Below are 56,224 nucleotides of genomic sequence, written 5' to 3'. Positions count from 1 at the left end.
AGTCGAGCACCTGCGCGGTTCCCAACGAGGCTGCTGACACAGCAGCCATCAGGAGCACGGACATCGCGATCGCGATCAGGTAGCCGAAGAACGCGGCGCCGAACTTGAACCCGCGGTACGACAGCAGGTCCGCGTCGACGTCAGCCGTCTCCGCCGCTGCGGGCGGCGTCCGCAGCGGCTGCTCCGGGTTCACAGAGATCGTGCTCATCGCCCGGCTGGCCGCTGCGCGTGCTTCCTCGTACCGCTGGGTGCTCGCGTCACCGGCGGGCGTGGTGATCGTGGCGGTGTCGCCGGGGTACTGCTGACTCATGTCCGCTGGCTCCTCACAGATCGGCTTCCGGGACGGTCCCTACCCGCCCGTGCGGTGCCCGACACTGGCGGAGGACGGATTTAACTGACTCCTGGTGTGGTGTCACCGACCGTCGCCGGGTATCGGCGCGGAGTGAACACCAGCGGTCCGGCTGGGCGTGGCACGGTACGGGTCTGTGATGACCCGATCAGGAGCAAGCACCGCATGTCAACCGTTTGAGTGTCCAGTTCGGCCAGAGTTGTCACAGTGATCGCCTCGTCCGCGCCGCCTACGTCGCGTCCTACGACGACCGGTGTGTTGGCGGAACGGTGTTCGAGGAGCAGTTCGCGGGTTGCTTCCACCTGCCACGTGCGGGACTTGGAGGCGGGGTTGTAGATCGCTATGGCCAGGTCTGCTTGCGCTGCTGCTTTCACACGCTGTGCAATGACCTCCCACGGCTTCAGGCGGTCTGAGAGCGACAGCACGCAGTAGTCGTGTCCTAGCGGGGCTCCGACCCGGCTGGCGACTGCTTGTGCTGCTGTCATCCCAGGGAGCACGTGTACGGCGATGTCGGCGTACTCAGGCTCTGCAGCGACCTCCGTGACCGCACTGGCCATCGCGAACACGCCTGGGTCGCCGGAGGAGACCACTACGACGCGGGAGCCCTTGCGGGCCAGGTCCAGAGCGAAGGCAGCTCTCTCGGACTCCACGCGGTTGTCCGATCCGTGCTTACGCTGACGGGCACGGTCCGGCAGGCGGTCGACGTACGTGGTGTAACCGATCACGTCGTCGGCACCTGCGATCGCCGCACGTACCTCAGGTGTCATCCACTCCGGGCCGGCGGGGCCGAGGCCTACCACGGTCACCGAGCCTTCGTACGCAGTGTTGGTCGTTGGTGGAGCAAACGTGTTGTTGATCGGGCTGGGGAGGAGGGCGAGGGAGAAGTACGGGACCTCGTCCGGGTCGACGTCGTTGAGCCGGGACGTGCGCTGCGCGTCGGTGGTCGCGCGTTCGACGTACCAGGCCTCGTCGGCGCGGCCCGCCAGCTCGAACGCCTCGCGAACTCCGGCGAACGTACGGCCGAGTTTCATGACCGCGGCGGCGTCGGTCGAACGCAGCCGATCGGCCAGCACGTCCGGCGGCAGAGTGCCCGGGAGGACGGTGAGGATCTCGTCGCGCTCGCACAGCGGGCGGCCGAGGACGGCGGCTGCCGCGCTGACCGAGGTGACACCGGGAACGACCTCGCACGGGTAACGGTCCGCGAGGCGTTTGTGCATGTGCATGTACGACCCGTAGAAGAGCGGGTCGCCCTCTGCGAGTACGACGACGTCCCGGCCGGCGTCGAGATGTGCCGCCAGCCGCGCAGCGCAGTCTGCGTAGAAGTCGTCCATCGCGCCCTGGTAGCCGCCGGGGTGGTCGGTGGTCTCGGTCGTGAGCGGGTAGACGAGGTGCTCCTCGAGCTGCCCTTCGGTCAGGTACGGCGCGGCGACCGACCGGGCGATGCTCCGCCCGTGGCGCGCGCTGTGGAACGCGATCACGTCGGCCGCCCCGATCAGCCGCGCCGCCTTCACGGTCACGAGCTCGGGATCACCCGGTCCCAGACCAACACCCCACAGTCGACCGGTCATTCTTCCTCACTCGCAATCGCGTTCACGGCGGCGGCCGTGATGGCGCTGCCGCCGCGCCGGCCCTTCACCACGAGGTACTCGAGGTCTTCGCGCGCGGCCAGCGCCTCCTTGGACTCGGCCGCGCCGATGAAACCGACCGGGATGCCGAGCACCGCCGCCGGTCGTGGACCACCCGCTTCGACGACCTCCAGCAGCCGGAACAACGTCGTCGGCGCGTTGCCAATGGCAACAACTGCGCCTTCGAGCCGGTCCAGCCAGAGGTCGACGGCGGCCGCGCTCCGGGTCGTCCGCAGCTGCTGGGCGAGCTCGACGGTCCGGGGATCCTGCAGCGTGCAGATCACCTCGTTGTCCGCCGGCAGCCGACGCCGGGTGACACCGGCCGCGACCATCTGCGCGTCGGTGATGACCGGGGCGCCGTTCTGCAGCGCGGCGCGGGCGTTCTTCACGACGTTCGGCGACCAGGCCAGGTCCGCGACCAGGTCGGTCATCCCGCACGCATGAATCATCCGTACGGCGACCTGAGCCACCTCGGGTGGCAACCCGCCGAGGTCGGCCTCGGCCCGGATCGTCCCGAACGACCGCCGGTAGATCTCCGCGCCGTCCCGCTCGTACTCGTAGCTCACAGCCGTTCCCCATCCACCAGATATCCGTCGCCCACCGCTAACACGTCCACGAACTCGCCACCCGGCTTCCCGCACCGCCGCCCACACCCCGACCAGTGCACCCGCCTGCCGTCTCTTCGCATCTCCGGCATCAGACGGGCAGCGTCAGCTCGTACGTCGGCCAGGGCTTTGGCGCAGCCCGGTCGGCCGGCACACGCCGTGACGCCTTCCCACACCGAGTCGGGTGTCGTGATCAGCCCGACGTCCTCCAGCGCGCCTGCGTCGGCAGGCACGACGAGTGAGCGCCAGGGTGTGACACGCACCTCAGGGGCGACCTGTGTCAGCGCAGACGCCTGCTCCTGCGTGAGGCTGCCCAGCGGCACTGTGACGACAAGAGCGGACCCGTGCACACCAGCAACAACCTGTGCCGTCTGAGCAGGCACCACCTCGGTCGCCTGCAGCCCAAGCCGTTCAACGACAAGCTCCGCACCACCGGCAACCTCGGCGATCCGCCACTCCTGGTCACGCACCGCCAGGAACGCCTCAGCCGCAGCAACCATCAGCCCCGGCGCCGCGTCCCACTCGACCCGCACACCCAAGCCGCCGACGCTCAGCAGACCAGCCCGCTCATCCAGCGCTCGCACGACCACGTCGGCCCGCAGCTCAGTCAGGTCTCCGCGCCCGTCGTCCAGGGCGAACAAGAACCGGCCGGGGAGGTCCGCCAGCGCCGGACGTGCACACAGGGCCTCGTCGAGAGCGGTTGCCACCGGGAGTACGTCGTACCTCGACTCGTCGTCCAATCCGGACAGCGGGGACGCGAGGATGTTTCGTACTCGCTCGTGGGCGATCGACGGCAGCAGCCCCGCCGTGAACAGCCGGTCCGACAACTCCTGCGGTCCGTCCGCGGCCAGCCCGCGGAGCTGGAGGTTGGCGCGGGACGTGAGCTCCAGCCGGCCGTCGCCGAGATCAGCGGCAGCGAGACGCAGTACGTCGAGCTGTGCCGCCGTCAGCCGTCCACCAGGTAGCCGTACGCGGGCCAGGCCGCCGTCGGCAGCCTGGTGCACGCTCAGCACACCAGGGCATCGATCGACTTCGGTCCTCGCCACAGGCGTGATGCTACGTGCCCGAAACCCGCTGTGTTCTGGACCACAGCAAGACGCCCACCGTCAGCACCGCGCAGCACCCGCCCGCCACCATCACTGCTGACACCGACCACGCGTCCACCACGAGCCCGCCGGCCAGAGCCCCCGCCGACAAGACGGCCTGGAACGAGGAGGTGAACCACACAGTCGCCGCCTCCCGAGACCCCGGTACGGCCGCGGCGAACATGCTCATCGAGCACACCGGCACCCCGCCGTACCCCAGTCCCCACACCACCAGCAACAGCAGGGCTCCCGTCGTACTGCGCCCCACCACGGGCATCAGTAACGTCGCGGCGGCGATCAAGCCCGCACAGATCGCGAAGGTGGCCCGCCCTGCGTACAGCCCCGCAAGGATGTTCCCCACCAGACCGGCCGCGCCGTACACCAGCAGGAACAGCCCGATGAGCTCAGGACGCACCACCTCCCGCAAGAACGGCGTGACGTACGTGTAGGTCGCGAAATGGGCCGTGACGATCAGGCAGGTCACCAGAAGCGCCGTACGACTGCTGCTGAGTGCCTTCCGGAGTACGGCGGCCTGCGTCACCTGTAGTGGCGGTAGTGGCGGCACCGTGGTTCGCAGTGCGACCAGGGCCAATACCGAGAGCACTCCGAGTGCGGCGAACGACGTACGCCAGCCCACCAGCTCGCCAACGAAGGTCCCGGCCGGTACGCCGAGCACCGAGCCGAGAGGGACCGCGGAGAAGATGACGGCTGTGGCGCGGGTCGTCCACGGCTCCGGCACCAGCCGCCCGGCCAGACCCGCTCCGATCGACCAGAAGCCGCCGATGGTCAGTCCGACCAGGAACCGGGCGACGAGCTCGAGCCAGAAGAACGGCGCGGCCGCGGCGACGAAGCCTGCGACGGCCAGCAGGACCATCAGCGCACACAGCATCAGACGCCGGTCCAACCGCGCCGTGGCGAGCGTGACTACCGGAGCGGCGACGGCCGCGACCAGGCCGGGCATCGTCATCAGCCAGCCAGTACGGCCTGGGGTGAGTGCGAAGTCGGCGCCGATCGGGGTGAGCAGGCCGATCGGGAGGATCTCGGTGGTGACGATCGCGAAGATCCCGAGCGTCACCGCGCCGACGCCGTACCACTGCACGGCCGGACGGGCTGCGGTCTGCGTTGTCATGCCTTCCAGGCAACCCGGGCCACGCCGACGCGGCTCGCGGTTTCGCGACACGGCGGTCCCAGCCGAGCAAGCCGTCGCTTTCCCGCGATCGACGGCGGTCCCTGGAATGATCCGGTTCGGGATGATCTGCGGATAGATAGTTCCGAGCTATCCTTTACGGTATGGCGCAACTCCCGGAACGCACTGTCCCTGACATCACCGGCTACCTGACCCACGCCGGCCACGTGTTGGAGACGCAGTTGTCCGCAGCCCTGGCGGAGATCGGCCTGACGCTGCGGATGCAGTGCGTACTGCGGCACGCGCTCGAGGCGGAACGTACCCAGATCCAGATCGCCGAGCTGAGCTACATGGACAAGACCACGATGGTCGTCACCGTCGACGCCCTGGAGAAGGCCGGCTACGCCGAACGCAAACCGTCGGCCACCGACCGCCGAGCCCGCATCATCGCCGTCACCGACGAAGGCGCCCGCATCGCGGCCGAAGGCCAGCAAATCGTCGACCGAGTCCACGCCGAGGCCCTCGCCGCCCTCGCCGCCCCCCAACGCGAACCCTTCATCAACGCCATGACCACCCTCGTGGACGGCCCCCTCGCCACCCCTGTCACAGCCCAACCCATCCGCCGCTCCCGCCAGCGCGCCGGCTGAACTACTCCGGCACGTACACGGTCAGTTCCCGCCACGACTCCTTGCTGTCCTCCGAGTCGACGTGCGGCTGCCGGAACAGCTCAACGTACGACGCGATCTCGGCCAGCGGCCACCAAACGTCGAAGAGCTCCATCGCCGCGGCGCGCGGACGGATCGGGCCGGCCTCCGACTGGTAGGCCGGAAGTACGTCGTCCGGGCCGCCGAGGACCCCGACGAGGTCGCGTTCGCGCGGCGCGAGCCGCACCGTCTCCCAGTCGACCAGCCGCAGCTGGCCGTCGTCCGTGCGGACGACGTTGGCGCTGTGCGGCTCGCCGTGCGTCACGACCCAGGGTTCGTCCGAGGCCTCGACTTCGCGAACCAGCGCGTCGTAGTGCTCCAGTTTGCTGTGAACGTATTCGTGCGCGCCGGCGAGCCGCAGTCGGGTCGCCTCGGCGTACGGCCCCGCGGACCAGGGCTGGTCGAGGTCGGTGAGTGCCGCCAGCAGCGCATCCCGGCAGTCATCCGATAAGAGATCGTCTACTACAGAACTATCTGCTATGGTCTTTCCAATCGGACGGACTGAGGAGACGACCTGTGAGTGTGGACGTGGTGGTGGAGCCGGCGGTGCGCGGGCGGGTGAAGGCGCTTGTCGTGCTGTGTGTGATGCAGTTGATGATCATTTTGGACGGGACTGTGGTGACGGTCGCGTTGCCTACGATTCAAGGGGATCTGGGGTTTTCGCAGGCGGGCCTTGCCTGGGTGATGAACTCGTACCTGATCGCGTTCGCGGGGCTGTTGTTGCTGGCCGGGCGGATCGGGGATCTGGTGGGGAGTAAGCGCGTCTTCGTCGCGGGGCTCGGGTTGTTCACGGCCGCGTCGTTGTGGTGCGGACTGGCGACCAACGCGGGTGCGCTGATTGCCGGGCGGTTCCTGCAAGGCGTTGGTGGGGCGCTGGCGTCGGCGGTGATTCTGGGCATGATCGTGAGCCTCTTCCCGGCACCGGGGGAGCAGGCGCGGGCCATGGGTGTCTACAGCTTCACAGCGGCCAGTGGTGCGTCGATCGGGCTGATCTTCGGTGGCGTGATCACGCAGACCGTCGGCTGGCACTGGGCGTTCCTGATCAACGTCCCGATCGGCCTGGCCGCGTTGGTGTTCGCCGTACGGCTTCTGGATCACCAACCCGGTCTGGGCCTCGCCACCGGTGCAGACGTGGTGGGAGCAGTGCTGGTAACAGCCGGACTCTCGCTAGCCGTCTACACCATCGTCCAGACGGCAGGGCCGCAAGCAACCCTGTCCCGTACGCTCCTGGAGGCTGCCGCAGCGCTCGTGCTGCTAAGCGCGTTCGTAGTACGGCAGGCGCGTATCAAGCACCCACTGCTTGCCCTACGCATCTTCCGCAAGCGCCAGCTCACCGTGGCCAACCTCATCGTCGTACTGCTTTTCGCAGCCGGCTTCGGCTTCCAGTTCACCACCGCCCTGTACGTCCAGCGCGTACTCGGCTACGACTCCCTCACAACCGGCCTGGCCTTCCTGCCCGCGCCCCTGATGAACGCACTGATGTCCCTGTCGCTGGCACCGCGCCTGACTGTCCGCTTCGGTGCGCGCAAGATGCTGATCGCCGGACTCGTCGTCTTCCTGCTGGCCCTGCTCTGGATCAGCCAGGCGCCCGTGAATGGCTCGTACGTCGTCAACGTCGGGCCGGTGCTCGCCGTGATGGGCGCAGGTATCGGTGTGGCCATCCCGGCAGCCATCATGCTGGCCATGTCCGGTGCGGACCCGGGTGACGCCGGACTTGCCTCAGGCCTCAACAACACCGCCCAGCAAGCAGGTGCAGCCATCGGGACCGCAGTACTGGCGACCCTGGCTGCCTCGACGACCGCGCACAAAGCAGCAGAAGGCGAACTGCTCGCCCTCAGGGACGGCTACGGTGCAGCGTGGCTCGCGGCAGCCGGGTTCGTACTGGCAGCGGCCCTGCTGGCGGCAACGATGCTCCGGAGTACGGCTACTGTTGTCGGCCGTGAGTAGGACGAGAGACCCCGACCGGCTGGTGCTGTTCACCGACGCGGTCGTCGCGATCGCGATCACCCTGCTGGTACTGCCGCTGGTCGACCTGGTCCCCGAGGTCAAGGCGCACGGTGGTGACGCGGCCAGTGTGATCACCGAGCACCGGCAGGAGATCTTCACCTTCCTGCTGAGCTTCGTCGTGATCGCGAACTTCTGGATGGGACACCACCGGATCTTCGAGCACGTCCGCGTCTACACCACCGGCCTGATGCGGCTGAACCTGCTCTGGCTGCTAACGATCGTCGTGCTGCCGTTCACGACCGAGATCATCGGCGCGTTCGACAGCGACCGGTTCGTGGCCGGTGTGTACATCGGAACGATCCTGGTGCTCAGCATCTGCCAGTCCGGGCTCGCGGTGATGGTCCGCGGGCACAAGGAGCTCGAGGCACCGGACAACCCGGTCAGCGACGGGGAGCTGGTCGGCTCCCTGGTGCTGACCGGGTTCACGGTGCTCGCGTTCCTGCTCGGGTCCCTCGTGCCCGGCATCAACTTCTACGCGATGTTGCTACTCCTCCTGCCGGCGGCCGTGATGCGGGTCTGGCGCGTCAGGCACCCAGAGAAGCCCAGAAGTCACACTGGTGCTCAGAGCTGAGGTTCACCTTCCGGATGCCGGTCTGGTCGGTCGGTGCGAGTGAGAGACCGCTGACCGACCTGTGACCGGTAGGGGACCACTGCGGGCGGCCGGCCCCGTTCGGGTCGCCGGTACGGGCGAAGGCCGTCCAGTAGTCGATCATCTGGTTCGACAGCGTCCGCTGTGTCGCAGACATCGGTAGGTCGAAGCCGCCGAGCCGGAACAGGTACGGCAGTTCCATGGCATGCGAAGCACCCAGTCCGGGGATGGAAATCGGTGAGTGCTTGTCCGCGAACTCATACGCGTACACAGGCACCGTACGAGCAGCGTGCTGGTCCGTAGCGACCTGTGTGCACGACCAGATCCGGTCGGTCGTCACGGCACCCCACGCCGCCGCGGGGGACTCGTAGCGGGACTGCGGGTAGTGCTGCAGTACGGCAGGAGCCTTCGCAGCCCCGACCATGTTCTTCACCAGCGCCGGGTAGTCCTTGATGTCTCCGAACGCGGGCAGCCACCCGTTCGCCTCGTCGTGGTTGTTCCCGGAGATGACAGGTACCCGGTGGAACAGCCCGGCCTCCATCGCCTTCGCCGGGCTGAACGGTACGACGGGACTCTCGCCGTACCCGACCTGGGTGAACTCGAGCGTGTCGTCGAGCAGTACGTCGGTCTTGAGGTCGCGCAGGCATTCGATCGTCGTACAGGCCAGCTTCTTACCGGCAGCCCACTCCTTGCCGTTCGCCTCGACCTGGCGGGCGGGGATCCACGGCGAGTCCGCGGCCTGGCCCGGGTACTGGCTGTTTGCGGCCCAGTTGAACGTACACGAGCCGCTCTGCATGATCGCCTTCGCGAACAGGCCGGTGGACGTGGGGGAGGTGAGCTGCGCGCACACGCTCATCCCGCCGGCCGACTCGCCCGCGACCGTGACGTTGCGCGGATCGCCGCCGAACGCGCGTGCGTTCCGCTGCACCCACCGCAGCGCCGCCTGCTGGTCCTGCAGGCCGAACGTCCCGGAGTCCGGCAGACCCGGGTATCCGAAGAAGCCGAAGATGCCGAGCCGGTAGTTGACCGTGACAACGACCACGTCACCGCGGGCCGCGAAGTTCGACGCCTCGTAGCTGCTGCCCGCGCCGGAGAAGAACCCGCCGCCCGGGATCCACACGACCACCGCGCGCGGCTTGGCTGAGGCGCGCGCGGGCGTGGTGACGTTCAGGTAGAGGCAGTCCTCGGTGGCCGAGCCGTCCGGCGCCTCGGAATTCGGTTGCTGTGGGCAAAGATTCGCGATCTCCGACGGCCGTACGCCGCCCCACGGACGGACCGGCTGCGGCGCCTTCCACCGCAACGCCCCGACCGGCGGAGCGGCGTACGGGATCCCGTCGTACACCACAGAATCCCCGACCGCCTTGCCGGCCACCGCTCCGGCATCAGTTCTCACAACCGGAGGCTCCGCAGCCTCACCCGGCCCCGCGAACGCCACCAACAGGCCGCCCGCTGCCGCCATCACCGCCAAGATTCTCTTCATACCAGCAGCCTCTGCTGGAGGCCACCGAGACGACTTCGGCCGGGCGGCCAGCGCTACTAAGACTTTGGTCTACGTAGCAGATAGGTATCCATGATCCAGCCCTTCCGTTCGCGGGCCTCGGCGCGGACCTTCTCGATCTCGGCTGCCACCTCGCGCAACGGCCCCGAGATCAAGAGTTCGTCCGGTGTGCCGAGATACGCGCCCCAGTAGATCTCGGCATCCTGATCCAGATGCGCGCTGAAGGCCGTCTGCGCATCCAGCATCACGACGACGTCGTCCACCCCGTCCGGCCACTCCGCCGCGAGTCGGCGGCCGGTGGTGATCTGGATGGGGCGGCCGACCTGGTTCAGGCCGATCCGGTGCCGGGCGGCCAGCGTCGACACACTGCTGATGCCGGGGATGACCTCGACGGAGAACGCCAGCTCGCCCCGCGCGGTGATGTCGTCGAGGATCGCCAGGGTGCTGTCGTACAGGGACGGATCGCCCCACACCAGGAACGCCCCGACCTGGTCCTCGCCCAACTCGCCGGCGATCAGGTCGGCGATGACGTCGGCCCGGCGGCGCCGCCAGTCGTCGACGGCCTCGACGTACGCCGAACTCGTCCGGTCCCGCTCCGGATCCCGGCCGACCACAACGCGATACTGCCGAGAGGTCGCGTACCGCCGCAGGATCTCCGACCGCAGGTCGACCAGCTCCTGCTTGACCTCGCCCTTGTCGAGCACGAAGAACACGTCGACCCGGTTCAGCGCCGACACGGCCTGCATCGTCACCTGCTCCGGGTCGCCCGCACCGACACCGATCACCACGATCTCCCGCATGCGGGGAAGCCTATGTCAGACCGTCACCAGCAATGCAGCGGCGATGACGGATCCCACAACAGCACCGCCGTAGCACAGCACCACGATCGGTACGGCGTACCGCTTGAGCTGGAGGCCGTCGTACAGGGTGTAACGGAACCGGTGCGCCCAGTGGAACAGCGCCAGCACACACAGCCCGAACAACACCAGCCGAGTGATCGGATTCCGCAGTACGGCGAGCAAATGAGCAGGGGAAGGTGAGAACAGGCCGAGCGGGATCGCGATGCCGAACAGGAACAGCAGCACCGGCACCATCAGCGCGGCGACCATGCCACCCGAGCTGAACAGCATCCACAGGAAGGGTTCAGGTTGGCGCTTCATCCCAGCACCACCCACACGACAATTGCCGACAGCACCAACCAGGCCAGGTAGTGCGCGGCAACGACCTGTACCGACGGTAGCCGACGTCCAAGCACCTTGATCACCATGGCTCGTGGTGCCAGAGCGAACCACGTCACCGCATGCAGCAGTACGAACAGGAACGCGATCACGTTGATCGCGACCACCCACCACTGCCCACTCCAGTCCAGGAACCTCTGGTACGACGTCGCACCGCCGGCCACCGCATTGACCAGCAACAGCAGGAACACCACGAACCACGCGACGAACACACTGCTCAGCTCACGCAGCACGAAGAGGACGTACGAACGCTTCTCCAACCACCAGAACAGTGCGACCGGCCGCTGGTACACGCTCATCGTCGGCTCCGCGGCATCAGCAGTGCCTTGATCGACTGAGTCGCCGCGGTCAGCTTGTACCGCTGGATCGCGCCCGCCGGATCCACACCCTTCGGACACGCGGCACTGCACTCACCCACGAACGTGCAGGCCCAGATCCCTTCCGGAGACGAAAGAACTTCGAGCCGCTCGGACGCGCCCTCGTCGCGCGAGTCCAGGTTGTAGCGCTGGGCGAGTGCGATCGCGGCCGGGCCGATGAAGTCCTGATCGAGGCTGTAGACCGGGCAGGCCGAGTAACACAGCATGCAGTTGATGCACATGCTGAACTGCTTGTACTCGTCGAGTTCTTCTGGTGTCTGCAGATACTCGCCTTCTTCGAGCGGACTCTGTACGTCCCGGATCACCCAGGGCTTGACCTTCGGGAGCTTCGTCATGAAGTCGTCGATGTCCACCACCAGATCGCGGACGACCGGGAAGTTGCGCAACGGCTCGACGCGGATCGGGCCGGGCGCGTAGTCGGTCAGGAAGGTCGCACAGCTCAGCTGGGGTTCGCCGTTCACCGTCATCCCGCAGCTGCCGCAGATGCCCATCCGGCACGACCACCGGAACGACAGCGTGCCGTCCAGGTGATCCTTGACGTAGGTGAGGCCGTCCAGGATCGCCCAGTGCTCCCGCAGCGGGACCTGGTACGACTGCATCACCGGCTCGGCGTCCACCCCGGGCCGGTAGCGAGCGACCTCGAGCGTGATCTCGTCTGCCATCACTACCTCCCGTACACCCGTTCTCCCGGCGGCCAGCGGGTGATCGTCACTGGCAGGTACGTGACGCGGCTGGTTCCGTCCGGTTGGCGCCGGACCAGCGAGTGCGCCAGGAACCGCTCGTCGTCGCGGGCCGGGAAGTCGGTGCGCTGGTGTGCGCCGCGCGACTCCTCCCGGAGTACGGCGCAGGCGATGATGCTCTCGGCAACCTCCAGCATGAAGCCCAGCTCGAGCCACGCGATCAGCTCGGTGTTGAAGTTCGTGCTGTGGTCGTCGATCGCCGCATGGGCGAAGCGATGCCGCAGTTCTTCCAGCCTCTGTGCCGCCTTGGTCAGCGTGTCGCCGTCGCGGTAGATCCCCGCGCCGGTCTCCATCGTGGCCTGCATCTCTGTCCGGATGTCCGCGATCCGCTCGTGCCCCTCTTCCCTGGACCGGCCCAGCTCCGTGGCGAGCCTCTGCTCCTCGTCCCGGCCTTGCGCGAGGATCGACGGCGGTACGGCGCGGTGGTACCGGCCGGCGAACACCGCGGCGGCCCGCCCGGCGCGGTTGCCGAAGACGAGGCACTCCGGCAGCGAGTTCGAGCCGAGCCGGTTGGCTCCGTTGATGCTGACGCAGGCCACCTCGCCGGCCGCGTACAGACCCTCGAGCGACGTGGCGCCGTGGATCTCGGTGTGGATGCCGCCCATCATGTAGTGCACGACCGGACGCACCGGCACGAGCTCGTGCACCGGGTCGATGTTCTGGTACTTCGAGCACAGCTCACGGACGAACGGCAGCTTGGCGTCGATCAGCTTCGCACCGAGGTGCCGCAGATCCAGGTTGACCACCGGCCCGTAGGGCGTGTCGATCGTGCGGCCCTTCTCCACCTCGTGGACGAATGCCTGTGACAACCGGTCCCGCGGGCCGAGCTCCATGTTGCGCAGGACCGGTTCCGGTGTCGGCGTACCGAGGTCGTAGTCCTGCAGGTAACGGTAACCGTCCTTGTTGAGCAGCCACCCGCCTTCGGCGCGGGCCGCCTCGGTGATCAGGATGCCGGTGAACGGCAGGCCGGTCGGGTGGTACTGGACGAACTCCATGTCCTTGAGCGCGGCGCCGGCGCGGTAGGCGAGTGCCATCCCGTCGCCGGTCTTGATGTTGGCGTTGGTCGTGAACGGGAAGACCCGCCCGCAGCCGCCGGTGCAGACGATCACCGCGTTCGCCGTGATGGTCTCGATCCGCCCCGTCGCGAGCTCGATCGCGACCACGCCGTACGCGCGTCCTTCGTCGACCAGGATCTTGGTGACGTACCACTCGTCGTACCGGACGATGTCGGCGTACGACAGCGCGGTCTGGAAGAGCGTGTGCAGCAGGTGGAAGCCGGTCCGGTCGGCGGCGAACCAGGTGCGCATCTTCTTCATTCCGCCGAATGCCCGTACGGCGATACGCCCGTCCGGCTGCCGGCTCCACGGGCAGCCCCAGTGCTCGAGTCGGAGCAGTTCGCGCGGCGCCTCGGCGACGAACGCCTCCACCGCGTCCTGGTCGCACAGCCAGTCGCTGCCGGACACGGTGTCGTAGGCGTGCTCGTCCAGGGAGTCGTCCGCCCCGGCGACCGCTGCGGCGCCGCCCTCGGCGGACACCGTGTGGCTGCGCATCGGGTAGACCTTCGAGACCACCGCGACCCGCAGCGCCGGGTTGGTCTCGGCCACCGCGATGGCAGCTCTCAACCCGGCGCCGCCGCCTCCGATCACCACGACGTCGTGATAGGTCGCCATGGTCAGGCTTCGTGGTCGCCGCTGTGCTCGTCCATCAGCACCTTGCCGTCGTGCCGCACGGTCCGGATCCGCACGCTGCCGTCATGGAACTCGTGCCGGGTCTGCCGGCACCCACAGGCGTACAGCGTGCTGTCCAGCCGGAGGCCCTCGAAGTCGTCCTCCTGGCTTCGATCCGCATCCCCGAACCGCCCACACGGCGCCCGTTCCCCAGTGAGATGCGTCTTGGTCCCCGTCATCCGCTCACCCCCCGCCTTCTCGAGGTGTTCGTGACTTACATCACACCTCGATACTGCGCCTGCGAGGAGAGGACGGCAATGGGTCAGCTCTGCGCCAGGTTGGGGCCCATGCGGGACCAGGCGGCTTCGGCCTCGGTCTGCCAATGGCCCGCTTGGGCGTGGTCGCCACGAGACTCGGCGAGCGCGGCGAGCCGTTCCATGGCCCGGGCATCACCAGCATCGGCAGAAGCCAGCAGAAGGCTCTCGCCCTCGGTGTCGCCTTCATCGGCGAGGAGACTGCCCAAGAGTGTCCGGGCATTGCCTTCACCGTGGCGGACGCCCTCCCACCACCAGTACTTCCCGCCCTCGATGTCGTCACGGTCGAAGCTGTAGCCGCCGGCGAAGAACATGGCCGGCGAATGGCCTGCGAGCGCGGCACGCCGCATCCAGTCCTCCGCCGCCGGACGGTCGCGGGCCCGGTCCAGTGCCAGCGCCCGATCGAACATCGCCTGTGGATACTCGGCGTCCGCCGCGAGGTCAGCGAGCTGTTCGGCTTCGTCCAGCTGGCCGAATTCCCGGTACACCGCCGACAGGGAGTACAACGCCGACGGGTCGCCGTACTCACTCGCGACCTGCAGCACAAGGATCAGGAGTTCCTCGGCGCCGTACGCCATCAACACGTCACGGAGCTGCTCCAGCGTGTCGGAGTCGCACACCTGGGCTGCACGGCGGACCCACTCCGCGGCAGCGGGTTGTCCGCACCTGACGAGCCCGGTCGCGAGGTCGAACACGATCCCGGCGTCCGCCTCGGTGTCCGCAACCCCCTCCAGAACCTCAACGGCCCGATTCGTCTGGCCGCGGCCCAGCAAAGCACGACCGTACGCCGCTGCCGCTCTGGAAGGATCCAACCGCAGTGCAATCTCCCACCAACGGTCCGCCGCAGCGGGATTGTCGTCCTCGACAGCCTCCGCCATCCCGGCGACTACCGGACCACACCGCCCGGCGAGTTCCGCCTCTTCGGCATGCTGGATCGCCACCTCGACCTGTGCAGGATCGATCCGGCCGAGACCGCGGACGTATTCGGCCAGCTGGATACCGACCTCGTAGCCGCCCTCGACTTGGTGCAGCTCCGCCAATGCGGCGTCGAAGAGAGCCTGCTCGGGCGGGACACCAAGCCTGGCCGCCACCATTTCGGTCAATACGTCGCGGCGCACCGGCCGGTGTAGTCCGAGGTTCCACCACGCTGCCGCCGCCAGGATGGTGGCTTGCCAGACGCGGTCCGCCGGATCTGCTGAGTCGAGCCTGTCGAGCTGCTCGACCAAGGGACTGAAGTCGTCCACCTGCTCGTCGCCGCCGAAGGCCGCGACCGCCCGGAGCAGAACGACGGCCTCTGACATCCTTCGGAGGAACAGCAGCGCCCGCGCGCTGAACAGCAACGCGGTCTTGTGCAGGCTCGAGCCGAAGTGTTCGCGCTCCAGGTAGGGCAGCGACCGCCGCAACTCCGCGACGACGGTCTCGGGCTGGTACCCGGCGGAGTTCAAGACGTCCGCCAGCCCGACCCTGGCTTCGGCGGCGGACCGCTCGGTCGGAGCTGCCGCGGCGGCGCGACGATACGCTTCCGTCACGGCAGTCAGCCGATCGGCAACCGGTACGTCGCTGCGCGGATCGGGAGTGCACAGCCGCGCCAGCTCGATCTCGGCACGCTTCATCCAGGCCCCGTACTGGGTTGATGCGATCTTGCGGGTTGACCGCGTCGATGGCTGCGTCGACGGCTTCCGAGGCCTCGTCGAGATCACCGAACCTGAGCCGCGCCTCCGCCACCACCAGTCCGAGCAACGCCTGCGCATGGCCGTCCTCGAGCTCCGCGTAGATCGCACCGGCCTGGTCGAGGGAGTCGAAGGCCGACCGGTCGCCTTTCCTGACGAGCAGCCGACCGTGTTGCTCAATCATCACGGCGTCCCCCCGCAGCTGGGCTCGCTCCGTCTCGGACAGGTCGGCACGTCCGCGAGCGCGCAGTTCGGCGATCTGCGGTGCACGCCGTACGAGCATCTCCTGACTGTCGGCGATCTGCCCGTCGACGTCGCCACTACGGATGGCCTGCTCGGTCAGCTGGGATCGGTAGATGTCGATTTCTTCCTGCCACCCTGGGTCGCCGGCGGTGCGGTCATACAGCGGCTCGACGGTGGCCAGCAGCCGGTCCAGATCGGAGTACCGCTCGGTGCTCAGATAAAGGGCTCGCAACGACACCATGGCCTTGGTCAGCCAGATCCAATTCGCCCTGGCGAGCGCCTCGCTCCGGACGGTCAGCAGGTTCGGCTCTTCGACCGCGAACCGATCGACCACATGGCCGTACCCCTCGGTGTAGATCGCGGCGAGCCGATTACAGACGTCCGCCTGCTGTTGCAGCCAGGCCAGCCGGGTCGTCTCGTCCGGTGGCGGCAGTAACGAGTGCAGGACCGGATGGATGCGGTACACTCTCGGTAGCGTTTCGACGAGCAGACCGATCTCCGCTGCCCGATCGAGCACGCGGAGGACGTCCTCGTGGACCACGGTCTGGCCGATCGGTACGTCGGCCGGACCGAGGATCATCGCCGTCAGCACGTCGGCTCCGGCAACCCGCTCGAAACAGGCGAGCAGGTCGAGGATCTGGCGGTCCTCAGGTGTGAACAAGGAGTCGAGCAGGTCGCGGAAGTCGGTGGCGACCCGGCCGGGGCCGGGGCCGTCCGGATCCGCCGCCCTGCGGACGATGACCGCCGGCAGTCCTTCGGCGGTGGCGGCCAGGTCCTTCGCCTCGTCGATTGTAAGGATCCGTCCGCCGGCCCGCGCCGCACCGATCGCCAGCTGGGCCGCCTCGTCCTCCGGCAGCGGCGTGAGCTCGATCAGGCCGACCGACCCGGAAAACGACGGCCGGTCGTCGCGCCGCGACAGCACCAGGATCCGGAACCGACGGTCGTCGAACTCGACGAGCATCCGAAGGATCGCCTCGCGTTGCGACCCGGGCATCAGGCTGATCAGGTCGAAATTCTCCCAGACCCAGAGGATCGGCCGAGCCTGGATCTGTTGGGCCATCGCCTGCAACGGACCGATCCTGGCCGGGTCACCCGTGATGTCGTACGTCGGTTGCAGCGCGAGGGACGTGTCCAGCTGTTCGCGGAGCAGTTCGGCCGTGGTGTTCACGCCGAACCGGAACGAGTACGCCTGCAGTCCGCCCGCGCCGGAGTTCAGGTACCACTGCAGGAACTCCTTCGCGACGGTCGATTTGCCGCACCCGGCCCATCCCATCAGCACCGCAACCGGTGAATGGTCGAAGGTCCGGTCGACGGCAAGCAGGACGTCGTCACGGTCCACCAGGCCTCCGCCGGAGTCCGGCTCCGCGTCGTACGGGTCGTACTCCGGTTCGGCGTGCTCCGCCGCCACCCCGCCCACGCTGTCGCCGGTCAGCGCCTCGCGCTCCGGCCGCAGCGGTGGTGCGATGGTCAGGGGAACCCCGGCGGGACAGTGGACGACCGGAACCGCCCAGCCCAGCCGGTCCACCGGCGAACCGTCGGCACTCGTTTCCAGCTCGACCGCGCGACGACCTGCCGCCGCGGCGACCGTGAGGTCGGTCCCGGCGAACAGTTCGTCGTACAGGGCACGCATGTACGACGTCGCGGTCGAGACGCGAAGGTTGTAGCGCATGGCGACGACACCTGCGACGCCGCCGGCGAGGAGGTCCTCCGTCACGGAGGCGTAGTCGCCGCGGAGCCGGCCAAGACTCGCGTCGGCGTACGCCGACCGGCAGGCGTTGAGCACCACGCACTGCACGGAGTACTCCCGGCACACGCGGGCGAGCGCGGCGCCGCCGACGGCCTCCGGACCGCGTTTGCCTTCGAAGATCAGGTACCCGCCACGCGAACCGTCCGGTGGGTCGACCACCCCGAGCGCCGCCAACTCGTTGCCATCGGCAAACACGCCGTGGCCGTCGAAGTGCACCGCGGTGTAGGGCAGACCGATCGCCGACGCGTCGCGGAGCATCGCGGCCAGGCGGTCGAGCGTCGGCGGCCGGACGACGTCGATCGCAAAGCTGTGGCCGGCGTCGAGTGCGCTCTCGACGAGCTGCCGGGCGACGGAGCGCAAAGGTACGTCGTCACCTCCACCGGGCCGGGAGATGACGACGAGGACCCGGCACGCCGCGGGCGGCTCGCCGGTCGCGGACCGGTCGTGTACGCGGGTGAACGATCGCGCGTGCACCGCCAGGCGGCGGTCGGTGGCCGGATCTCTGAGCAGCTCCCATGGCAGCAGGCCGTCGTCCCGGATCTCGATGTCCAGCGTCGGCAGCACGGCACGGATCCGATCGCCGATCGCTTCCGCCTCGCCGGCGAACGCGGCCGCGAAGAGTTCGGCTCCCACCTCGGCCGTGGTGGTGCGCGCCGTACGGGCGAGATCCTCGGCGAACTCCGACCGCCGGCCGGCCGGGTCATGGTCCTCGGCCAGCCAGCGGATGCGCTCCAGGCGCCCGCGGTCGACGACGTACCGGAACGGGATCGACGCGGCCTGCGCCGGGCTGCCGTCGAGGTCGCAGCGCAGCGAGAGGCGACCGGCCTTCCGATCGTGGGTGAGCTCGAGCCTGGACATTCTCCGCCGGCCTCAGACGAGTCTCTGCATCAGGTAGGTCGCCAGCGCCTGAACCTCGGCAGGTGTCCGAACAGTCACCAGCAACCGTCCTCCGGCTTCGGTCCGGCTGACCGGCAACGCCATCAGCAATGCGGCCTCTGAACCGAGACCGAGCGTGCGCACCAGCAGCTCGGGATCGAGATCCAGCTCGACAGCAGCCGGCTGGATCCGCACCTTGATCAGCGCGACGAATGTCGTCGGGTTCGGTTTGGCGAAGAACGTCAGCCGGCCGTCCGCCCCAACGGCCAGGTCGTCGAACGCGACGGCGAGATCGTTCTGCAGCGATCGCAGTACGGGCAGCGCCCCCAGCGCCGTCGCCTGCAGCTCGATCGCCTGCTGCTTGTCCTCCCGGCTGGGGCGAACCGTGTCTTTCGCCCAGTTCCAGAACATGTCCCCACTCATCCAGGCGTCACCTCCGGAGTCAGCACGGCCGACGCGGGCCAGGCCGCCAAGCGCCGGTCGCGGCGGAACGCGCGGCGGCGAACCAACAACGTCAGGTCGACCCGCCACGCGACCGGCCGTCCGCTGTCGTCGAGCGACGGGAGCGGGAGCAGCGTCTCGTCCGAGATCGACTCGCCCGGCTCGATCGCGGACTGCCCGGCGAACAGCCCCGAATCACTGCCCTCGGCCGGCGGCACCGGTCGCCAGCCCGGACGCCGGCCGAGGACGAGACCGGAGGCGGGCAGGAAACTCAGCCGCTGAACGACCGGCATTTCATCGAGCACGAGCCGCGACGCACCAGCATTGCGCAGACCGACCCGAACATGGATCAGCTCCCGTTCAGGAGTCCGCACCAACCGGAGGCCGACGGTGAAGTCGGCCCGTGAGAAGAAAGTTCGGCCTCGGGCGAACCGGTAGTACGCCCAGAATCCGGCGATCACGAGCGCGGCCGCCTGGACACCGCCGGAAACGATGTCGACCAGCGTCCCAGCATCGGACAACGACAGCGCGACCACCGCAGCCTCCCCCAGCGCCCCAAGCGTGTGACAAACCGTAACGGCTCGACTTCCGCCCGGCAACAGATCCCGGGGATCAGCGCTCAGCTCCTGCTACTCCCGCCACTCGCGTTCGAAGGGGAGGCGCCAGGCGCGGGGGGCGATCAGTTGGTGGATCGCGTTCGGGCCCCAGGTGCCGTGCTGGTACGGCTTGACCGGCGGCGGGTCATCGAGCAGCGGCGCGGAGCGGTCCCAGAGCGACTCGATGCCCTCGGCGGTGGTGAACAGGGTGTGGTCCCCGCGCATCGCGTCCAGGATCAGCCGCTCGTACGCCTCCAGTACGTCGGCCGCACCGGCCGTCTCCTGGGTGGAGAACTGCATCGACAGCTTCTCCAGCCGCATCCCCGGGCCGGGGCGTTTGCCGTAGAACGACAGTGATACCCGCGACGAGTCGGCCAGGTCAAAGGTCAGGTGGTCCGGGCCTTCCGAGCCGACCCCGGAGCCGGCCGGGAACATCGTCTTCGGCGCCTCCTTGAAGGCGATCGAGATGATCCGCTGGCCCTCGGCCATCTTCTTGCCGGTACGCAGGAAGAACGGCACGCCGGCCCAGCGCCAGTTGTCGATCTCGACCTTCAGCGCGATGAACGTCTCGGTGTCGGAGTCCGGCGCGACACCGTCCTCGTGGCGGTACCCGGAGTACTGGCCGCGGACCACGCAGGCCGGATCGAGCGGCAGCATCGACCGGAAGACCTTGTTCTTCTCCTCCGAGATCGCCCGTGGTTCCAGAGCGGTCGGCGGCTCCATCGCGACGAACGACATCACCTGCATCAGGTGCGTGACGACCATGTCCTTGAACGCGCCGGTCGGCTCGTAGAACGTGGCCCGCTGGTCCAGGCCGAGCGACTCCGGGATGTCGATCTGCACGTGGTCGATGAAGTTCCGGTTCCAGATCGGCTCGAACAGGCCGTTCGCGAACCGGAACGCGAGGATGTTCAGCGCCGCTTCCTTACCGAGGAAGTGGTCGATCCGGAAGATCTGCGCCTCGTCGAAGGTCTCGTGGACGAAGTCGTTCAGCTTGATCGCGCTGGCCAGGTCGTCGCCGAACGGCTTCTCCATCACCACCCGGGCCCGGTCGACCAGGTCCGCGTCGCGCAGCATCGCGATCACCGACTGGGCGGCCTTCGGGGGCACCGAGAGGTAGTGCAGGCGGCGTACGTCGGGACCGAGCTGCTCCTCGGCCGACTTCACCGCGCGCGCCAGCGCCTCCGGGCCGGCCGTCACTGGTACGTAGTCGAGCGTCTCGGAGAACTGCGACCACTGCTCGTCGGTGAGCTTGTGCATGCCGAACGTCTCGACGGCCTGCCGGGCGAGGGCCCGGAACTCCTCGGTGGTCAGGTCCTCGGTCGCCGTACCGATGATGCGGACGTCGGGCGTGAACCGGGACTGCTGCAGATAGGCCAGCCCGGGCAGCAGCTTGCGTTTGGCCAGGTCACCGGTCGCCCCGAACAGCACGATCACGTGCGGCGCGAGTGGATCCGGATCCCGCCGCGACGGCCGCGACCCGGGCGCCGGATAGGCAATGGTCTGGATACGGTCAGGCATTCAGTCCTCCCGAGGACGCCACCGGAGCCAACACGCTGAGCAACACATTGGGCAGTCTAGGAGGCTCCGATGACGTCCAGGCGTCAGGCTGATTGCCAGAGGCCGAGAACGTTGCCCTCCGGGTCCTTGAAGTACGCCGCGAAGCCCATGTCGCCGACCGGGACCTTCTCGCCGACCTTCTCGCCGCCGAGACTCTCGATCGTCTTCCAGGCGGCGTCGATGTCGGGCACGTCGACGGTCAGCACCGGCTGGGTCAGGTCGGCGTTGCCGGCGCTGCGCTGGAACATCCCGCCGTTGATGAAGCCCGGTTCGGCCGGCATCTGCTGCTCGTCCACCGGCCCGGTGGACACCATCGTGTAGTTCATCTCGGGCATCTCCATCACGTTCCACCCGAACGCCTCGCGGTAGAACGCCCGCGCTCGCTCACCGTCGTCGTACGGCACCTCGAAATGCACGATCCGGCCGGTCATCGGTTGTCCTTCCCCCAAACGGTTCCCTTGCCGCCGACGCTAGACCTGCGAGGATGGGGCCGTGAAGTACCTGCTGATGATTGCCGGTGACGAGTCCGCGGCGGCGCACGCCGACGACGGGTGCGGCGGGTGGACCGAGGAGATGGAAGAGCGCGGCGTCGTCGCCGGTGGGGCCGGATTGCGGCCGCCGCACGAGGCCACCACGGTCCGGGTCCGGGACGGCGACGTGCTGCTGACGGACGGGCCGTTCGCGGAGACCAAGGAGCAGATCGGTGGCTTCGTACTGATCGACTGCGCGGATCTGGACGAGGCGATCGAGATCGCGGCGAAGCACCCGGCGGCCGGGTACGGGACGATCGAGATCCGGCCGGTGTTCGAGCCGCCGGTGTGACGTTCGAGGAGATCTACCGGCAGGAGTGGGGCCAGGTGGTCGCCACCCTGATCCGGTTGACCGGTGACTGGCAGCTGGCGGAGGAGTGCGCACAGGAAGCCTTCGCGGCGGCGCTGCAGAAGTGGCCGCAGGACGGCGTACCGGATCGGCCCGGTGCTTGGCTGACGACGACTGCACGCAACCGTGCGATCGACTGGCTGCGTCGAGAGGCTGTGGGCGCGGCCAAGCTGCAAGAGCTTGCTGCGCTTGGGGTTGAGCAGCAGGAGCCGCCGTACGACGTACCGGACGACCGGCTGCGGCTGATGTTCACGTGCTGCCATCCCGCTTTGTCGATGGAGGCACGGGTCGCCCTAACACTGCGGACCTTGGCCGGACTCAGTACGGCGGAGATCGCGCGTGCGTTCTTGGTACCGGAAACGACCATGTCGAAGCGGCTGACCCGGGCGAAGCAGAAGATCCAGCACGCGGGCATCCCGTACCGCGTACCGCCCGCACACCTCCTGCCCGAGCGCACACCCGCCGTACTGGCCGTGCTGTACCTCCTCTTCAACGAGGGGTACTCCGATGTCGTACGCCGCCAGCTGACCACCGAGGCGATCCGCCTGGCCCGGCTACTCGTCCAGCTGATGCCGGACGAGCCTGAGGCCGCCGGGCTGCTCGCGCTGATGCTGTTCCACGACGCGCGCCGAGAGACCCGGCTGGCACCGGACGGCGCTCTGGTCACCCTGGACGACCAGGACCGCAGCAAGTGGGACCACCCGCAGATTGCTGAAGCCGTAGCTGTCCTGGACTCCACATTGCGCCGTAGCGAGCCCGGCCCGTACCAGGTGCAGGCGGCGATCGCGGCCTGCCATGCAACGGCCCGCGCCGCTGCAGACACCGACTGGCACCAGATCGCTGCCCTGTACGCGCAGCTCCCGCAAACACCAGTCGTCGCGCTCAACCGCGCTGTAGCGATCGGCATGGCCGAGGGGCCGGCTGTAGGGCTCCGCCTTGTGGACGAGCTGGCCGCCGCCGAGCTGACCGGCTACCACTTGCTTCCTGCGACTCGCGCAGACTTCCTCCGCCGTCTCGACCGTCGTAGCGAAGCTGCTGAGGCCTATCGCGAGGCCCTGCTCTTGGCTACGACTGAAGCCGAGCGCTTGTATCTGGAGAAGCGTCTGGCTGATTCGCTCATTTGAAATGCCTTCCCGCGCGTACGCTGGTTCCTGGGGGAGGGGGCAGCATGGTGGGGGAAACAGATTGGGCTGTGATCGGCGGCGAGTTCGGCCGCCGCGAGCTGACGGCGCTGACGAAGTCGCTCGAAGGCAACGAGGCGCTGCGTACGACCGTCGATCGTGCACTGGCCGGTGAGGGTCCCGTCGACTTCCAGCAGGCCTGGACGACGGCCGGCCGGCATCCCGGAGCGACGCTCGTACTGGCCGCGTACGTCTACGCGCGCTGCCAGGAGGCCTGGGAGCTCACGGGCAACTACGGGAGGATCAGGGCAACGATCGAGAGTGCCCGGGCCGGCTGGGACCTGTGCACCAGACCGCCCGGCTGGGAGGACCAGGCCACGGAACTGTTCCTGCAGCACATCGCGTCCTTGCCGGACTGCATGGACGCCGAGGGCGCGGTCAACTGCTCCTGTCCGATCGCACTGGAGGCTCACGCGACCGCAGTGTCCGAGACGAACGCAGCGATCCTCGAGTCGATCAGGGGCCTCAAGCAACCAGCTGCTGAGGACTTTGTGCAGTTCCTGTCGGAGATCGTCGAGAAACACTTCGTGACGTACGACGCGATCGCTGCGGTGGCACGTACTGTGCTGGGCTGGCTGATGGAAAGCCCTACTGCAGTTGGAGAGCTCGAAGCATGCATGGCGCGGTTGGAGAAGGCGGAGTCCGCCCCGCTGCTGGCCGACGACGTGTACGCGTCAGAGCTCCGCGCACACCGGTACGCGCTGCAGAGCCTTGCTGAGCGCACACCGGGGCAGCTGACGATCGGGGAGGCGCGCTTCGTCTACTGCTATCCGTTCGCAGCTCCTGCGCGCATCGACTGGGAGGACGTTGCGAAGGCGAGCCTTCTCGCCGGTGCGCAGGTTCAGCTTGTCGACGAACTCCACCTGTCGGACATCTGGAACAGCGACATCTACCAGGGCCTGGTGATGACCCTGCCGCCGATCAACGTCCGTACGACCGCGGGCGTCGATCTCCTGCACACCGTCGAGCTGCGGCTGAGCAAGTTCGGCAACCACTACCTTCGGATCGAGCACAACAGCGACGAGCTCGGGCTGCACGAGATCTACCAGGGACTGCGGCGGGCGTCGCACATGATGGGCGACGAGGTGGTCAGCTGGCTCGACGGCGACCGCACCTGGCCGCGGCTGCAGGAGTTCGCCGAGAAGGTGCTCGGCGATCTCGCGAAACAGGTCGACCCGACCGGCCCGGGCGAGTGGTACGCGGAGCTCGACAAGAACTTCAACGTCGTCCTGGAGATCAGGCAGGCGAGTCTGCGTGGTGCGGACGGGGCCGAGCGGGAGGCGACCGGGAAGGACATCGTCGACGTGGCGGGGCAGCTGGTACTGAACCCGGTCACCGGCTACGCGACCGCGCTGGAGGAGTGGACCCGGCGGCCGATGCCGGCCGAGATACGGAACCTGAGCGGCGACCAGGGCTACGAGACCGACCTGATCGCGCGCACCGACAACACGACGCTGGTGGTGCTGCCGGGCAGTCCGAACTGGGTCTACCTCGGTCAGGAGGAGAAGGTCGAGTTCGTTGCCTCACTTCCTCCACTCCTGCAGCGGTGGCGCCGCGACCTGCGGACGATGAAGGAGAAGGTCGAGGCGTCGCTGAGTCCGCAGGCGGTGGAGCACAACAAGCGTGGGCAGGTGGAAGAGGACCGGATGAGCCTGGCCAAGCAGGTGGCCGACCTGCGCTTCTGCCTCGACCAGCTGCACAGCAACGCGCTGTGCCGCCCTGCTGTGCACCGGCGCCTGGTCGACCGCTTGTACGACGCCGCCGGCCTGCTCCGGTACGAGAAGGAACTCGAGGACGAGATCCGCGAGGTCGAGACCCTCTACGACCTGGTCGCGGCCCACCTGAGCGTCGTCGAGGAGCAGAAGGCCCGCGACGAGGAGATCCGCACCGGGAAGTACCAGCGGAGCATCCAGGCGATCCTGGGAGTGCTGGCTGCGCTGTCGTTGGTCGGGCTGATCGAGGCGATCAACCAGTTCGTCGAGGCGCCGCCGTCGGCCCGGGTGCCGTTGGTGGCGGCGGCCGCCGAGCTGGGCGTCGTCACGCTGGCCGCGGCCGCGATCGCGCTGACGTTCGGGCTGATGGGGCGTTCTCGTGGCCGTCACTGACAAGCCCGTCGTGGAGTACGTCGACTCGTGGCTGCTGGCACCGGAGCAGTTGGAGAGTCTGTACGACGACGTGCTCAACCCGAGCTTTCCGGTCGACGAACTGATGCCGCGCGAAGGGCTGCTGACACGGCTGGCCAAGCAGGACAGCGGTGTGTGCTGTCGTGCCGCGATCGATCCGGCCGGGCGTGTGCTGGCGGCGATCATCGCCGACACCTACTCCCGTGTCCTGCTGCTGTCGTACCTTGCCGTGCTGCCGGAGTTCCGTGACCGCGGCGTCGGCTCCGGGCTCGCGCGGGACGCCGTACCGCGGTGGATCGCGCGGTACCGACCGGCGCTGGTCGTCGCCGAGGTCGAGGATCCGCGCCGGCCTACCGACAGCGATGCCGGGCATGGCGACGCGACCGCCCGGATGCGGTTGTACGAGGGCCTCGGCGGGCTGATCCTTCCGGTGCCGTACGTCCAGCCGGCCCTGGCCGAGGGCGCCGAGCGGGTCCGCAACCTGTTGCTGATGGTGTTCTACGCGAGTGCGGAGCGGATCGAATCCGAACTGCTGGTGCGGTTCTTGACGGACTACTTCACCGTTTGCGAGGGCAAGACGCCCGCGGACGCGGAGTTCGCCGAGTTGATCGCCGCGTGCCGCCGTACGGACGGCGTACCGCTGCTGAAACCGTCCGAATATCTCTCGGTCTGAGGTGTCTGTCCCGGCGGAACCCGTTCGTCGGTCGGGTATGACGGATATCAGAAGTGCTGTGGCGGGCGAGCGGACCAACCTCGCGGAGATCCTCGGCGGCCTGCCGGAGGAGGACTGGGACCGGCCGACGTTGTGCGCCGGCTGGCGGGTGCGCGAGGTGGTTTCGCATATCACGACGGCGTACCGGATCCGGGCGCCGCGGTTCGTCGCCGGGATGATCCGGGCCGGAGGCAACTTCAACCGGTACGCCGACCGGCAGGCCCGGCAGGACGCGGCCACGCTCACGTCGGCCGAGCTGGTCGATTGTCTACAGCAGAATGTCAACAATCCTTGGAAACCGCCGGGTGGTGGCTTCGAGGGCGCGCTCTCGCACGACGTGATCCACGGGCTGGACATGACCATTGCCCTCGGCATCGACCGCCAGGTGCCGCACGAGCGGCTGGAGTACGTTCTCGGCGCGCTGCAACCGCGGCATGTGAAGTACTTCGGCGTGGACCTGATCGACGTACAGTTGCAGGCCACCGATCTACCGTGGACGTTCGGCACCGGCCGGCCGCTCACCGGTACGGCCCAGGACCTGCTGATGGTTCTGAGCGGCCGCCACCTCCCGCCTGGTCACCTGTCCGGTCACGCCGCTGACCGCTTCACCGCAGGAGTAGCCCGATGATCATCAGCCTCCCGATCCAGGACCGCGCGCGCTCGTACGCGTTCTACCAACAGGCGCTCGGCCTCGCGCCGGTCGGTGACGAGCTAGGGCCGGACGGCATTCCCGAACCGCTGCAGTTCCGGCTCGCCACTGATGTGACGATGATGCTGATCCCGACCGGTGGGTTCGGCTGGGTCCTCGGCGACCAGCCGGCGGCACCACCTGGTCAGAGCGAATGCATCCTCGGGCTGCGCGTCGACAGCGAGCAAGCTGTCGACGCGGCAGCTGCGAAGGCGGCCGCCGCCGGAGCGGTGCAGGTCAGGGCACCAATTCGTGAGCCGTGGGCGTACCTGACGACGTTCACCGACCCAGACGGCCACCTGTGGATGGTCAGTACGGACTAGAGCACGCGGTGGCTGAACGCCTTCGCCCGGCGGCCGCCCGCGGGGTGGAAGCGGAACAGGCGTCCGCCGTACCGCAGCCACTCGACCTGGCCGGTGTTGCCTCGGACGAAGTTCGCGCGGGTGTGGGTGGAGGTGCCGTCCGGGTTGAGCGCCAGGACGAAGTCCTTGCGGTAGAAGGCGAACCGGAACATCGCCTGGCCGCCCACACTCGCTACGAGCTCGCCCTTGTCGGCCGTGACGTCCAGGCCGAGTTCCTCGGGCTTGCCGTCGAAGCCGATCTGCTGAGCGACGTACGAGCCCACGTACTCGGCCGGCCGCGTCACGGGCCTGGGTACAGCAGGCAGGTTGTTGAGTCCTGCGAACTCCTGCAGCGCCCAGTCGTCAGCGAAGAGCTCCGCCAGCAGGGTCGGCCCGCTCTCCGAGTTGGTGAGCAGGGTGATCGCGAAGTCCCGCTGCGGTACGAACAGGAACCCGGAGTGCTGGCCGGACCAGTCGCCACCGTGCTGCACCACAGTCGGCCCTTGCGCTGTGGGCCGCAGCATCCAGCTCACACCGGCACCGTTCAGCTCCACGAACAGGGTGCCGCCAGGACCCGGGTGTGACTGCATGGCGAGCCTGGTGCGGTCGCTGAGCACCTGGGGGAGACCACGGTGGCCCAGGTGGAACCGTGCGTACCGCAGCTGGTCCCGTGCACTTGAGATCAATCCACCCGCTGCATGCAGGCTCCGGGGCATCGCATCGAACGACGGCTCGACCACGGCCTTCCCGTCGACGACGTTGTGCGACGCAGCCACGCTGAACCCGCCCAGCTCGCTGCGGAAGAACCTGCTGTGCGCCAGCCCGAGCGGGTCGATCAGCAGCTCCCGTACGGCGGTCTCGTACGGCTTCCCGTACACGACCTCCAGCACACGCCCCGCGACGCCGAGCGCTGCGTTGTTGTACGAGAACACCTTCCCGAGCGGCGTGAGCTGCGGGACCTTCGTCAGGTCGGCGACGTACTTCGCGAGCGCGTCGTCGCCGTCCCCGGTGTCCTCGAAGTAGTCGCCCTGCCAGCCGGCCGAGTGGTTCAGCAGCTGCCGTACGGTGACCCGCGCCGCGACGGACGGGTCCGCGGCCGCGAAGTCCGGCAGGTATGCGCGGACCGGCCGCTCCAGGCTGATCCGGCCCTGCTCGACCAGCCGCATGATCGCGGTCGCGGTGAACGTCTTCGACGTCGAGCCGATCCGGAACACGGTGTCCGCGGTCACCGCCTCGTTGGTGTCCACGCTGGTGACGCCGAAGCCACGGACGTACTCACGGCCGCGGTACCAGACGCCCAACCCGGCGCCGGGGATCGCGTACTTCGCCATCCCCGCCTCGATCTTGTCCGCCAGCCGCCCGATCGCGGCGGGTTCCGGCACCTTGGTACCGGCCGATGAGGGCAGAGTGGTGAACGCGGCAACCGGTACGGCGGCCGCCGCGGACTTGAGCACGGTACGACGGGTGAGCGACACGTCAACGTCTCCTCGGGGCGAAAGGGTGAATGGTTCCGATGCCGCTATTATTACCATCGTTGGTATCAATGGATACCCTGAAAGAACCCTGATCGGAGCGCCGATGGACGAGTCACCGACCCCGGTCCTGGACGTCCTGCTACACCCGATCCGCTGGCGCATCGTGCAGCGGGTACTGGGCCGCGAGGTCACCACCACGGACCTCAAACGCGACCTGCCGGACATCCCCACCACGACGCTGTACCGGCATGTAGCCGCCCTGATAGACGCCGGCTACCTGACAGTCGTCCGCGAACGCAAGATCCGCGGCACCACCGAACGCACCCTCACCCTGGACCAGACCAAGGTCGGCCGGATCGACGAACGCGAAGCCCGCGCGATGACCCCGGACCAGCACCGCCAGGCCTTCCTGATGATGCTCACCCGCCTGGCCGCCGACTTCGACCGCGTGATCGGTACCGGCGACCTGTACGCCCGCGTGAACCAGCTCGGCTACTCACAACTGGCTATGTACCTGAGCCCGGAGGACCTGACCGACTTCCGGCAGCGCTTCGCCGAACTGATCGAGCCCTACCTGGCCGAGGCGCCTGGCAAGGACCGTGTGGTCCTGTCGGTCTTCGCCCTACCGGACAACTGACGCGATCACCGACGAACCGTACGGCGACGCAGCTGGGCGTGCTCGATCGCCGGGGGAGTGGCGGCGTAGTTGTCCGCGGCATCCAGTTCGGTGCCTGGTGGCACGATCTCGTCGATGCGGTCGAGCAGGTCCGCGGACAGTTCGATCTCCGCGCCGGACAGCAGGCTGTCGAGTTGCTCCTGCGTACGAGGACCGATGATCACCGATGTCACAGCCGGATGCGCGCGGACGAAGGCGGTCGCCAGGTGCGGCAACGTCATCCCTGCCTCGGCGGCGAGGGCGGCCAGTTTCGATGCCGCGGCCGCCTTCGCCTGACCTGTCCGAGTCGAGGGGTCGTAGCTGGACGGCCGGCTCGTCGCCCGGTGGCTCGCGGCCGGGTCTGTGCGGCCGGATAGCCAACCTCCGTTCAACGGGCTGAAGGTGAGTACCCCGAGGCCGTGCCGCTGCGTGACCGGGAAGACTGCCGCTTCGGGCCGCCGGGTGAAGATCGAGTACATGCACTGCTCGGTCAGGTACCGGTGCGTGCCGCGGCGGTCGGCGATCCACTGCGCCTCGACGATCGTCTCGGCCGGGAACATCGACGTACCGAAGGCGAGGATCTTGCCGACCTGCACGAGGTCCGACAGCGCCGACAAGGTCTCACTGTGCTCGGTGTCGTGGTCGGGGCGGTGCACCTGGTAGAGGTCGAGGTGATCCGTACCGAGCCTGCGCAGGCTGTTCTCGACCGAGCGGACGATCCACCGCCGGGAAGCGCCCTGCTCGTTCGGGTCCGCGCCCATCGGCAGGCCGAACTTGCTCGCGAGCACGACCTCGTCGCGGCGGCCGCGGATCGCCGTACCGACGATCTCCTCGGACTCGCCGCCCGAGTACACGTCGGCGGTGTCGATCAGGTTGATGCCGGCGTCGAGCGCGCGGTTGATGATCCGTACGGCGTCGTCGTGGTCGGGGTTGCCCATGGCGCCGAACATCATCGCGCCGAGGGCGTACTCGCTGACCGACAGGCCGGTGGCTCCCAGGATGCGTCGTCTCACGGCGGGTGCTGCCTTTCTCTCGTTGACCTGGTTCGATCACAGCACCGGTGCGGGCGCCGGCGTGAGCGTGATCCTGGCGCTGCCTTGCTCGATCCTGTCAACCTGGTGGTGTGGACCTGGTCACCGAGCTGCGGACGCTGATCTGCCGGTACGCGGCGAGCCGCCCGCGTGGGCACAGCACGCCGCTGCTCGACGGTGTCTGGATCGCCCGGCAGGACGCGCCGACCGGGCCGACCGGCGGGATGGCGGAGCCGTCGGTCGCCATCGTTGCCTCAGGCATCAAGCGGACGCTGCTGAACGGCATCCCGTACGAGTACGGCGCCGGGCAGTACCTGGTGGCCTCGCTGGATCTGCCGGTCGTCGGCCAGGCGGCGAAGGCGAGTCGCGAGGAGCCGTTCACTGTGGTCGGGCTGCGACTGCGCCCGGCCGAGATCGCGCCGCTGCTGCTCGAGACACCGGCCCGCCCGGCGCGGTACGCCGGTCTGGCGGTCAGCGACGCCACGGACGAGTTGCTGGATCCCGTCGTACGGCTGTTGCGGATCGCGGACCGGCCGGACGACGTCCGGGTGCTCGCGCCCGGGATCCGCCGGGAGATCCTGTGGCGGCTACTGACCGGCGAACAGGGCGGTCTGGTCCGCCAGATCGGTCTCGCCGACGGCATGCTGGCACACATCAGCGCGGCGATCGGCTGGATCCGCCGCAACCACAGGCGCCCGCTGCGGATCGCGGACCTCGCCGACCTGGCCGGCATGAGCCCCTCGACGTTCCACCGCCACTTCCGTACGGCGACGTCGATGACACCGATCCAGTTCCAGAAACAACTCCGCCTCCAAGAAGCGCGCATCCTCCTCAAAACCCGCACCACCCCAGCCGCCACCATCGCCCACCAGCTCGGCTACGCCAGCCCCTCCCAATTCACCCGCGACTACCACAAGTCCTTCGGCAAAACCCCAGGCGAAGACCGCTCCCCAGACCCCTAGCCGACAACTGAAGCGAGCGAAGCGAACCGCCCGCCACCCGTGAGCGAGCAAAGCGAAGCGCCCCCACCAGCGAGCGAAGCGAAGCGTCCCCACCCAACCCAGTGAGCGAGCGAAGCGAGGCGCCCCCGACCACTCAAGTGAGCGAGCGAAGCGAAGCGCACCCCGACCACCCAAAGCGAGCGAAGCGAAGCGGCAGCCAAGCGAGCGAGCGAAGCGAAGCGACCCACAGCGGGGGTCCGGGGGGCGGAGCCCCGCCGGGCGGGGTCTGGGGGTTGCACCCCCAGAAAACACGGCGGCCGATCCAAGTGCACGCTCTTTGTGCACACAGATCGGCCAGACCGGTCGCGCCCCCGGCAGGATTCGAACCTGCGCACCCGCCTCCGGAGGGCGGTGCTCTATCCCCTGAGCTACGGGGGCTCAGGAACGAGCAGAACAGTAGCAGGAAGTTCACCGGAATCCCGAATTGGGGTGCACGGCGGCGTGCTACAAACCGGTGCATGCGCAAACCAGGGATTTCTCTTGTTCTCGTGCTAGCCGCCCTCCTTCTACCCACCCAGGCCCACGCCGTCACCGGATGGCAGGTCGTCGGTTCCGACAACGCCCGTCCGCTCGATGAGAGTCAGGGACTCGCCACGGTCACCCGTGGCGGCAACACGCAGTACCGCTACACAGGTGTCGGCACGATCCCGTCGGACCTGCTGGTCCGCGGGTGGAACCATGTCGGCGACCCAGGCGCGTCGCAGGGCTGGTACGTCGAGCCGTACCAGCGTGACGACCGCGGCGGGAAGCTGTACCGCGTGCAGTCGCCGGCCGGCACCTGGTCCAACTACACGCACGCCCTGGAGTCCTGGGAGGCCAACAACAACAGTTTCGCCGCTGTCAGCCCTGACGCTCAGTGGCTCGTCACAGGTGAGTGGGGCACGATGGACCGCATCCTGGTCCTGCCGATGCCCGGTGTGGCCGCGACGGACCCGTCGAAGAACCTCCCGTACGCCGCTGCGATCCGGCTGGACCACCAGGTCCGCGACGTACAGGGCTGCGACTTCGTCAACGCTACTCAGCTCCTGTGCTCCTCCGACGACCCGGACGGCAGCCTGTTCGGTACGACGAAGCCCTTGCTCCAGGTGGACCTGTCAGCCCCGGTCGGCTCCAGCGACGTCACCGGCCACGTCACGTCGCTCGGGCAGCTCCCGCTGAAGAGTGGTTGCTCCGGCAGCTTCGAGGTGGAGGGCATCGACTACTACGAGAACGACGGCACCCTGCGCGTCGTCGTGATGTCCCCGGGGATCTGCGTCGGCATCGACAGCAAGACGTACCGCTTCCAGCGCTGACCCCTGCCGATCGTCGTACGGGTGACCCCTGAGCTCACCCTGGAACCCCTGCGAGGTGGGACCTTTCCGCCGTTGGACACCGTCATAGTGGACACAAGGCCCGACGGAGGCCCAACGGTGGAAAGGAAACCCAACTCATGGCCAGCTCTCTGGTTCGCCCGGTCAACGATCGCTGGATCGGCGGTGTGTGCTCCGGACTGGCTCGCCGGTTCGGTATCTCCTCGAACACGATGCGGTTGATCTTCGTGGTCAGCTGCCTGCTGCCCGGCCCACAGTTCCTGATCTACATCGCGCTCTGGATCCTGATGCCGTCCGAGCGCTGACCCCGGCGTCCGCCCGTTCCGGCGTACCTGGCAACCTGGCTCTCCATGAGAGCAGGCAGGTGGCGCCGGGCGGCCGGGACGGCGGGCGCGGTGCTCTTCGCCGGCAGTGTGCTCGGTGGCTGCCAGGTCGGCCCCGCGGCGCCGGCGGCTGCCGATCTGCGGACCGGCGCGCCGCCGTGGGACGCGCCCCGAGACGCCGTCTCGTACATCGACAGGGCGGGCTTCGAGCGACTCCCGCTGGACTTCTCCGGCCCGTCGCCGTACACGCTGAACATCGCGATCACCCTGGACGGGAAACCGGTACAGGTCGCGGCCGGGATCGGTGTCGACAAGCTCCGCGCCCAGCAGGCCGCCGTACACACCCACACCACCGACGGCGTCGTCTGGGTCGAGGCCAAGACCGCCGCCGAGCAGCCCACCCTCGCCCAGTTCTTCACCCTCTGGGGCATCCGGTACGACGCCAACTGCCTCGCTGACGCCTGCAAGTCCCTCAAGGTCACCGTCAACGGCCAACCTGCCGCCTGGAACACCAGCATCACCGCCAACGCCCGGATCCAGGTGACCGCCGGGCATTGACCCGGTTTGCCCGCTCCGATGGCGGGGGACCGGACGTGCGTGAAGGTCTTGAAGCTGCGGTGGGTCGGGATGGCGACGCGGGACTACCGGGCGATGTTCGAGTTCCTGCACGGCGTACTGGGACTCGAGGTGGTCTTCGCGGAGGACACGACTGCCGAGTTTTCGACGGCGGAGGGCGACACCGTGCAGATCATGGCGCCCGGGGACCGTTTTTTCGAGTTCTTCGCCCAGAACGCCGGCGGCCCGGTGCCACTGTTCGAGGTCGACGACGTACACAGCGCCACGCAGGAACTCCGGCAGGCCGGAGTGGAGCTCGTCGGGCTGCCGGGCCGGGACGAACGGTGGGAGTGGATCAACGTCCGCGCACCCGACGGCAATCTGTACGAACTCGCGAGCCGCCATGGCGTACCGCGCTGTGGATAGCGAGTCAAGGGTTTCGGGTGCGGGCCATTAGGCTGATCCGGTGACTCCGGAACAGCTCGCTGAGAAGATCCTGCAGGCCCTGGCCGCGCTCGCCGCCGACGGCACCATCACCGTCGAGGGCGGGCTGCCGCGCGAGCTGAAGGTCGAGCGGCCCAAGAACCCCGAGCACGGGGACTACGCCACCAACGTCGCGATGCAGCTCGGCAAGCGCGCCGGGCTGAACCCGCGCCAGTTCGCCGAGCTGCTGGCCGCCAAGCTCCGCGACGACGAGGCGATCACCGCCGTCGACATCGCCGGCCCCGGTTTCATCAACCTGCGGGTCGCGGCCGATGCCCAGGGCAAGGTCGCCCAGGCGATCCTGGAGGCGGGCGAGAAGTACGGCACCAGCGACAGCCTGCAGGGCCGGACCATCAACCTCGAGTTCATCTCGGCGAACCCGACCGGCCCGCTGCACCTCGGCCACACCCGCTGGGCCGCCGTCGGCGATGCGCTGGCCCGGGTGCTGACCGCGGCCGGCGCGAGCGTCTCCCGCGAGTTCTACATCAACGACCGCGGGAACCAGATGGACAAGTTCGGCGCCAGCCTGCAGGCCGCGGCGCACGGGCACCAGATCCCGGAGGACGGGTACCACGGCGAGTACATCCTCGACCTGGCCAAGCGGATCGTCGAGGAGGTCCCGGACATCCTGTCGCTGCCGGAGGACGAGCAGCTGGTCGCCTTCCGCGAGGCGGGGTACGAGCGCCAGCTCAAGGAACAGCAGGAGCAGCTCGAGCAGTTCCGGACCAAGTTCGACGTCTGGTTCTCCGAGCGTAGCCTGCACGAGCAGGACGGCGTACCGCACGCGATCCAGAAGCTTCGCGACCAGGGCCACCTGTACGAGGCCGACGACGCGTTGTGGATGCGGACGACCGACTTCACCGACGACAAGGACCGGGTGCTGATCCGGTCGAACGGCGAGCCGACGTACTTCGCCTCCGACGCGGCGTACTACGTGAACAAGCGCGAGCGCGGGTTCGAGACGTGCGTCTACCTGCTCGGCGCCGACCACCACGGCTACGTGAACCGGCTGAAGGCGATCGCTGCCTGCGCCGGTGACGACCCCGAGCACAACATCGAGGTCCTGATCGGCCAGCTGGTGAAGATCCTCAAGGGCGGCGAGGAGATGCGGCTGTCCAAGCGAGCCGGCACGATCGTCACCCTCGCCGAGCTGGTCGAGGAAGGCGGGGTGGACGCCCTGCGCTACACGCTCTCCCGCTACCCGACCGACTCGCCGCTGACGCTGGACATCGAGGAGATGACCCGCCAGGCCAGCGAGAACCCGGTGTTCTACGTGCAGTACGCACACGCCCGGCTCGCCTCGATCCTGCGGAACGCCGACGAGCTCGGGATCAAGCTGGACGAGTTCGACCCGGGGTTGCTCAGTCACGAGCGCGAAGGCGACCTGCTCCGCGCGCTGGCCGAGTTCCCGCGGGTGGTGGCCACCGCCGCCGAGCTGCGCGAGCCACACCGGATCGCCCGGTACCTCGAGGACACCGCGTCCGCGTTCCACAAGTTCTACGACAGCTGCCGCGTGCTGCCGCGCGGCGACGAGGAGGTGGAGCCGGTGCACAAGGCTCGCCTGACCCTGGTCTCCGCGACCCGGACCGTGCTCGCCAACGGGCTCGACCTGCTCGGCGTCTCCGCACCGGAGCGGATGTGAGGGCGCACGAGGCGGGCGCGCTGCACGCCGACATCGGCCACCGGGCACCGCCCTGGCTGCGCGCTCCCCGCGACCCCAACGAGCTGGTCCCGTCGCTCTGGTCGATGAACGCGAAGAAGGACGCCGACGGCGCCCTCGTGGTCGGCGGCGTCGACGTACGTGACCTGGTCGCCGAGTACGGCAGCCCGGCGTACGTCCTGGACGAGGACGACTTCCGGGCCCGGGCGCGTGCGTTCCGAGGAGCCTTCAAGGACTTCGACGTGTACTACGCCGGCAAGGCGTTCCTGTGTACGACGATCGTCCGCTGGGTGATGGAGGAGGGGCTGAACCTCGACGTCTGCAGCGGGGGAGAGCTCGCGGTCGCCCTGCGCGCCGGCGCGGACCCGAAGCGGCTGGGGTTCCACGGCAACAACAAGTCCGAGTCCGAGCTGGCCCGCGCGCTGGACGCCGGTGTGGGCCGGATCATCGTCGACTCGCAGCACGAGATCACCCGGCTGATCTCCTTGGCCGCCGAACGCAACACCGTCGCCCCGGTGATGATCCGGGTGACGGCCGGCGTCGAGGCGCACACCCACGAGTACATCGCGACCGCGCACGAGGACCAGAAGTTCGGTTTCTCGATCACCTCCGGCGCGGCCTTCGAAGCCGTTGCCCGGGTCAACGAAGCGCCCGAGCTCGAGCTCCTCGGGCTGCACTCGCACATCGGTTCGCAGATCTTCGACTCGTCCGGGTTCGAGGTGGCCGCGAAGCGCGTGATCGCCTTGCACGCAAGGGTTTCCGACGAACTCGGCGTGGACATGCCGGAGCTCGACCTGGGCGGCGGCTTCGGGATCGCGTACACCACGCAGGACGACCCGTCCGACCCGGCGCAGCTCGCGACCGAGATGGGCAAGATCGTCGAGCACGAGTGCCGCGCGTTCGGCGTCGACGTACCGAAGGTGTCGGTCGAGCCCGGCCGCGCGATCGTCGGCCCGGCGATGTGCACGGTGTACTCGGTCGGCACGGTCAAGGAGGTCGAGCTGGACGCCGGCGCGGCCCGGACGTACGTGTCGGTGGACGGCGGGATGAGCGACAACATCCGCGCCGCGCTGTACGACGCCGACTACTCCTGCACGCTCGCCAACCGGTACTCCGACGCCCCGCCGACGCTGGCCCGGGTGGTCGGCAAGCACTGCGAGGCCGGTGACATCGTCGTCAAGGACGAGTTCCTGCCGTCCGACGTACGGCCCGGCGACCTGGTCGCCGTACCGGGTACCGGCGCGTACTGCCGGTCGATGGCGAGCAACTACAACCACGTGCCGCGGCCACCGGTGATCGCGGTCAAGGACGGCCGAACGCGCGTTGTGGTACGCCGTGAGACCGAAGACGACCTGCTCCGCCTCGACATGGGGACCGCCGAATGAACGACAACAAACCTCTCAAGGTAGGCCTGCTCGGTTGCGGAGTGGTCGGCACCGAAGTGGTGCGGATCCTGACCGAGCAGGCGGACCATCTCGCGGCCCGCGTCGGCGCCCGCCTGGAGATCGCGGGCATCGCCGTCCGCCGTCCCGGCCGCGCCCGCGACATCGCGGTCGACCCGGCGCTGATCACGACCGACGCGCAGGCGCTGGTGTCGCGCGGCGACCTGGACCTGGTGATCGAGGTGATCGGCGGGCTCGAACCCGCCCGCAGCCTGATCCTGACCGCGCTCGAGCACGGCGCCTCCGTCGTCACGGCGAACAAGGCGCTGCTCGCGGAGGACGGCCCGACGCTGTTCGCGGCCGCGGAGAAGTACCAGCGCGACCTGTATTTCGAGGCCGCCGTCGCCGGCGCGATCCCGATCCTGCGGCCGCTGCGCGAGTCGCTCGCCGGTGACGACGTGATCCGGGTGATGGGCATCGTCAACGGCACGACGAACTACATCCTGGACAAGATGGATACCACCGGCGCCGGCTTCGACGAGGCGCTCGAGGAGGCGCAGGCACTCGGGTACGCCGAGGCCGATCCGACCGCGGACATCGAAGGCTTCGACGCCGCCGCGAAGGCCGCGCTGCTCGCGAGCCTGGCGTTCCACACCCGGGTGTCGATCGCCGACGTGCACCGCGAGGGCATCACCGAGGTGACCGCGACCGACATCGCCTCGGCCCGTGAGATGGGCTGCGTGGTGAAGTCGCTGGCGATCTGCGAGCTCGACGAGACGACCGACTCGGTCAGCGCCCGGGTGTATCCGGCGATGATCCCGCTCACGCATCCGTTGGCCAGCGTCCGGGACGCGTACAACGCGGTTTTCGTGGAAAGCAAAGCAGCCGGCCGGCTGATGTTCTATGGTCGTGGTGCCGGCGGCGCCCCGACGGCCAGTGCAGTCCTCGGGGATCTGGTGTCCGCCGCGCGCAACCGGCTCAAGGGCGTGCCGGGTGTCGGCGAGTCGTCGTACACCCAGCGGGCCGTACGGCCGATGGGCGACGCGATGACCCGCTACCACGTGTCGCTGGACGTGGCCGACAAGGCCGGCGTACTGGCGGCGGTGGCCCACGCGTTCTCGGAGCACGACGTGTCGATCCAGACCGTGCGCCAGGAAGGCCGGGGCAGTGACGCGCAGCTGGTGGTGGTCACCCACACCGCGACCGACGCAGCGTTGTCCGCGACCGTGGAGTCCTTGCGGGACATGGACATCGTCCGTGAAGTCAGCAGTGTGATGCGGGTAGAAGGCGAGTAATTCAAAATGGTGCACCAGTGGCGTGGCGTGATCGAGGAGTACAGAGACCGGCTTCCCGTTTCGGCGGACACGCCGGTGGTCACGCTCGGCGAGGGCGGGACGCCGCTGGTGGCCGCGCAGTGGCTGAGCGAGCAGACCGGCTGTGAGGTGTGGCTGAAGGTCGAGGGCAACAACCCGACCGGCTCGTTCAAGGACCGCGGCATGACGGTCGCGATCTCGCTCGCCGCACAGGCGGGCGACAAGGCGGTCGTGTGCGCGTCGACGGGTAACACCTCGGCGTCGGCGGCGGCGTACGCCGTACGCGCCGGGATGCTGCCGCTGGTGGTGATCCCGGCCGGGCGGATCGCGAAGGGCAAGCTCGCGCAGGCGGTCGTGCACGGCGCGAAGCTGGTGCAGATCGACGGCGGGTTCGACGACTGTCTGCGGATCGTGCGGGAGCTCGGGAAGAACTACCCGGTCGCGCTGGTGAACTCGGTGAACCCGGTACGGCTCGAGGGACAGAAGACGGCCTCGTTCGAGGTGTGCGACGCGCTCGGTGACGCGCCGGACCTGCATCTGCTGCCGGTGGGGAACGCGGGCAACATCGCGGCGTACTGGAAGGGGTACCAGGAGTACGCCAAGGACAAGCTGGCGACCCGGACGCCGAAGATGTGGGGCTTCCAGGCGGAAGGTGCGGCGCCGATCGTACGCGGTGCGATCGTCGAGAAACCGGAGACCGCGGCCACCGCGATCCGCGTCGGGAACCCGGCATCCTGGACGCTGGCGGAACAGGCGCGGGACGAGTCGGGTGGCCGGATCGACCTGGTCACCGACGAGCAGATCCTCACCGCCCAGCGGGACCTCGCCGCCCACGAGGGCGTCTTCGTCGAGCCCGCCTCGGCAGCCGGTGTCGCGGGTCTCCTGCTCGCCAAGTCCAACGGCGAAGTCCCCGGCGGCTCCACGATCGTCATCACCGTCACCGGCCACGGCCTGAAGGACATCGACACGGCACTGGGACACGTCGCCTTCGAGGAGCCACCAGTCACTCCCGCAGACACAGACGCCGTCGCCCGCATCGCGGGTCTGGTCTGAGCGAGCTGTGATGGGAGAAGAGGCGAGCGCGCTGCCCCGATCCAGTGGCCGCAGGCCGTGTGACCAGGTGCGCGTGCGAGTGCCGGCGACCAGCGCGAATCTTGGGCCCGGGTTCGACGCGTTCGGGTTGGCTTTGACGTTGTACGACGATCTGGTGGTTACGCCGTGCGGGTCCGGGGTGACTGTGCAGGTGAGCGGGTGCGGTGAAGGTGAACTGCCGTTGGACGAGTCGCATCTGGTGGTGCGGTCGATCCGGGCGGGGCTCGAGGCGCTGGGGGCTTCGGTGCCGGGGTTCACGTTGCGGTGCGAGAACCGGATCCCGCACGGGCGCGGGCTCGGGTCCTCGTCGGCGGCGATCGTCGGCGGGCTCGCGGCGGCGTACGCGCTGGCCGGCGAACAGCTCGACCGCGAACGTCTCGTCGTACTGGCGAACGAGCTCGAAGGGCACCCCGACAACGTCGCCGCGGCCGCACTCGGAGCGTTGACTATCGCTTGGACTGAAGGCGGAACCGGCCACGCAGTGAAACTCGAACCGGCGGCGGGAACTGCTGTTGTTGCCTACGTACCGGACAACCGGGTGCTGACCAAGGAGGCGCGCGGGCTGCTGCCGGGCGTTGTTTCCCACACCGACGCCGCGGCCAACGCCGGAAAGGCCGCCCTGCTCGTCGCCGCCCTCACCGGTCGGCCCGAACTGCTGCTCACGGCGACCGAGGACCGGCTTCACCAGGAGTACCGCGAACCGGCGATGCCGGAGAGCCTCGCGCTGGTCCACAAACTGCGCGGGAGCGGTCTCGCGGCGATCGTCAGCGGCGCCGGCCCGACGGTCGCCGTCCTCGGCACCCAGGACGGCAAGAGTGCAGGTCAGGACGCGTTTTTCCGCGGTACGCCGGACGCTCCGGACGGCTGGACGAAGTACGAACTGGGCATCGACCCGGTCGGCGTACAGGTCTGGTCGATGGAGGCGGGCTGACGCGGGGAATGCCGGGTCCCGGACACGCGTTGTACCCCGGGAGTCGGCAGAAGGACCTGTTGTGGTGCTAGTCTCGACTCACCCGATCCCCTCCAGGTGATCGGTGTGCTCTCGTCACGATCCGGGCTGTGCTCCCGGCACCCTGTGTTGTGTGGCGACCCTCCTGTGGATGTGACCTGACGCCGCCTGCGTCGGAGATGTCCGGGGGGACTCAGATCGAGCGAGAGACTTCTTGTACCCCGCGTGCCCGTTGTGTGGCCGTGGGTGAAATTTGGTCGATGTGCCGTGCAGGCCTTCGACGATCCGTGTGGGAAGGACCTCACGTGACAGAAACTGTTGAAGCCTCCAGCGGAGCAGACGCCGCGGCTACCACCGCCACGCGTCGCCGGAAAGCTGGTGGCGGCCTCGAGGGCATGCTGCTCCCCGAGCTCAAGCAGCTCGCCGGGACGCTCGGCATCAAGGGCACCGGCGCACTGCGCAAGGGCCAGCTGATCGAGGCGATCAAGGCCGCTCAAGCGGGTTCCTCCGCGGGTGGCTCTACCGGCGGTGGCCGGGCGAAGGCGACGCAGCCGACGCTCGACGAGTCCGCCGAGACGCCGGCGGCGAAGACCGCTGAGCCGGCCAAGCGCGAGGGCGGCAGTCGCCGGACCCGCGCCGCCGCACAGAAGGACGCGGCCCCCCAGAACGAGGCCCCGGACGCGGCTCCCCAGAACGCGGCCCCGCAGCACGACGCCCGGCAGAACGGTGCCGCCCCCGAGGCCGCCGTCGAAGCGCCCGCCGCGAAGCAGACGCAGCCGGAGTCGGCCACGCAGAACGGTGCCCAGGCCGTACAGGCCGAGGAGCGCGCCGACGACCGTGGTGAGAACCAGGGCCGCTACCGCGACCGGAACAACAACCGGAGCCGCGACAACCAGAACCGCGACCAGAACCGGGACAACAACCGGGACGGTCAGCGCGACGCCAACCGCGAGCAGAACCGCGACGCCAACCGGGACGGCAACCGCGAGCAGAACCGCGACAGCCAGGCCCGTGACAACCAGGCCCGTGACAACCGCGGCGACAGCCAGGCCCGTGACAACCAGGCCCGTGACAACCGCGGCGACAGCCAGCGGAACCGCCAGGACCGCCAGGACCAGAACGACCGCGGTGTCGACCGGGGCGAGGACGGCGAGGGGCGTCGGCGTCGTCGCCGGGGCCGCGACCGGGACCGGACCCGCGACGGCCAGGGCGCCCGCGACGGTGGCCGGGACAGCGGTCGCGACAGTGGGCGCGACGGTGGCCGGGAGAACACCCGCAGCCGTGGCCGCGGCGACCGGTACGACGCCGAGCCGACGATCACCGAGGACGACATCCTGGTCCCCGCGGCCGGCATCCTCGACGTACTCGACAACTACGCCTTCGTCCGGACCAGCGGCTACCTGCCCGGCCCGAACGACGTGTACGTCGCGCTCTCGATGGTGAAGCGCTACGGCCTGCGCAAGGGTGACGCGATCACCGGCGCGGTGAAGCAGCCGCAGGAGGGCGAGCGCAAGGAGAAGTTCAACCCGCTGGTCCGGATCGACACCGTGAACGGTGCGGACCCGGAGATCGCCAAGCAGCGGCAGGACTTCAACAAGCTCACCCCGCTGTACGCGACCGAGCGGCTCCGGCTGGAGACCGAGCCGGGCGTCCTGACCACCCGGATCGTCGACATCGTCAGCCCGATCGGCAAGGGTCAGCGCGGCCTGATCGTCTCCCCGCCGAAGGCCGGTAAGACGATGGTGCTGCAGGCGCTCGCGAACGCGATCACCACGAACAACCCCGAAGTACACCTGATGGTCGTGCTGGTGGACGAGCGGCCCGAAGAGGTCACCGACATGCAGCGGACGGTCAAGGGCGAGGTCATCGCCTCGACGTTCGACCGGCCGGCCGACGACCACACCACGGTCGCGGAGCTGGCGATCGAGCGGGCGAAGCGGCTGGTGGAGCTCGGGCACGACGTGGTCGTACTGCTCGACTCGATCACCCGGCTCGGCCGGGCGTACAACATCGCGGCGCCGGCCAGCGGCCGGATCCTGTCCGGTGGTGTGGACTCGTCCGCGCTGTACCCGCCGAAGCGGTTCTTCGGTGCGGCCCGCAACATCGAGGACGGCGGCTCGCTGACCATCCTTGCGACCGCGCTGATCGAGACCGGCTCGAAGATGGACGAGGTGATCTTCGAGGAGTTCAAGGGCACCGGCAACATGGAGCTCCGGCTGCGCCGCGAGTTCGCCGACCGGCGGATCTTCCCGGCGATCGACGTGGTCGCCTCGGGCACCCGCCGCGAGGAGCTGCTGATGTCCAAGGACGAGACGCAGGTGGTCTGGAAGCTGCGCCGGGTGCTGTCCGCACTCGACGGCCAGGCCGCACTCGAACTCCTGATCGGCAAGCTCAAGGAGAGCAAGTCGAACATCGAGTTCCTGCTGCAGGTGAACAAGACAACGCCGTCGACCGGCACTACGCACAGCACCACGAACGGCGACTGACCGTACGGCGGTTCTCGGCTGGCTGAGGCTTTTCTCAGCCAGCTGAGAAAAGCTGTTCCGGGGGTTCATCTCGACCTCACCGAAGGTTTCTCCCCGGAGGAAATGTCCAACCCGTCAAGTACTCACTTGGGCGGGAGTTGGAATGCGCACACGATGGCGACTGGCCCCGGTCGTCGGGATCGCGTTGGTGGCGGCGACCGGGGTCGCGGCCGCGAACGTCGTACCCGGCCGGCACGCCGGTCCGCACCCGGACGGTACGGCGACCACGACGTACGGCTGGCGGGTCTCGCCGGCCGGCGACCAGACGAAGCTCGGCGAGAAACCGTTCGGCTCGGCGCTCAGCCCCGACGGCAAGTACCTCGCTATCAGCAACGACGGCACCCGGACGCAGAGCCTCTCGCTGGTCGAGGCCGCGACCGGCAAGGTCGTCCAGGAACTCCCGTACGCGAGCCCGCAGGCCCTGTTCATCGGCCTCGCCTGGAGCCCGGACGGCAGCAAGCTGTACGCCGCGGCGGGCGGCAACGACAAGATCCGCGTCTACACGCAGGCGAACGGCCTGCTCACCGAGATCGCGCCGATCACGATGCCGAAGGGCTCGTTCCCGGCCGGCATCGCGCTGAACGCCGACGGCAGCAAGCTCTACGTCGCCGACAACGGCAGTGGTGGATTGTCAACAATCGACGCCGCGACCGGGACCGTCCTCGGCACGGTCGCGACCGGCCCGAATCCGTTCACCGTCGGCCTGACCGCCGACGGCAGGTCCGCGTACGTCTCGAACTGGGGGACCAACACGGTCTCCGTCGTCGACACCGCGACGCTGACCGTCCGCAAGACCCTCACCGTCGGCAGCCACCCGACCGCGATCCTGCGGATCCCGGCCACCGGCGAGCTGCTGGTCGCGATCACCGACGCCGACAAGGTGATCGGCATCGACCCGGCCACCGACACGATCACGCGGACCATCGAGCTCGCGCCGTACCGGCAGGCACCAGTCGGTTCGAGCCCCCAGGGCCTCGCGATCAACGGGACGACGTTGTATGTCGCCAACGCCGGCAACAACGACGTCGCGGTCGTGAACCTGCGGAGCAACCACGTCACCGGGTTGATCCCGACCGGCTGGTACCCGACCACGGTGACCGTCACGAAGGACAAGCGCCGCCTGCTGGTGACGAACGCGAAGGGCCTCGGCGCCGGCCCGAACCCGGGCGGCCCACAGCCGACCAACCCGGTCGTCGACTACTCGCAGTACGTCGGCTCGATGATCATGGGCACGCTGTCGGACATCGCCGTACCGAGCCGCGACCAGCTCGCGTACTACACCAAGCAGGTCCGCGAGAACGACGGCTTCGACGCTGCCGTCCGCCCCAACGGCCCGGCGAACGTCGTACCGGTGCGGCCGGGCGACCCGAGCCCGATCAAGCACGTGATCTACGTGGTGAAGGAGAACCGCACGTACGACCAGGTGTTCGGATCGCTCGGCAAGGGCGACGGCGACCCGTCGCTGAACCTGTTCGGCGACGACTCGGCCCCGAACCAGCGCCAGCTGGCGCGGCAGTTCGTCACGCTGGACAACTTCTACGCCGACGGCGCGGTCTCGTCGGACGGCTGGGAGTGGGCGACCGCGTCGGAGTCGAACGCGTACAACGAGCACCTCTGGCCGGTCGCGTACAGCAGCCGCGGCCGCGGCGACGACGTGTACACGAACCAGGCGACCGACCCGGGCAAGCTGACCGGCGACTCGCGGATCTGGGACCGGCTCGACGACGCCGGCATCTCGTACCGCAACTACGGCATGTGGGCGGGCGGTCCGCTACCCGCCAAGGTGTTCGCGACCGAGCCGCGGCTGTCCGCGCACACCGACCCGAACTACGCCGCGCAGAACGGCGACATCCGGGACAACACGCGCGTCGACGAGTGGCTGAAGGAGTTCACCGCGGCCGAGAAGCTGCCGACGATGCAGTTCGTCCGGCTGGGCAACGACCACACGTTCGGTACGTCGGTGGGCAAGCCCACGCCCAAGGCAGCGGTCGCCGACAACGACCTGGCGCTCGGCCGGATCGTCGACGCGGTGTCGCACAGCAAGTACTGGAAGGACACCGCGATCTTCGTCACCGAGGACGACGCGCAGAACGGGCCCGACCACGTCGACGCGCACCGGACCGTCGCGCTGGTGGTCAGCCCGTACACCCAGACCGGCAAGGTCGACTCGACGATGTACAGCACGGTCGCGATGATGCGGACGATGGAGCTGATCGGCGGGATCGGCCCCCTGACCCAGTTCGACGCGGCGGCGACGCCGATGACCGCGAGCTTCACGAACAAGCCCGACTTCGCGCCGTACGACGCCCGCACGCCGTCGCAGTCGCTCGACGAGAAGAACACCGCCTCAGCGCCGCTCGCGGCGGAGTCGTCGAAGATGAACTTCAGTGCCGCCGATCTGGCGCCCGAGCAGCAGCTGAACGAGGCGATCTGGAAGAGCGTGAAGGGTGCGGACAGCCCGATGCCTGCGCCCCGGGGCGCTCCGGCGGGCGGGTCCGAGGCGGCCGAGGAAGGCGGGCGCTGAGTAAGATCCTTGGGCCCGGATTTCCGCCTGATTGCGGGCTCGTGGCACACTAGATGGCTGGTTCCGGTTCACGTTCGTACCGTGCGGACGACCCGGGGCACCTGATCCTAGGAGACTGTCTTGAAGAGCGACATCCACCCGACGTACGTGGAGACCCAGGTGACCTGCACCTGCGGCGCCTCGTTCACCACGCGCTCGACCGCGGAGAACGGCGTGATCCACGCCGACGTGTGCTCGCAGTGCCACCCCTTCTACACCGGCAAGCAGAAGATTCTGGACACCGGTGGCCGGGTCGCCCGCTTCGAGAAGCGGTACGCCAAGAAGTAGCGGCGAAAGCTCTGGGCGAGGTGTGCCTGCGGAAAGCGCAGGCCACCTCGCTTTCGCGTGTTGTGCGGCGCGCTTCGCTTGCCGCGAGCGGGGGCTTCGCCACCCGCACCCCCTTTGCGCGGGGCTGGCGTGGGTTCGAGTATGGGGCTGAAGGGAGGAGTGCGGGATGTTCGAGGCTGTGGAGACGCTGAAGGCGGAGTACGCCGAGCTGGAACGGCAGATGTCGGAGCCGGAGCTGCACTCCGACCAGGCCAACGCCCGCCGGGTCGGCAAGCGGTACGCCGCGCTGGCGCCGGTCGTGCGGACGTACGACGAGTGGCTGCAGACCGGCGACGACATCGAGGCGGCGAAGGAGCTGGCGTCCGAGGACGCGACGTTCGCCGAGGAGGCGACCCGGCTGACGGCCCGTCGTGAGGAGCTCGCGGAGCGGCTGCAGACGCTGCTCGTACCGCGGGACCCCAACGACGACAAGGACGCGATCCTCGAGATCAAGGCCGGCGAGGGCGGCGACGAGTCCGCGCTGTTCGCCGGCGACCTGCTGAAGATGTACCTGAAGTACGCCGAATCGCAGAACTGGAAGACCGAGGTGCTCGACTCGGCCGAGTCCGACCTCGGCGGGTACAAGTCGATCACGGTCGCGGTGAAGGCGAAAGGTACGCCTGAGCCGGGTGACGCGCCGTACGCGAAGCTGAAGTTCGAGGGCGGCGTGCACCGGGTCCAGCGGGTACCGGTGACCGAGTCGCAGGGGCGGATCCACACGTCCGCGGCCGGCGTGCTGGTGCTCCCGGAGGCCGAGGACGTCGACGTCGAGATCGACCAGAACGACCTGCGGATCGACGTGTTCCGGTCGTCCGGGCCGGGTGGGCAGAGCGTCAACACGACCGACTCCGCCGTACGGATCACCCACCTGCCGACCGGCATCGTGGTGTCGATGCAGAACGAGAAGTCCCAGCTGCAGAACCGCGAGCAGGCGATGCGGGTGCTGCGGGCGCGGTTGCTGGCGGCCGCGCAGGAGGCGGCGGACCAGGAGGCGTCGGACGCCCGGCGTTCGCAGATCCGTACGGTGGACCGCTCGGAGCGGGTGCGTACGTACAACTTCCCGGAGAACCGGTTCTCCGACCACCGGGTCGGGTACAAGGCCCACAACCTCGACCAGGTGCTCGGCGGGGAACTCGAGCCGGTCATCAAAGCCCTCACCGAAGCCGACCTGGCGGCCCGTCTCGAGGCCGTCGACTCCCAGTGAGCGCCAAGTCTCTTGTTTCTGAGGCGGCTGAGCGGTTGCGGGAAGCGGGGGTTGCGTCGCCTGAGTTCGACGCCGCTGAACTGCTTGCCTTTGTCACCGGTTCGAGCCGGCTGCATCTGAGCGAACCGACGGCAGACCAACAGGCCAGGTACGACGAGTTGGTTGCGCGGCGGGTGGCGCGGGAACCGTTGCAGCATCTGACGGGGACTGCGGCGTTCCGGTACCGGGAGCTGGCGGTGGGGCCGGGGGTGTTCGTGCCGCGGCCGGAGACCGAGGTGATGGTCGGCTGGATCCTGGAGCGGATCGCCGACGTACGGAATCCGCTGGTGGTCGACCTGTGCAGTGGGTCGGGGGCGATCGCGGGTGCGGTGGCGACCGAGCGGCCGGACAGTACGGTGCATGCCGTCGAGCTGTCGGCGGACGCCGTCGCCTGGGCCAGGCGGAACCTGGAAGGTACCGGCGCGATCCTGCACGAGGGCGACATCGACGGGTGCCTGCCGGAGCTCGACGGGCAGGTGGACGCGGTGATCTCCAACCCGCCGTACATCCCGTTGACTGCCTGGGAGTCCGTGACCGCCGAGGTCCGCGACCACGACCCGGCGCTCGCCCTGTGGTCCGGCGACGACGGCCTCGACGAGATCAAGGTCGTCGCGGCCACCGCCGGCCGGCTGCTCAAGCCCGGCGGCTGGTTCGCCTGCGAACACGCCGACGTACAAGGCGAATCAGCCCCCGCCGTCTTCGCCGCCACCGCCCAGTTCGCCGAGGTCCGCGACCAGCTGGACCTGGCCGGCCGCCACCGCTTCACCACCGGCCGCCGGGTCTAACGGCCGAGGCCGCGTCGGTCCGGTGTGGGGTGGGCGGGAGGTCTGGTGAGGTCCTGTGCGCGGATGCGGCCGACGGCGGGAGGCTGGGGCTCGCGGCGGTCGACGCGACAGACGACCAGGTGGTGATCGGCTCCCGGAACCTGGACCACCTCGACGTCGTGCGTGACCAGGTTCGGGGTGGAGAACAGCCGGTCGATCGAGCGGCCGTCCGGCGTGGTCGCCGGCGGCGGGTCGCCGAAAGCATCCACCAGACCGAGCGTCTCGCCGAAGAACTCCCGCGGATTCGGCATGTTCAGATCACCCGCAACCACCGCCCGCCGAACACCGCGCGCGGCCAGCTCCTCCTGCAGGTACGCCGTCAGCTGCGTCCCGTACACGCGCCCCGCGCCCTCCTGGTACGTGTACTCGACCCCATCCTCGCTCCGGAACATGTGGATCGGGCACACCTGCCCACCAACGATGTCGACCTCACCCAGCGCCCCGAAATCGCCCCGCGCGACCACGAAACCCTTCGGATGCGGAGGAATCGGGAGCCCCGTCCGCCAATGCAGGTAGTCGATCGAGGGCTGCGGCAGATCGATCCGCTCCAGCTCGGTCAGCGGGTACGCCGACGCGATACCGACGCCCAGCCGCTCGACACCCGGGATATGCGAGTCCGAGAACTCCTGCCGCGCGAACGACAGCCTCCGCCCCGGCATCGCCGCCGCGCCGAGCCGCTCCAGCTGATCGCTCCGGGTGTCGAGCTCGGTGACGATCAGTACATCGGGACGCATGCGCGCGAGCGCCCGCCCGAAGTCCGCCGTACGGTCGGCGTCGACGTACCCGTCCGGCCCGACCAGCCGGCCGCCGGCGACGTTGGCGAAAGCGATCGAGATCATTCGTAGACCACCAGCTCCGGCCGCGGCTTCAGCGCGAGGACCTGCGCCGGCGTCATCAGCGGACCGTGCCGGGTGTCCTCGGTGTAGAAGAGCTTGAACCCGGCGTGGACGGCGGGCGGCAGGTTGGTGGTGAGCTTGGCCCAGGTCTTGAGCTTGTCCGTACGAGCGCCGATCCCGTCGACCGACTTGATCGTCACGACTCCCGGATGCGCCTTCAGCGCGGCCTCGTTGCTGACGATCTTCGTCGACAGCTGGTGGAACACGAACGCCTTCTCCGGAAGGTGATGAGCCGTCACCAGCCCTGAGAGATACGCCGCGACGCTGTCGAGCTCGGCGCCCGTCGTGTGCCCGAACACCCGGCCCGGTACCTGCGTCGGACCGACCGCCCACTCGGGGTCGAACGCGAGCCCGACGTCAGGCTCCTTCAGCCACCGCTCGAGCTGTTTCACCTCGGGCAGGATCTTCGCCCGCCCCGGCTGGATGTCGAGCAGCAACAGCATCTTGTGCTTCCGAGCGACCGCCAGGTACGGCTCGATCTTCAGGTCGTCCAGCCGCCCGTGGTACAGCCCGTCCTTACCGCGTGATCCCCGTGCGACCACCGCGATCAGCTCCAGCACAGGCTGTGGTGTACGACCACCCGCGTACGCGCGGGACAGGGCCTCCAGCTTGGCCGCCTTCGCGTCCAGGTCCTTGTCCAGCGGTCCCAGCGCGGGAGAGCCGGGCAGACCGACGTACGCGACCAGCTGATACTTCGGGAACAGCACACGCCCGCCCCGTGGCAGGCCGTTCGGTGCGGGCGGGGGAGTGGGGCTGGGGTGTGCTGTCTGCGCTGTCTGCGCTGTCTTAGCAGGCGCTGCGGCCGGTGGCGGCTGGCTGTCGCTGCAGCCCGCCAGGCCCAGCAGTACGACGGCTACCGCCACACCGACTCTGCGCATCACCCCAGCCAACCACATGAACCTCCGGCTACACGGCGCCCACGTAGCTGTCGATCTCGGACACGATCGCGGCCTTGACCGAGTCCTCGGCGAACGACTCGCGGACCGCGGTCTTCGCCAGCTCACCGACACCGGCCTCGTCCAGGTCGAGCAGCCGGGCGGCGACGGCGTACTCGTTGGTCAGGTCGGTACCGAACATCGGCGGGTCGTCGGAGTTGATCGTCACCACCAGGCCGGCGTCGACCATCGCGCGCAGCGGGTGCACGTCGTACGACTCGACCGCGCGGGTGGCGATGTTGGAGGTCGGGCTGACCTCGAGCGGGATCCGGTGCTCGCCGAGGTAGTCGACCAGCGCCGGGTCCTGCATCGTCGACGTACCGTGGCCGATGCGCTCGGCCTTCAGTACCCGCAGCGCGTCCCAGATCGTCTGCGGACCGGTCGTCTCGCCGGCGTGCGGCAGGCTGTGCAGCCCGGCCGCGACCGCCGCCTCGAAGTGCGGCTGGAACTGCGGCCGCGGTACGCCGATCTCCGGGCCGCCGAGGCCGAACCCGATCAGCCCCTCCGGCCGGATCTTCGTCGCGATCCGCAACGTCTCGTCGGCGCCCGGGATCCCGTCCTCGCCGGAGATGTCGAAGATCCACCGCAGCGTCAGGCCGAACTCCTTCTCGGCCGCGACCCGGGCGTCCTCGATCGCCTCGCAGAACGCCTCCGCCTGGATGCCGCGGATCACCGAGGTGTACGGCGTGACGGTGAGCTCGGCATACCGCAGGTTCTGCTGCTCGGCCATCTCGCGGGCGATCTCGTAGGTGAGCAGCCGGACGTCCTCGGGCGTCTTGATCAGCTCGACGACGGACAGGTAGATGTCGATGAAGTGGGCGAAGTCGCTGAACTTGAAGTACTCGGTCAGCGCGGCCGGGTCGGCCGGTACCGGCGAGCCGGGGTGCCGGGCCGCGAGCTCGGCGACGATCCGCGGCGATGCGGACCCGACGTGGTGGACATGCAGCTCGGCTTTCGGCAATCCGGCGAGGAACTCATGCGTCACGGTCATGGGGCCTGATCCTAGAAAGAAGCGCAGGCGTTTGGCGCGGAAGCTGACAATCGTTTGTCAGTAACGCCCGGGAACGACCCGGTTAGGGGCCAGGCCCGCGTGAGTGGCACGATTCACTCCGTGAGTGAGCGCTTCGACTTCACCGGGGACGAGCTGGCACCGGCCTACCGCGCTGCGGTGGACGCCATCGAGGCCGGCGACCTGGTCGTGCTGCCGACCGACACCGTCTACGGGATCGCCGCCGACGCCTTCAAGGCCGACGCCGTGCAGCGGCTGCTGGACGCGAAGGGCCGCGGCCGGGACATGCCGCCGCCGGTGCTGATCTCGGTGGTGGAGTCGCTGGACGCGCTCGCCACCGACATACCGGAGGACGGGCGGAAGCTCTGCCAGGAGTTCTGGCCCGGCCCGCTGACGGTGATCTGCCACGCGCAGAGCTCGCTGATGTGGGACCTGGGGGAGACCCAGGGCACGGTCGCGCTCCGGGTGCCGGATCACGAGAACACCCGCGAACTGCTGTCCCGGACTGGTCCGCTCGCGGTCAGCTCGGCGAACACGTCCGGCCGGTCGGCGGCGCTCGACGTGTACGACGCCGAGGAGCAGCTCGGCGAGTCGGTCGCGGTGTACCTCGACGGCGGCGAGGCGGCCGGCGGGCAGCCGTCCACGATCGTCGACCTCACCGGCGACACCCCGCGGGTGCTCCGGATCGGCGCCCTGTCCCTCGAGCAGCTCCGCGAGGTCGTTCCTTCCCTGACAACCGACACCGACGAACCACCGGCCGACGAGAAGCTCGCCGACGAGATGCCAACTGATGAGCCGGTCGAGGCGTCCAACCAGGGCGAGGACAAGACCGACTCCGATGTGAGGCCTGCGGACTAGTGCGCGAGTACCTGCTGGTCATGTTCGTGGCGATGGCCACGACCTTCCTGCTGACCGGCGTCGCCCGGCAGATCGCGCTGCGGTACGGCGCGGTCGCCAAGGTCCGGGCCCGGGACGTGCACAAGGTACCGATCCCGTACTTCGGCGGCCTGTCGATCCTCGGCGGCCTGATCGCCGGCTACGCGGTCGCGAGCAATCTGCCGTTCCTCGGCAACAGCCTGCAGGTCGCGCACGACGCGCGGGCGATCCTGGTCGGCGGCGTGGTGATCTGCGCGGTCGGCGTGGTCGACGACCTGTACGAGCTGGATGCGATCACCAAGCTGGCCGGCGAGGTGCTCGCGGTCGGCGTACTCGTCGTCCAAGGCATCCAGTTGTTCTGGCTGCCGCTGCCCGGCGGTGTCATCTCGCCGTCGCCCGCGCAGCTGGCCGTGCTGACCGCGGGCATCCTGCTGGTGTCCTGCAACGCGGTGAACTTCGTCGACGGCCTGGACGGTCTCGCGGCCGGCGTGACCGCGATCGGCGCGACCGCGTTCTTCGTCTACTCGTACCTGCTGAACGTGCACGAGAACCTCGACCGGGCGACCACGTCGACGCTGATCACGGTCGCACTGGCCGGCGCCTGCCTCGGGTTCCTGCCGCACAACTTCTTCCCTGCCAGGGTTTTCATGGGCGACTCGGGCGCCCTGCTGATCGGCCTGATGCTGGCCGCGTCGACGATCAGCCTCACCGGCCAGATGGACCCGAACGCGGTCCCGTACGAGGTCGGCGGCTCCAGTCTGCTGCCTGCCCTGCTTCCGTTGGTGCTGCCAATCGCCATCCTCGCGATCCCCGCGCTGGACCTGACGCTGGCCTACATCCGCCGGACCAAGGCCGGCCGGTCACCGTTCGCCGCCGACAAGCAGCACCTGCACCACCGCCTGATGCAGCGCGGCCACTCGCACCGCCGCGCCGTCCTGCTGATGTACCTCTGGACCGCCTTGATCGCGTACGGCGTGGTGGTCCTCGGCCTGGTCCTGTACTGGTGGACGGCCCTCATCGTGCTGGCCGTCGCGGTCACCGCGGTGCTGCTCACGACCGGTCTTCCGGGGCGTTCCCGGAAACCGCTCGCCAAAGTCTGAGAGACCGCTGAGAGGGACCAGACCAGCGGCCGGTGTGGCCTACCGATAAGGTGTGGCTGTACAGCGGCAGGGGACTCGTTTTGCTGACCGTGCAGACTTTGTGCTAGTTTTCACAAGCACCAGCAAAGAACAGCGACACCCCTGACCCCGCCCACCAGACGATCTGGCCGCGAGACCAGAACGCCAGCAGGACGGAACCACCAGATGGCTCCTACGGCCCACAGCCCGAAACCCGCCGGACAAGCAACCAGGCACCCGGCGCTGGCAATGCTGCGCGGTGCTTTGGTCGCCGCGCTGGTCGTCGGCGTGAACGCCACCGCCGTCTCGGCCGTCGCCGCCGGTCTGCCCGGCCTCTGGGGAGCGCTCCTCGGGGTGCTGATGGTCGTCGTCTTCTCCGGCGCCGGTCTGTTCGCCCTGCACCTGTCCCGCCGGGCGAGCCCGACCATGCAGCTCGCGATCGCGATGACGTCGTACACCGGCCGGATCGCGATCTTCGGTGGCCTGCTGGCCGTCGCGCTGAACTCGGACGCCCTTGCCAAGCACGTGAATCTGACCGTGCTCGGCCTGGTCGCGATGGTGGTCGTGATCGGCTGGCTGGCCGGCGAGATCTGGGCCTGGTCCCGGCTCCGGATCCCGATCTACGACCTCGACAAAGAGGTGACGGCATGACCACCCTCGGTGACGCTTCGCCTGCTGTGGTGGAGGTTACTGGTGCCGGTGTGACTGGATGTGTCGCCAACTGGTACGTTTCGGGTGCCAATGAGCGAGCAAAAGGATCCGAAGCCATCACCCGGAGCGGGCGACGGCTGGCGGGTCCTGTCCTACTTGATCGGCGGTGTCGCGGTCTACGGCGGCATCGGGTTCGGGCTGGATCGCCTCTTCGGCACCCAGTTCCTGGTTCTGGTGGGCATCGTGATCGGTGCCGGCCTGAGCATCTTGATGCTGCACTTCCGGTACGGGTCGCGGTCCTGACCTCAGGTTCGATCCTTACCGGGTCTGAGTTTGTTGACCGCCATGCCCTGAGCCGCCCTGCCCTTTGCTACAAGGCGTCCGACTTGAGCACGACGCGAGAGGAGACCCGGTGATTGCCGGCGTTCCGACCGAGTTCACCCCGCCCGGTCCCCAGAGTTTCGAGCTTCCGCCGATCATCCCCGGCGTGGACTGGTTCACCAAGCCCGTGCTGGTGGCCGCGCTGTCCGTCGTGGTGATCATCTGGTTCTTCTACGGCGCGTCCCGCAAGGCCGCGATCGTGCCGAGCAAGCTGCAGTTCACCGGCGAGCTCGCGTACAACTTCGTCCGGAACTCGATCGCCCGGGACGCGATCGGCAGCCAGGAGTACATGAAGTACGTGCCGTACCTGTGCGGCCTGTTCTTCTTCATCCTGCTGAACAACGTGGCCGGCTCGATCCCGCTGATCCAGTTCCCGACCTTCAGCCACATCGGCTGGGCCTACGTCGCGGCGGTCATGAGCTGGGTGATCTACAACGCGGTGGGGATCAAGAAGAAGGGCCTCTGGGGCTACTTCAAGCACCAGACGATGCCGGCCGGCGTGCCGCTGTGGCTGATGCCGCTGATGATCCCGATCGAGTTCATCTCGAACATCCTGGTCCGGCCGATCTCGCTGAGCCTGCGGCTGTTCGCGAACATGTTCGCCGGCCACATCCTGCTCGGGGTGTTCGTGCTCGGTGGCGAGTACATGGTGTTCGAGTCCGGGAAGATCTTCCTCGGCGGCGTCGGCATCATCACGTTCATCATGGGCATCGCGATCGCCGGGCTGGAGCTGTTCGTGCAGTCCATCCAGGCCTACATCTTCGTGGTGCTGACCGCGCAGTACATCGGCAGCGCCATCGCCGACGAACACTGATCCGTACCACCCCTTTGACCCGTAGTAACGGAAACCCGGATAGCCCCTATCCGTACGGAAAGGAAACACCGCAATGGTGAGCAACATCGCTCTCGCAATCAGCGGCAACATCGCCGTTCTCGGTTACGGCCTCGCCGCGATCGGCCCGGGCGTTGGCGTCGGCCTGATCTTCGCGGCGGTCATCAACGGCACCGCGCGGCAGCCGGAGGCTCAGAGCAAGCTGCAGTCGATCGCCTGGATCGGCTTCGGTGTCACCGAGGTGCTCGCGATCATCGGTATCGCGCTGGCGTTCGTCTTCAAGAACGGCTGACCCGAACCCTCTCTTCTGACTGACAGGACACAGACATGCTGACGATGGTGCTACCGCTGGCTTCAGAGGGTGAGCAGATCAACCCGCTGCTGCCGCACACCGCCGAGATCATCTTCGGCTTCGTCTTCCTGGTCCTCTTGGCCATCGCCTTCGCCAAGGTCGTGGTTCCCCGGTTCGAGAAGGCGTACGCCGATCGGACCGAGGCGATCGAAGGTGGGATGAAGCAGGCCAAGGAGGCCCAGGCCGAGGCGAAGGCGGCCCTGGAGAAGTACAACGCGCAGCTGGCCGACGCCCGGCAGGAAGCTGCGAAGATCCGCGAGGACGCCCGTGAGCAGGGTGCGGTGATCATCGCGGAGATGCGTGAGCAGGCGAACGCCGAGGCCGAGCGGATCGTCACGCACGCGCGGGCCCAGATCGACGCCGAGCGGGCGCAGGCGGTGGCCTCGCTGCGCAGTGAGGTCGGCACCATGGCGACCACGCTGGCCGGCCGGATCGTCGGTGAGTCGCTCGAGGACGAGGCGCGCCAGCGGCGCACCGTCGAGCGCTTCCTGGCCGAGCTGGAAGAGTCGGAGTCCGCTCGTCAGGCTGTCGGAACGGACGGCTGATGCGCGGCGCGTCGAACGAGTCACTCGCCCGGGCCGAGCAGGCCCTGGCGGGTGCGGCCCCGGCCGAAGGCCTGGGCAGCGAGCTGTTCTCGATCGCCAAGCTGCTGGACGGCAGCGGCGCGCTCCGGCGTGCTCTGACCGACCCGGCGCGGCCGGCCGACGCCAAGGTCGCGCTGGCCCGGCAGCTGTTCGGCGGCAAGATCTCCGCCCAGGCGCAGGAGATCCTGGCCGCCGCCGTGGCCGGTCGCTGGGTCAGCGGCCGGGACCTCGGTAACACCCTGGACCAGCTCAGCGTCGAGGCCGAGGTGGCCTACGCCGACAGCCGGCGGAAGCTGGACGAGGTCGAGGACGAGCTGTTCCGGCTGGACCGGGTGGTCGCCGCCGAGCGGGCCCTGGCCGAGAAGCTGGGCGACCGGGCGATCCCGGTCGAGCACCGCCAGGAGCTGATCCGCGGGCTGCTGCAGGGCAAGGCCGACGCGACCACGGTGCGGCTGGCCGAGCGGGCCGTGGACGGCCGCGGCCGGAACTTCGCCGGCTCGATGCGCGCCTACCAGGTCGCCGCGGCGGCCCGGCGGAACGCCAGCATCGCGACCGTGCGGGTGGCCACCGACCTGACCGAGGCGGAGCGCACCCGGCTCGCGGCAGCGTTGGGGCGGCAGTACGGCCGGGACATCCAGCTGAACGTCATCGTCGACCCGAACGTGGTCGGCGGCGTCCGGGTGGACATCGGCGACGAAGTGATCGACGGAACCATCGCGGCCCGGCTCGACGACGCGCAACGGCGCATCGCAGGCTGACGGCCCTCCTAGATTAAGGAAACACAATGGCTGAGCTCACGATCAGGCCGGAGGAGATCCGGGACGCCCTCGATCGGTTCGTCACCGAGTACCAACCGGCCGACACCGCTGCCGAAGAGGTCGGTACCGTCGTCGACGCG

General features: G+C 68.6%; 58 protein-coding genes and 1 tRNA gene (2 of these 59 cut by a window edge). 34 read left to right on the top strand and 25 right to left on the bottom strand.

All coding sequences use genetic code 11. The annotated features are described in order from the left end of the window. The 5 genes from ACZ5BU_RS36160 to ACZ5BU_RS36140 form a co-directional block, all read right to left on the bottom strand. On the bottom strand, nucleotides 1–310 hold the beginning of the coding sequence (locus ACZ5BU_RS36160) for a hypothetical protein (RefSeq protein ID WP_465705451.1). Its footprint begins 386 nt before the window's first position; the window shows 310 of its 696 coding nt (coding positions 1–310); its start codon is at nucleotides 308–310; its stop codon lies off the left edge, out of view. Nucleotides 311–390: 80 nt separating this feature from the next. Further along, the gene (locus ACZ5BU_RS36155) at nucleotides 391–1,917 is read right to left on the bottom strand and encodes a precorrin-2 C(20)-methyltransferase (protein WP_465705449.1); all 1,527 of its coding nucleotides are present in this window, start codon (nucleotides 1,915–1,917) and stop codon (nucleotides 391–393) included. Continuing rightward, nucleotides 1,914–2,540: a precorrin-8X methylmutase gene (locus ACZ5BU_RS36150; protein WP_465705447.1), complete on the bottom strand. Its 627-nt coding sequence runs from the start codon at nucleotides 2,538–2,540 to the stop codon at nucleotides 1,914–1,916. Before ACZ5BU_RS36150 ends, ACZ5BU_RS36155 begins: the two co-directional genes overlap by 4 nt. Continuing rightward, nucleotides 2,537–3,625, bottom strand: coding sequence for a precorrin-3B synthase (locus ACZ5BU_RS36145; RefSeq protein ID WP_465705445.1), 1,089 nt, complete (start codon nucleotides 3,623–3,625; stop codon nucleotides 2,537–2,539). Before ACZ5BU_RS36145 ends, ACZ5BU_RS36150 begins: the two co-directional genes overlap by 4 nt. A gap of 10 nt (nucleotides 3,626–3,635) precedes the next feature. Beyond that, entirely contained in the window at nucleotides 3,636–4,793 is a 1,158-nt protein-coding gene (locus ACZ5BU_RS36140) for an MFS transporter (RefSeq protein WP_465705443.1), read from the bottom strand. Between the two features lie 161 nt (nucleotides 4,794–4,954). Here ACZ5BU_RS36140 and ACZ5BU_RS36135 point away from each other — a divergent pair, with 161 nt between their 5' ends. Further along, entirely contained in the window at nucleotides 4,955–5,437 is a 483-nt protein-coding gene (locus tag ACZ5BU_RS36135) for a MarR family winged helix-turn-helix transcriptional regulator (RefSeq protein WP_465705441.1), read from the top strand. A gap of 1 nt (nucleotide 5,438) precedes the next feature. Here ACZ5BU_RS36135 and ACZ5BU_RS36130 read toward each other — a convergent pair whose 3' ends face one another. Then, a complete protein-coding gene (locus tag ACZ5BU_RS36130) occupies nucleotides 5,439–5,918 on the bottom strand; it encodes a phosphotransferase family protein (protein WP_465705569.1) in 480 nt (159 codons plus the stop codon). A 92-nt stretch (nucleotides 5,919–6,010) separates the two neighbouring features. Here ACZ5BU_RS36130 and ACZ5BU_RS36125 point away from each other — a divergent pair, with 92 nt between their 5' ends. Further along, nucleotides 6,011–7,441 (top strand): MFS transporter, encoded by a 1,431-nt coding sequence (locus ACZ5BU_RS36125; protein WP_465705439.1) that lies wholly within the window; start codon nucleotides 6,011–6,013, stop codon nucleotides 7,439–7,441. Beyond that, a complete protein-coding gene (locus ACZ5BU_RS36120; protein ID WP_465705437.1) occupies nucleotides 7,434–8,072 on the top strand; it encodes a TMEM175 family protein in 639 nt (212 codons plus the stop codon). The genes ACZ5BU_RS36125 and ACZ5BU_RS36120 overlap by 8 nt, the downstream gene beginning before the upstream one ends. Here the strand turns inward: ACZ5BU_RS36120 and ACZ5BU_RS36115 are convergent. From ACZ5BU_RS36115 to ACZ5BU_RS36055, 13 genes are all read right to left on the bottom strand, one after another. Then, a complete protein-coding gene (locus tag ACZ5BU_RS36115) occupies nucleotides 8,026–9,570 on the bottom strand; it encodes a carboxylesterase/lipase family protein (RefSeq protein ID WP_465705435.1) in 1,545 nt (514 codons plus the stop codon). The genes ACZ5BU_RS36120 and ACZ5BU_RS36115 overlap by 47 nt on opposite strands. A gap of 56 nt (nucleotides 9,571–9,626) precedes the next feature. After that, on the bottom strand, nucleotides 9,627–10,388 hold the full coding sequence (cobF, locus tag ACZ5BU_RS36110) for a precorrin-6A synthase (deacetylating) (RefSeq protein ID WP_465705433.1): 762 nt from the start codon (nucleotides 10,386–10,388) through the stop codon (nucleotides 9,627–9,629). 15 nt (nucleotides 10,389–10,403) lie between these two features. Beyond that, nucleotides 10,404–10,748: a fumarate reductase subunit FrdD gene (gene frdD, locus ACZ5BU_RS36105; RefSeq protein WP_465705431.1), complete on the bottom strand. Its 345-nt coding sequence runs from the start codon at nucleotides 10,746–10,748 to the stop codon at nucleotides 10,404–10,406. Beyond that, entirely contained in the window at nucleotides 10,745–11,125 is a 381-nt protein-coding gene (locus tag ACZ5BU_RS36100) for a succinate dehydrogenase/fumarate reductase transmembrane subunit (protein ID WP_465705430.1), read from the bottom strand. The genes frdD and ACZ5BU_RS36100 overlap by 4 nt, the downstream gene beginning before the upstream one ends. Beyond that, nucleotides 11,122–11,865, bottom strand: a complete 744-nt coding sequence (locus tag ACZ5BU_RS36095) for a succinate dehydrogenase/fumarate reductase iron-sulfur subunit (protein ID WP_465705429.1) — start codon at nucleotides 11,863–11,865, stop codon at nucleotides 11,122–11,124. Before ACZ5BU_RS36095 ends, ACZ5BU_RS36100 begins: the two co-directional genes overlap by 4 nt. A gap of 2 nt (nucleotides 11,866–11,867) precedes the next feature. Then, nucleotides 11,868–13,613, bottom strand: a complete 1,746-nt coding sequence (frdA, locus tag ACZ5BU_RS36090) for a fumarate reductase (quinol) flavoprotein subunit (RefSeq protein WP_465705428.1) — start codon at nucleotides 13,611–13,613, stop codon at nucleotides 11,868–11,870. Nucleotides 13,614–13,615: 2 nt separating this feature from the next. Beyond that, the gene (locus tag ACZ5BU_RS36085) at nucleotides 13,616–13,849 is read right to left on the bottom strand and encodes a hypothetical protein (RefSeq protein WP_465705427.1); all 234 of its coding nucleotides are present in this window, start codon (nucleotides 13,847–13,849) and stop codon (nucleotides 13,616–13,618) included. Nucleotides 13,850–13,932: 83 nt separating this feature from the next. Next, on the bottom strand, nucleotides 13,933–14,697 hold the full coding sequence (locus tag ACZ5BU_RS36080) for an SEL1-like repeat protein (protein WP_465705426.1): 765 nt from the start codon (nucleotides 14,695–14,697) through the stop codon (nucleotides 13,933–13,935). After that, nucleotides 14,663–18,442, bottom strand: coding sequence for a CHAT domain-containing protein (locus tag ACZ5BU_RS36075; protein WP_465705425.1), 3,780 nt, complete (start codon nucleotides 18,440–18,442; stop codon nucleotides 14,663–14,665). The genes ACZ5BU_RS36080 and ACZ5BU_RS36075 overlap by 35 nt, the downstream gene beginning before the upstream one ends. A gap of 12 nt (nucleotides 18,443–18,454) precedes the next feature. Continuing rightward, nucleotides 18,455–18,883 (bottom strand): hypothetical protein, encoded by a 429-nt coding sequence (locus tag ACZ5BU_RS36070; RefSeq protein ID WP_465705424.1) that lies wholly within the window; start codon nucleotides 18,881–18,883, stop codon nucleotides 18,455–18,457. Next, nucleotides 18,880–19,437 (bottom strand): hypothetical protein, encoded by a 558-nt coding sequence (locus tag ACZ5BU_RS36065; protein WP_465705422.1) that lies wholly within the window; start codon nucleotides 19,435–19,437, stop codon nucleotides 18,880–18,882. Before ACZ5BU_RS36065 ends, ACZ5BU_RS36070 begins: the two co-directional genes overlap by 4 nt. Before the next feature lie 93 nt (nucleotides 19,438–19,530). After that, nucleotides 19,531–21,018, bottom strand: a complete 1,488-nt coding sequence (gene zwf / locus ACZ5BU_RS36060) for a glucose-6-phosphate dehydrogenase (RefSeq protein ID WP_465705420.1) — start codon at nucleotides 21,016–21,018, stop codon at nucleotides 19,531–19,533. 83 nt (nucleotides 21,019–21,101) lie between these two features. Beyond that, a complete protein-coding gene (locus ACZ5BU_RS36055; RefSeq protein ID WP_465705418.1) occupies nucleotides 21,102–21,488 on the bottom strand; it encodes a VOC family protein in 387 nt (128 codons plus the stop codon). Between the two features lie 61 nt (nucleotides 21,489–21,549). On the opposite strand from ACZ5BU_RS36055, the gene ACZ5BU_RS36050 reads away from it, so the two are divergent. From ACZ5BU_RS36050 to ACZ5BU_RS36025, 6 genes are read left to right on the top strand one after another with little or no spacing between them, the layout of a single operon-like run. After that, on the top strand, nucleotides 21,550–21,879 hold the full coding sequence (locus tag ACZ5BU_RS36050) for a YciI family protein (RefSeq protein WP_465705416.1): 330 nt from the start codon (nucleotides 21,550–21,552) through the stop codon (nucleotides 21,877–21,879). Then, nucleotides 21,876–23,060, top strand: a complete 1,185-nt coding sequence (locus ACZ5BU_RS36045; RefSeq protein ID WP_465705414.1) for an RNA polymerase sigma factor — start codon at nucleotides 21,876–21,878, stop codon at nucleotides 23,058–23,060. Before ACZ5BU_RS36050 ends, ACZ5BU_RS36045 begins: the two co-directional genes overlap by 4 nt. A 44-nt stretch (nucleotides 23,061–23,104) precedes the next feature. Next, nucleotides 23,105–25,222, top strand: a complete 2,118-nt coding sequence (locus ACZ5BU_RS36040) for a hypothetical protein (protein ID WP_465705412.1) — start codon at nucleotides 23,105–23,107, stop codon at nucleotides 25,220–25,222. Beyond that, on the top strand, nucleotides 25,209–25,913 hold the full coding sequence (locus ACZ5BU_RS36035; RefSeq protein WP_465705410.1) for a GNAT family N-acetyltransferase: 705 nt from the start codon (nucleotides 25,209–25,211) through the stop codon (nucleotides 25,911–25,913). The genes ACZ5BU_RS36040 and ACZ5BU_RS36035 overlap by 14 nt, the downstream gene beginning before the upstream one ends. Before the next feature lie 58 nt (nucleotides 25,914–25,971). Further along, nucleotides 25,972–26,580: a maleylpyruvate isomerase family mycothiol-dependent enzyme gene (locus ACZ5BU_RS36030; RefSeq protein ID WP_465705408.1), complete on the top strand. Its 609-nt coding sequence runs from the start codon at nucleotides 25,972–25,974 to the stop codon at nucleotides 26,578–26,580. Then, complete coding sequence (locus ACZ5BU_RS36025; protein WP_465705406.1) at nucleotides 26,577–26,963, top strand: VOC family protein; 387 nt, start codon at nucleotides 26,577–26,579, stop codon at nucleotides 26,961–26,963. The genes ACZ5BU_RS36030 and ACZ5BU_RS36025 overlap by 4 nt, the downstream gene beginning before the upstream one ends. Here the strand turns inward: ACZ5BU_RS36025 and ACZ5BU_RS36020 are convergent. Continuing rightward, a complete protein-coding gene (locus ACZ5BU_RS36020; protein WP_465705404.1) occupies nucleotides 26,960–28,456 on the bottom strand; it encodes a serine hydrolase domain-containing protein in 1,497 nt (498 codons plus the stop codon). The genes ACZ5BU_RS36025 and ACZ5BU_RS36020 overlap by 4 nt on opposite strands. Before the next feature lie 103 nt (nucleotides 28,457–28,559). Between ACZ5BU_RS36020 and ACZ5BU_RS36015 the strand changes: the two genes are divergently transcribed. Further along, nucleotides 28,560–29,093: a helix-turn-helix domain-containing protein gene (locus ACZ5BU_RS36015; protein ID WP_465705402.1), complete on the top strand. Its 534-nt coding sequence runs from the start codon at nucleotides 28,560–28,562 to the stop codon at nucleotides 29,091–29,093. Nucleotides 29,094–29,098: 5 nt separating this feature from the next. On the opposite strand, the gene ACZ5BU_RS36010 is transcribed toward ACZ5BU_RS36015, so the two are convergent. Further along, nucleotides 29,099–30,124 (bottom strand): aldo/keto reductase, encoded by a 1,026-nt coding sequence (locus ACZ5BU_RS36010; RefSeq protein WP_465705400.1) that lies wholly within the window; start codon nucleotides 30,122–30,124, stop codon nucleotides 29,099–29,101. A 110-nt stretch (nucleotides 30,125–30,234) separates the two neighbouring features. Here ACZ5BU_RS36010 and ACZ5BU_RS36005 point away from each other — a divergent pair, with 110 nt between their 5' ends. Further along, on the top strand, nucleotides 30,235–31,104 hold the full coding sequence (locus ACZ5BU_RS36005) for an AraC family transcriptional regulator (protein ID WP_465705398.1): 870 nt from the start codon (nucleotides 30,235–30,237) through the stop codon (nucleotides 31,102–31,104). A gap of 345 nt (nucleotides 31,105–31,449) precedes the next feature. On the opposite strand, the gene ACZ5BU_RS36000 is transcribed toward ACZ5BU_RS36005, so the two are convergent. Next, nucleotides 31,450–31,521: transfer RNA gene (locus ACZ5BU_RS36000), tRNA-Arg, on the bottom strand. Nucleotides 31,522–31,601: 80 nt separating this feature from the next. Here ACZ5BU_RS36000 and ACZ5BU_RS35995 point away from each other — a divergent pair. From ACZ5BU_RS35995 to prmC, 14 genes are all read left to right on the top strand, one after another. Continuing rightward, the gene (locus ACZ5BU_RS35995) at nucleotides 31,602–32,435 is read left to right on the top strand and encodes a hypothetical protein (RefSeq protein ID WP_465705396.1); all 834 of its coding nucleotides are present in this window, start codon (nucleotides 31,602–31,604) and stop codon (nucleotides 32,433–32,435) included. Between the two features lie 137 nt (nucleotides 32,436–32,572). Next, entirely contained in the window at nucleotides 32,573–32,758 is a 186-nt protein-coding gene (locus tag ACZ5BU_RS35990) for a PspC domain-containing protein (RefSeq protein ID WP_465705395.1), read from the top strand. 45 nt (nucleotides 32,759–32,803) lie between these two features. Further along, nucleotides 32,804–33,334, top strand: a complete 531-nt coding sequence (locus tag ACZ5BU_RS35985) for a hypothetical protein (protein ID WP_465705393.1) — start codon at nucleotides 32,804–32,806, stop codon at nucleotides 33,332–33,334. Nucleotides 33,335–33,373: 39 nt separating this feature from the next. After that, a complete protein-coding gene (locus tag ACZ5BU_RS35980) occupies nucleotides 33,374–33,757 on the top strand; it encodes a VOC family protein (RefSeq protein WP_465705391.1) in 384 nt (127 codons plus the stop codon). 40 nt (nucleotides 33,758–33,797) lie between these two features. Continuing rightward, the gene (argS, locus tag ACZ5BU_RS35975) at nucleotides 33,798–35,456 is read left to right on the top strand and encodes an arginine--tRNA ligase (protein WP_465705389.1); all 1,659 of its coding nucleotides are present in this window, start codon (nucleotides 33,798–33,800) and stop codon (nucleotides 35,454–35,456) included. After that, nucleotides 35,453–36,859: a diaminopimelate decarboxylase gene (gene lysA / locus ACZ5BU_RS35970; protein ID WP_465705387.1), complete on the top strand. Its 1,407-nt coding sequence runs from the start codon at nucleotides 35,453–35,455 to the stop codon at nucleotides 36,857–36,859. The genes argS and lysA overlap by 4 nt, the downstream gene beginning before the upstream one ends. After that, nucleotides 36,856–38,151, top strand: a complete 1,296-nt coding sequence (locus ACZ5BU_RS35965; RefSeq protein ID WP_465705385.1) for a homoserine dehydrogenase — start codon at nucleotides 36,856–36,858, stop codon at nucleotides 38,149–38,151. The genes lysA and ACZ5BU_RS35965 overlap by 4 nt, the downstream gene beginning before the upstream one ends. A gap of 6 nt (nucleotides 38,152–38,157) precedes the next feature. Next, nucleotides 38,158–39,222, top strand: a complete 1,065-nt coding sequence (thrC, locus tag ACZ5BU_RS35960) for a threonine synthase (protein WP_465705384.1) — start codon at nucleotides 38,158–38,160, stop codon at nucleotides 39,220–39,222. Nucleotides 39,223–39,301: 79 nt separating this feature from the next. Next, the gene (gene thrB, locus ACZ5BU_RS35955) at nucleotides 39,302–40,192 is read left to right on the top strand and encodes a homoserine kinase (protein WP_465705382.1); all 891 of its coding nucleotides are present in this window, start codon (nucleotides 39,302–39,304) and stop codon (nucleotides 40,190–40,192) included. A 323-nt stretch (nucleotides 40,193–40,515) separates the two neighbouring features. Further along, nucleotides 40,516–42,696, top strand: a complete 2,181-nt coding sequence (gene rho, locus ACZ5BU_RS35950; protein ID WP_465705380.1) for a transcription termination factor Rho — start codon at nucleotides 40,516–40,518, stop codon at nucleotides 42,694–42,696. A 142-nt stretch (nucleotides 42,697–42,838) separates the two neighbouring features. Then, the gene (locus ACZ5BU_RS35945) at nucleotides 42,839–45,259 is read left to right on the top strand and encodes a bifunctional YncE family protein/alkaline phosphatase family protein (protein WP_465705378.1); all 2,421 of its coding nucleotides are present in this window, start codon (nucleotides 42,839–42,841) and stop codon (nucleotides 45,257–45,259) included. A gap of 120 nt (nucleotides 45,260–45,379) precedes the next feature. Further along, complete coding sequence (gene rpmE / locus ACZ5BU_RS35940; protein WP_465705376.1) at nucleotides 45,380–45,586, top strand: 50S ribosomal protein L31; 207 nt, start codon at nucleotides 45,380–45,382, stop codon at nucleotides 45,584–45,586. Nucleotides 45,587–45,752: 166 nt separating this feature from the next. Continuing rightward, on the top strand, nucleotides 45,753–46,829 hold the full coding sequence (gene prfA, locus ACZ5BU_RS35935; protein ID WP_465705374.1) for a peptide chain release factor 1: 1,077 nt from the start codon (nucleotides 45,753–45,755) through the stop codon (nucleotides 46,827–46,829). Next, the gene (gene prmC / locus ACZ5BU_RS35930) at nucleotides 46,826–47,653 is read left to right on the top strand and encodes a peptide chain release factor N(5)-glutamine methyltransferase (protein ID WP_465705372.1); all 828 of its coding nucleotides are present in this window, start codon (nucleotides 46,826–46,828) and stop codon (nucleotides 47,651–47,653) included. The genes prfA and prmC overlap by 4 nt, the downstream gene beginning before the upstream one ends. Here prmC and ACZ5BU_RS35925 read toward each other — a convergent pair. Genes ACZ5BU_RS35925 through ACZ5BU_RS35915 form a run of 3 tightly spaced genes read right to left on the bottom strand, consistent with a single transcriptional unit; the run spans nucleotide 47,650 to nucleotide 50,514 of the window. Then, entirely contained in the window at nucleotides 47,650–48,531 is an 882-nt protein-coding gene (locus tag ACZ5BU_RS35925) for an endonuclease/exonuclease/phosphatase family protein (RefSeq protein WP_465705370.1), read from the bottom strand. The two genes, prmC and ACZ5BU_RS35925, sit on opposite strands and share 4 nt — an antisense overlap. Then, nucleotides 48,528–49,466 (bottom strand): hypothetical protein, encoded by a 939-nt coding sequence (locus tag ACZ5BU_RS35920; RefSeq protein WP_465705368.1) that lies wholly within the window; start codon nucleotides 49,464–49,466, stop codon nucleotides 48,528–48,530. Before ACZ5BU_RS35920 ends, ACZ5BU_RS35925 begins: the two co-directional genes overlap by 4 nt. Before the next feature lie 28 nt (nucleotides 49,467–49,494). After that, nucleotides 49,495–50,514 (bottom strand): adenosine deaminase, encoded by a 1,020-nt coding sequence (locus ACZ5BU_RS35915; RefSeq protein WP_465705366.1) that lies wholly within the window; start codon nucleotides 50,512–50,514, stop codon nucleotides 49,495–49,497. Nucleotides 50,515–50,634: 120 nt separating this feature from the next. On the opposite strand from ACZ5BU_RS35915, the gene ACZ5BU_RS35910 reads away from it, so the two are divergent. The 9 genes from ACZ5BU_RS35910 to atpA all read left to right on the top strand — a co-directional run. Continuing rightward, nucleotides 50,635–51,390: an L-threonylcarbamoyladenylate synthase gene (locus ACZ5BU_RS35910; RefSeq protein ID WP_465705364.1), complete on the top strand. Its 756-nt coding sequence runs from the start codon at nucleotides 50,635–50,637 to the stop codon at nucleotides 51,388–51,390. Continuing rightward, a complete protein-coding gene (locus ACZ5BU_RS35905) occupies nucleotides 51,390–52,508 on the top strand; it encodes a glycosyltransferase family 4 protein (RefSeq protein ID WP_465705362.1) in 1,119 nt (372 codons plus the stop codon). The genes ACZ5BU_RS35910 and ACZ5BU_RS35905 overlap by 1 nt, the downstream gene beginning before the upstream one ends. A gap of 204 nt (nucleotides 52,509–52,712) precedes the next feature. Further along, a complete protein-coding gene (locus tag ACZ5BU_RS35900) occupies nucleotides 52,713–53,177 on the top strand; it encodes a hypothetical protein (protein WP_465705360.1) in 465 nt (154 codons plus the stop codon). A gap of 90 nt (nucleotides 53,178–53,267) precedes the next feature. Next, nucleotides 53,268–53,480: an AtpZ/AtpI family protein gene (locus ACZ5BU_RS35895; protein ID WP_387667144.1), complete on the top strand. Its 213-nt coding sequence runs from the start codon at nucleotides 53,268–53,270 to the stop codon at nucleotides 53,478–53,480. A 109-nt stretch (nucleotides 53,481–53,589) separates the two neighbouring features. After that, entirely contained in the window at nucleotides 53,590–54,372 is a 783-nt protein-coding gene (atpB, locus tag ACZ5BU_RS35890; protein ID WP_465705358.1) for a F0F1 ATP synthase subunit A, read from the top strand. Between the two features lie 73 nt (nucleotides 54,373–54,445). After that, nucleotides 54,446–54,682 (top strand): ATP synthase F0 subunit C, encoded by a 237-nt coding sequence (atpE, locus tag ACZ5BU_RS35885; protein ID WP_387667138.1) that lies wholly within the window; start codon nucleotides 54,446–54,448, stop codon nucleotides 54,680–54,682. A 35-nt stretch (nucleotides 54,683–54,717) separates the two neighbouring features. Next, nucleotides 54,718–55,287, top strand: coding sequence for a F0F1 ATP synthase subunit B (locus ACZ5BU_RS35880; RefSeq protein WP_465705355.1), 570 nt, complete (start codon nucleotides 54,718–54,720; stop codon nucleotides 55,285–55,287). Further along, nucleotides 55,287–56,084 (top strand): F0F1 ATP synthase subunit delta, encoded by a 798-nt coding sequence (locus ACZ5BU_RS35875; RefSeq protein ID WP_465705354.1) that lies wholly within the window; start codon nucleotides 55,287–55,289, stop codon nucleotides 56,082–56,084. The genes ACZ5BU_RS35880 and ACZ5BU_RS35875 overlap by 1 nt, the downstream gene beginning before the upstream one ends. Before the next feature lie 26 nt (nucleotides 56,085–56,110). Continuing rightward, nucleotides 56,111–56,224, top strand: partial view of a F0F1 ATP synthase subunit alpha gene (gene atpA, locus ACZ5BU_RS35870; protein WP_465705352.1) — the beginning only. 1,524 nt of this gene lie beyond the right edge of the window; 114 of the gene's 1,638 nt are visible here — the first part of the coding sequence; its start codon is at nucleotides 56,111–56,113; its stop codon lies beyond the right edge, outside the window.

Source organism: Kribbella sp. NPDC031520 (assembly GCF_055580825.1).
The sequence above is the reverse complement of the archived record's forward strand: the minus strand, read 5'-3'. Positions and strand labels throughout refer to the sequence as shown.

What these genes read in the sequence shown, in the direction of transcription:
- cobF (WP_465705433.1), bottom strand. Translation starts at nt 10,388, where the DNA reads ATGCGGGAGATCGTGGTGATCGGTGTCGGTGCGGGCGACCCGGAGCAG.
- prfA (WP_465705374.1), top strand. Translation starts at nt 45,753, where the DNA reads ATGTTCGAGGCTGTGGAGACGCTGAAGGCGGAGTACGCCGAGCTGGAA.
- ACZ5BU_RS35995 (WP_465705396.1), top strand. Translation starts at nt 31,602, where the DNA reads ATGCGCAAACCAGGGATTTCTCTTGTTCTCGTGCTAGCCGCCCTCCTT.
- ACZ5BU_RS36085 (WP_465705427.1), bottom strand. Translation starts at nt 13,849, where the DNA reads ATGACGGGGACCAAGACGCATCTCACTGGGGAACGGGCGCCGTGTGGG.
- ACZ5BU_RS36075 (WP_465705425.1), bottom strand. Translation starts at nt 18,442, where the DNA reads ATGTCCAGGCTCGAGCTCACCCACGATCGGAAGGCCGGTCGCCTCTCG.
- ACZ5BU_RS35945 (WP_465705378.1), top strand. Translation starts at nt 42,839, where the DNA reads ATGCGCACACGATGGCGACTGGCCCCGGTCGTCGGGATCGCGTTGGTG.
- ACZ5BU_RS36100 (WP_465705430.1), bottom strand. Translation starts at nt 11,125, where the DNA reads ATGAGCGTGTACCAGCGGCCGGTCGCACTGTTCTGGTGGTTGGAGAAG.
- ACZ5BU_RS36040 (WP_465705412.1), top strand. Translation starts at nt 23,105, where the DNA reads ATGGTGGGGGAAACAGATTGGGCTGTGATCGGCGGCGAGTTCGGCCGC.
- ACZ5BU_RS36015 (WP_465705402.1), top strand. Translation starts at nt 28,560, where the DNA reads ATGGACGAGTCACCGACCCCGGTCCTGGACGTCCTGCTACACCCGATC.
- ACZ5BU_RS35880 (WP_465705355.1), top strand. Translation starts at nt 54,718, where the DNA reads ATGCTGACGATGGTGCTACCGCTGGCTTCAGAGGGTGAGCAGATCAAC.
- ACZ5BU_RS36070 (WP_465705424.1), bottom strand. Translation starts at nt 18,883, where the DNA reads ATGAGTGGGGACATGTTCTGGAACTGGGCGAAAGACACGGTTCGCCCC.
- ACZ5BU_RS35900 (WP_465705360.1), top strand. Translation starts at nt 52,713, where the DNA reads ATGGCTCCTACGGCCCACAGCCCGAAACCCGCCGGACAAGCAACCAGG.
- ACZ5BU_RS35965 (WP_465705385.1), top strand. Translation starts at nt 36,856, where the DNA reads ATGAACGACAACAAACCTCTCAAGGTAGGCCTGCTCGGTTGCGGAGTG.
- frdD (WP_465705431.1), bottom strand. Translation starts at nt 10,748, where the DNA reads ATGAAGCGCCAACCTGAACCCTTCCTGTGGATGCTGTTCAGCTCGGGT.
- ACZ5BU_RS35925 (WP_465705370.1), bottom strand. Translation starts at nt 48,531, where the DNA reads ATGATCTCGATCGCTTTCGCCAACGTCGCCGGCGGCCGGCTGGTCGGG.
- thrC (WP_465705384.1), top strand. Translation starts at nt 38,158, where the DNA reads ATGGTGCACCAGTGGCGTGGCGTGATCGAGGAGTACAGAGACCGGCTT.
- ACZ5BU_RS36025 (WP_465705406.1), top strand. Translation starts at nt 26,577, where the DNA reads ATGATCATCAGCCTCCCGATCCAGGACCGCGCGCGCTCGTACGCGTTC.
- ACZ5BU_RS36095 (WP_465705429.1), bottom strand. Translation starts at nt 11,865, where the DNA reads ATGGCAGACGAGATCACGCTCGAGGTCGCTCGCTACCGGCCCGGGGTG.
- frdA (WP_465705428.1), bottom strand. Translation starts at nt 13,613, where the DNA reads ATGGCGACCTATCACGACGTCGTGGTGATCGGAGGCGGCGGCGCCGGG.
- ACZ5BU_RS35990 (WP_465705395.1), top strand. Translation starts at nt 32,573, where the DNA reads ATGGCCAGCTCTCTGGTTCGCCCGGTCAACGATCGCTGGATCGGCGGT.
- ACZ5BU_RS35985 (WP_465705393.1), top strand. Translation starts at nt 32,804, where the DNA reads ATGAGAGCAGGCAGGTGGCGCCGGGCGGCCGGGACGGCGGGCGCGGTG.
- ACZ5BU_RS35895 (WP_387667144.1), top strand. Translation starts at nt 53,268, where the DNA reads ATGAGCGAGCAAAAGGATCCGAAGCCATCACCCGGAGCGGGCGACGGC.
- ACZ5BU_RS36155 (WP_465705449.1), bottom strand. Translation starts at nt 1,917, where the DNA reads ATGACCGGTCGACTGTGGGGTGTTGGTCTGGGACCGGGTGATCCCGAG.
- ACZ5BU_RS36140 (WP_465705443.1), bottom strand. Translation starts at nt 4,793, where the DNA reads ATGACAACGCAGACCGCAGCCCGTCCGGCCGTGCAGTGGTACGGCGTC.
- ACZ5BU_RS36055 (WP_465705418.1), bottom strand. Translation starts at nt 21,488, where the DNA reads ATGACCGGCCGGATCGTGCATTTCGAGGTGCCGTACGACGACGGTGAG.
- ACZ5BU_RS35920 (WP_465705368.1), bottom strand. Translation starts at nt 49,466, where the DNA reads ATGCGCAGAGTCGGTGTGGCGGTAGCCGTCGTACTGCTGGGCCTGGCG.
- atpE (WP_387667138.1), top strand. Translation starts at nt 54,446, where the DNA reads ATGGTGAGCAACATCGCTCTCGCAATCAGCGGCAACATCGCCGTTCTC.
- ACZ5BU_RS35915 (WP_465705366.1), bottom strand. Translation starts at nt 50,514, where the DNA reads ATGACCGTGACGCATGAGTTCCTCGCCGGATTGCCGAAAGCCGAGCTG.
- ACZ5BU_RS36135 (WP_465705441.1), top strand. Translation starts at nt 4,955, where the DNA reads ATGGCGCAACTCCCGGAACGCACTGTCCCTGACATCACCGGCTACCTG.
- zwf (WP_465705420.1), bottom strand. Translation starts at nt 21,018, where the DNA reads ATGCCTGACCGTATCCAGACCATTGCCTATCCGGCGCCCGGGTCGCGG.
- ACZ5BU_RS36115 (WP_465705435.1), bottom strand. Translation starts at nt 9,570, where the DNA reads ATGAAGAGAATCTTGGCGGTGATGGCGGCAGCGGGCGGCCTGTTGGTG.
- ACZ5BU_RS35875 (WP_465705354.1), top strand. Translation starts at nt 55,287, where the DNA reads ATGCGCGGCGCGTCGAACGAGTCACTCGCCCGGGCCGAGCAGGCCCTG.